This window comes from Pradoshia sp. Z4_20, assembly GCF_058216035.1.
On record NZ_JBZAJD010000008.1, the window covers coordinates 115,344 to 170,617 of the forward strand.

Annotated in this window: 50 protein-coding genes, 11 tRNA genes and 1 pseudogene (1 of these 62 only partly in view); 10 read left to right on the plus strand and 52 right to left on the minus strand. The window is 37.0% G+C overall.

All coding sequences use genetic code 11. The features are described 5' to 3' along the window. On the plus strand, window positions 1–1,186 hold the 3' portion of the coding sequence (locus AC4BHP_RS15880) for a calcium-translocating P-type ATPase, PMCA-type (RefSeq protein WP_490553333.1). 1,427 nt of this gene lie to the left of the window's left edge; the window shows 1,186 of its 2,613 coding nt (coding positions 1,428–2,613); its start codon lies beyond the left edge, outside the window; the stop codon is at window positions 1,184–1,186. A gap of 349 nt (window positions 1,187–1,535) precedes the next feature. On the opposite strand, the gene rsgA is transcribed toward AC4BHP_RS15880, so the two are convergent. From rsgA to AC4BHP_RS15915, 7 genes are all read right to left on the minus strand, one after another. Continuing rightward, window positions 1,536–2,618: a ribosome small subunit-dependent GTPase A gene (gene rsgA, locus AC4BHP_RS15885; RefSeq protein ID WP_490553335.1), complete on the minus strand. Its 1,083-nt coding sequence runs from the start codon at window positions 2,616–2,618 to the stop codon at window positions 1,536–1,538. 272 nt (window positions 2,619–2,890) lie between these two features. After that, window positions 2,891–3,127 (minus strand): DUF3953 domain-containing protein, encoded by a 237-nt coding sequence (locus AC4BHP_RS15890; protein WP_140461420.1) that lies wholly within the window; start codon window positions 3,125–3,127, stop codon window positions 2,891–2,893. 168 nt (window positions 3,128–3,295) lie between these two features. Then, window positions 3,296–3,832, minus strand: a complete 537-nt coding sequence (locus tag AC4BHP_RS15895) for an ATP-binding protein (RefSeq protein ID WP_066103966.1) — start codon at window positions 3,830–3,832, stop codon at window positions 3,296–3,298. 185 nt (window positions 3,833–4,017) lie between these two features. Beyond that, window positions 4,018–4,281 (minus strand): hypothetical protein, encoded by a 264-nt coding sequence (locus AC4BHP_RS15900; protein WP_140461419.1) that lies wholly within the window; start codon window positions 4,279–4,281, stop codon window positions 4,018–4,020. Window positions 4,282–4,822: 541 nt separating this feature from the next. Further along, window positions 4,823–5,320 (minus strand): CcdC family protein, encoded by a 498-nt coding sequence (locus tag AC4BHP_RS15905; protein WP_139891987.1) that lies wholly within the window; start codon window positions 5,318–5,320, stop codon window positions 4,823–4,825. 54 nt (window positions 5,321–5,374) lie between these two features. Then, the gene (locus AC4BHP_RS15910; protein WP_139891988.1) at window positions 5,375–5,734 is read right to left on the minus strand and encodes a response regulator; all 360 of its coding nucleotides are present in this window, start codon (window positions 5,732–5,734) and stop codon (window positions 5,375–5,377) included. 61 nt (window positions 5,735–5,795) lie between these two features. Next, window positions 5,796–6,503, minus strand: coding sequence for a cytochrome c biogenesis CcdA family protein (locus AC4BHP_RS15915; protein ID WP_066103982.1), 708 nt, complete (start codon window positions 6,501–6,503; stop codon window positions 5,796–5,798). A gap of 233 nt (window positions 6,504–6,736) precedes the next feature. Between AC4BHP_RS15915 and AC4BHP_RS15920 the strand changes: the two genes are divergently transcribed. Further along, the gene (locus AC4BHP_RS15920; protein WP_077248028.1) at window positions 6,737–6,913 is read left to right on the plus strand and encodes an aspartyl-phosphate phosphatase Spo0E family protein; all 177 of its coding nucleotides are present in this window, start codon (window positions 6,737–6,739) and stop codon (window positions 6,911–6,913) included. A gap of 175 nt (window positions 6,914–7,088) precedes the next feature. Here the strand turns inward: AC4BHP_RS15920 and AC4BHP_RS15925 are convergent, their stop codons facing one another. Further along, window positions 7,089–8,882, minus strand: a complete 1,794-nt coding sequence (locus AC4BHP_RS15925; RefSeq protein WP_490553340.1) for an ABC transporter ATP-binding protein — start codon at window positions 8,880–8,882, stop codon at window positions 7,089–7,091. A gap of 3 nt (window positions 8,883–8,885) precedes the next feature. Continuing rightward, complete coding sequence (locus AC4BHP_RS15930; protein WP_490553341.1) at window positions 8,886–10,631, minus strand: ABC transporter ATP-binding protein; 1,746 nt, start codon at window positions 10,629–10,631, stop codon at window positions 8,886–8,888. Between the two features lie 222 nt (window positions 10,632–10,853). Between AC4BHP_RS15930 and AC4BHP_RS15935 the strand changes: the two genes are divergently transcribed. The 3 genes from AC4BHP_RS15935 to AC4BHP_RS15945 all read left to right on the plus strand — a co-directional run bounded on the left by AC4BHP_RS15935 (window position 10,854) and on the right by AC4BHP_RS15945 (window position 12,663). Further along, complete coding sequence (locus AC4BHP_RS15935; RefSeq protein ID WP_490553343.1) at window positions 10,854–11,699, plus strand: SPFH domain-containing protein; 846 nt, start codon at window positions 10,854–10,856, stop codon at window positions 11,697–11,699. Window positions 11,700–11,708: 9 nt separating this feature from the next. After that, entirely contained in the window at window positions 11,709–11,879 is a 171-nt protein-coding gene (locus AC4BHP_RS15940) for a type II toxin-antitoxin system antitoxin (RefSeq protein ID WP_139063817.1), read from the plus strand. Window positions 11,880–12,111: 232 nt separating this feature from the next. Next, window positions 12,112–12,663 carry a hypothetical protein gene (locus tag AC4BHP_RS15945; protein ID WP_254654700.1) on the plus strand — a complete coding sequence of 184 codons (552 nt, stop codon included), beginning with the start codon at window positions 12,112–12,114 and terminating at the stop codon, window positions 12,661–12,663. 361 nt (window positions 12,664–13,024) lie between these two features. On the opposite strand, the gene AC4BHP_RS15950 is transcribed toward AC4BHP_RS15945, so the two are convergent. From AC4BHP_RS15950 to yneA, 10 genes are all read right to left on the minus strand, one after another. Continuing rightward, window positions 13,025–13,240 (minus strand): YneF family protein, encoded by a 216-nt coding sequence (locus AC4BHP_RS15950; RefSeq protein WP_066103996.1) that lies wholly within the window; start codon window positions 13,238–13,240, stop codon window positions 13,025–13,027. A gap of 167 nt (window positions 13,241–13,407) precedes the next feature. Beyond that, the gene (gene sirA, locus AC4BHP_RS15955) at window positions 13,408–13,851 is read right to left on the minus strand and encodes a sporulation inhibitor of replication protein SirA (protein WP_066103999.1); all 444 of its coding nucleotides are present in this window, start codon (window positions 13,849–13,851) and stop codon (window positions 13,408–13,410) included. 168 nt (window positions 13,852–14,019) lie between these two features. Continuing rightward, window positions 14,020–14,133 (minus strand): TetR-like C-terminal domain-containing protein, encoded by a 114-nt coding sequence (locus tag AC4BHP_RS15960; RefSeq protein WP_180349939.1) that lies wholly within the window; start codon window positions 14,131–14,133, stop codon window positions 14,020–14,022. A 375-nt stretch (window positions 14,134–14,508) separates the two neighbouring features. Then, window positions 14,509–15,993: a DUF4153 domain-containing protein gene (locus AC4BHP_RS15965; RefSeq protein WP_490553346.1), complete on the minus strand. Its 1,485-nt coding sequence runs from the start codon at window positions 15,991–15,993 to the stop codon at window positions 14,509–14,511. An 81-nt stretch (window positions 15,994–16,074) separates the two neighbouring features. Next, window positions 16,075–16,716: an HAAS signaling domain-containing protein gene (locus tag AC4BHP_RS15970; RefSeq protein ID WP_490553348.1), complete on the minus strand. Its 642-nt coding sequence runs from the start codon at window positions 16,714–16,716 to the stop codon at window positions 16,075–16,077. Then, window positions 16,713–17,045, minus strand: coding sequence for a PadR family transcriptional regulator (locus AC4BHP_RS15975; protein WP_490553350.1), 333 nt, complete (start codon window positions 17,043–17,045; stop codon window positions 16,713–16,715). Before AC4BHP_RS15975 ends, AC4BHP_RS15970 begins: the two co-directional genes overlap by 4 nt. Window positions 17,046–17,165: 120 nt before the next feature. Then, window positions 17,166–19,172, minus strand: coding sequence for a transketolase (gene tkt / locus AC4BHP_RS15980; RefSeq protein ID WP_490553352.1), 2,007 nt, complete (start codon window positions 19,170–19,172; stop codon window positions 17,166–17,168). A gap of 138 nt (window positions 19,173–19,310) precedes the next feature. Beyond that, window positions 19,311–19,541: a DUF896 domain-containing protein gene (locus tag AC4BHP_RS15985; RefSeq protein WP_066104018.1), complete on the minus strand. Its 231-nt coding sequence runs from the start codon at window positions 19,539–19,541 to the stop codon at window positions 19,311–19,313. A 76-nt stretch (window positions 19,542–19,617) separates the two neighbouring features. After that, window positions 19,618–20,268, minus strand: coding sequence for a YneB family resolvase-like protein (locus AC4BHP_RS15990; RefSeq protein ID WP_066104021.1), 651 nt, complete (start codon window positions 20,266–20,268; stop codon window positions 19,618–19,620). Window positions 20,269–20,337: 69 nt separating this feature from the next. Next, complete coding sequence (gene yneA / locus AC4BHP_RS15995) at window positions 20,338–20,661, minus strand: cell division suppressor protein YneA (protein WP_066104023.1); 324 nt, start codon at window positions 20,659–20,661, stop codon at window positions 20,338–20,340. 153 nt (window positions 20,662–20,814) lie between these two features. Between yneA and lexA the strand changes: the two genes are divergently transcribed. Beyond that, window positions 20,815–21,441: a transcriptional repressor LexA gene (gene lexA, locus AC4BHP_RS16000; protein WP_066104026.1), complete on the plus strand. Its 627-nt coding sequence runs from the start codon at window positions 20,815–20,817 to the stop codon at window positions 21,439–21,441. A 195-nt stretch (window positions 21,442–21,636) separates the two neighbouring features. On the opposite strand, the gene AC4BHP_RS16005 is transcribed toward lexA, so the two are convergent. Further along, window positions 21,637–24,108 carry a helicase-related protein gene (locus AC4BHP_RS16005; protein WP_490553355.1) on the minus strand — a complete coding sequence of 824 codons (2,472 nt, stop codon included), beginning with the start codon at window positions 24,106–24,108 and terminating at the stop codon, window positions 21,637–21,639. Window positions 24,109–24,555: 447 nt separating this feature from the next. Next, complete coding sequence (locus tag AC4BHP_RS16010) at window positions 24,556–25,005, minus strand: hypothetical protein (protein WP_066104031.1); 450 nt, start codon at window positions 25,003–25,005, stop codon at window positions 24,556–24,558. A gap of 509 nt (window positions 25,006–25,514) precedes the next feature. Here AC4BHP_RS16010 and AC4BHP_RS16015 point away from each other — a divergent pair. Further along, the gene (locus tag AC4BHP_RS16015; RefSeq protein ID WP_490553357.1) at window positions 25,515–26,165 is read left to right on the plus strand and encodes a 2OG-Fe(II) oxygenase; all 651 of its coding nucleotides are present in this window, start codon (window positions 25,515–25,517) and stop codon (window positions 26,163–26,165) included. A 227-nt stretch (window positions 26,166–26,392) separates the two neighbouring features. Here the strand turns inward: AC4BHP_RS16015 and AC4BHP_RS16020 are convergent, their stop codons facing one another. From AC4BHP_RS16020 to AC4BHP_RS16065, 10 genes are all read right to left on the minus strand, one after another. After that, on the minus strand, window positions 26,393–28,303 hold the full coding sequence (locus AC4BHP_RS16020; RefSeq protein ID WP_490553359.1) for an AMP-binding protein: 1,911 nt from the start codon (window positions 28,301–28,303) through the stop codon (window positions 26,393–26,395). Between the two features lie 19 nt (window positions 28,304–28,322). Beyond that, the gene (locus AC4BHP_RS16025; RefSeq protein ID WP_490553361.1) at window positions 28,323–29,855 is read right to left on the minus strand and encodes an acyl-CoA carboxylase subunit beta; all 1,533 of its coding nucleotides are present in this window, start codon (window positions 29,853–29,855) and stop codon (window positions 28,323–28,325) included. A 25-nt stretch (window positions 29,856–29,880) separates the two neighbouring features. Further along, window positions 29,881–30,654, minus strand: a complete 774-nt coding sequence (locus tag AC4BHP_RS16030) for an enoyl-CoA hydratase (RefSeq protein WP_490553362.1) — start codon at window positions 30,652–30,654, stop codon at window positions 29,881–29,883. Continuing rightward, entirely contained in the window at window positions 30,654–31,571 is a 918-nt protein-coding gene (locus AC4BHP_RS16035; protein ID WP_139891592.1) for a hydroxymethylglutaryl-CoA lyase, read from the minus strand. The genes AC4BHP_RS16030 and AC4BHP_RS16035 overlap by 1 nt, the downstream gene beginning before the upstream one ends. Window positions 31,572–31,587: 16 nt before the next feature. Beyond that, window positions 31,588–31,803: an acetyl-CoA carboxylase biotin carboxyl carrier protein subunit gene (locus AC4BHP_RS16040; RefSeq protein WP_066104050.1), complete on the minus strand. Its 216-nt coding sequence runs from the start codon at window positions 31,801–31,803 to the stop codon at window positions 31,588–31,590. Between the two features lie 11 nt (window positions 31,804–31,814). Further along, window positions 31,815–33,167 (minus strand): acetyl-CoA carboxylase biotin carboxylase subunit, encoded by a 1,353-nt coding sequence (locus AC4BHP_RS16045; RefSeq protein WP_140461405.1) that lies wholly within the window; start codon window positions 33,165–33,167, stop codon window positions 31,815–31,817. Between the two features lie 12 nt (window positions 33,168–33,179). After that, window positions 33,180–34,808 (minus strand): AMP-binding protein, encoded by a 1,629-nt coding sequence (locus AC4BHP_RS16050; RefSeq protein ID WP_140461668.1) that lies wholly within the window; start codon window positions 34,806–34,808, stop codon window positions 33,180–33,182. A gap of 43 nt (window positions 34,809–34,851) precedes the next feature. Continuing rightward, window positions 34,852–35,994 carry an acyl-CoA dehydrogenase family protein gene (locus AC4BHP_RS16055; protein WP_490553365.1) on the minus strand — a complete coding sequence of 381 codons (1,143 nt, stop codon included), beginning with the start codon at window positions 35,992–35,994 and terminating at the stop codon, window positions 34,852–34,854. 67 nt (window positions 35,995–36,061) lie between these two features. After that, window positions 36,062–36,676, minus strand: a complete 615-nt coding sequence (locus AC4BHP_RS16060) for a TetR/AcrR family transcriptional regulator (RefSeq protein WP_066104057.1) — start codon at window positions 36,674–36,676, stop codon at window positions 36,062–36,064. A gap of 302 nt (window positions 36,677–36,978) precedes the next feature. Beyond that, window positions 36,979–38,571 carry a long-chain-fatty-acid--CoA ligase gene (locus AC4BHP_RS16065; protein WP_490553367.1) on the minus strand — a complete coding sequence of 531 codons (1,593 nt, stop codon included), beginning with the start codon at window positions 38,569–38,571 and terminating at the stop codon, window positions 36,979–36,981. A gap of 490 nt (window positions 38,572–39,061) precedes the next feature. Between AC4BHP_RS16065 and AC4BHP_RS16070 the strand changes: the two are divergent. Beyond that, window positions 39,062–39,976, plus strand: a pseudogene (locus tag AC4BHP_RS16070) (tyrosine-type recombinase/integrase). 865 nt (window positions 39,977–40,841) lie between these two features. On the opposite strand, the gene AC4BHP_RS16075 reads toward AC4BHP_RS16070, so the two are convergent. Further along, window positions 40,842–41,600, minus strand: coding sequence for an SDR family NAD(P)-dependent oxidoreductase (locus AC4BHP_RS16075; protein ID WP_140461402.1), 759 nt, complete (start codon window positions 41,598–41,600; stop codon window positions 40,842–40,844). Between the two features lie 164 nt (window positions 41,601–41,764). Here AC4BHP_RS16075 and AC4BHP_RS16080 point away from each other — a divergent pair, with 164 nt between their 5' ends. Next, window positions 41,765–42,676 (plus strand): LysR family transcriptional regulator, encoded by a 912-nt coding sequence (locus AC4BHP_RS16080; RefSeq protein ID WP_066104069.1) that lies wholly within the window; start codon window positions 41,765–41,767, stop codon window positions 42,674–42,676. Between the two features lie 481 nt (window positions 42,677–43,157). On the opposite strand, the gene AC4BHP_RS16085 is transcribed toward AC4BHP_RS16080, so the two are convergent. The 8 genes from AC4BHP_RS16085 to AC4BHP_RS16120 all read right to left on the minus strand — a co-directional run bounded on the left by AC4BHP_RS16085 (window position 43,158) and on the right by AC4BHP_RS16120 (window position 50,489). Further along, window positions 43,158–43,946: a 2-keto-4-pentenoate hydratase gene (locus tag AC4BHP_RS16085; RefSeq protein WP_066104072.1), complete on the minus strand. Its 789-nt coding sequence runs from the start codon at window positions 43,944–43,946 to the stop codon at window positions 43,158–43,160. 19 nt (window positions 43,947–43,965) lie between these two features. After that, on the minus strand, window positions 43,966–44,775 hold the full coding sequence (locus tag AC4BHP_RS16090; protein ID WP_066104075.1) for an FAD synthase: 810 nt from the start codon (window positions 44,773–44,775) through the stop codon (window positions 43,966–43,968). A gap of 45 nt (window positions 44,776–44,820) precedes the next feature. Then, entirely contained in the window at window positions 44,821–45,291 is a 471-nt protein-coding gene (locus tag AC4BHP_RS16095; protein WP_490553371.1) for a flavin reductase family protein, read from the minus strand. Between the two features lie 102 nt (window positions 45,292–45,393). Next, on the minus strand, window positions 45,394–46,407 hold the full coding sequence (gene dmpG, locus AC4BHP_RS16100) for a 4-hydroxy-2-oxovalerate aldolase (protein WP_066104081.1): 1,014 nt from the start codon (window positions 46,405–46,407) through the stop codon (window positions 45,394–45,396). A 12-nt stretch (window positions 46,408–46,419) separates the two neighbouring features. Next, complete coding sequence (locus tag AC4BHP_RS16105; protein WP_148629663.1) at window positions 46,420–47,295, minus strand: acetaldehyde dehydrogenase (acetylating); 876 nt, start codon at window positions 47,293–47,295, stop codon at window positions 46,420–46,422. 72 nt (window positions 47,296–47,367) lie between these two features. Then, complete coding sequence (locus AC4BHP_RS16110) at window positions 47,368–48,558, minus strand: acyl-CoA dehydrogenase family protein (protein ID WP_066104087.1); 1,191 nt, start codon at window positions 48,556–48,558, stop codon at window positions 47,368–47,370. Between the two features lie 147 nt (window positions 48,559–48,705). Beyond that, complete coding sequence (locus tag AC4BHP_RS16115) at window positions 48,706–49,533, minus strand: alpha/beta fold hydrolase (RefSeq protein WP_262365963.1); 828 nt, start codon at window positions 49,531–49,533, stop codon at window positions 48,706–48,708. An 11-nt stretch (window positions 49,534–49,544) separates the two neighbouring features. Beyond that, window positions 49,545–50,489 carry a VOC family protein gene (locus tag AC4BHP_RS16120; RefSeq protein WP_148629661.1) on the minus strand — a complete coding sequence of 315 codons (945 nt, stop codon included), beginning with the start codon at window positions 50,487–50,489 and terminating at the stop codon, window positions 49,545–49,547. Between the two features lie 206 nt (window positions 50,490–50,695). Between AC4BHP_RS16120 and AC4BHP_RS16125 the strand changes: the two genes are divergently transcribed. Further along, window positions 50,696–52,546: a V4R domain-containing protein gene (locus tag AC4BHP_RS16125; RefSeq protein ID WP_148629660.1), complete on the plus strand. Its 1,851-nt coding sequence runs from the start codon at window positions 50,696–50,698 to the stop codon at window positions 52,544–52,546. A 599-nt stretch (window positions 52,547–53,145) separates the two neighbouring features. On the opposite strand, the gene AC4BHP_RS16130 is transcribed toward AC4BHP_RS16125, so the two are convergent. The 12 genes from AC4BHP_RS16130 to AC4BHP_RS16185 all read right to left on the minus strand — a co-directional run bounded on the left by AC4BHP_RS16130 (window position 53,146) and on the right by AC4BHP_RS16185 (window position 55,183). Next, window positions 53,146–53,346 (minus strand): hypothetical protein, encoded by a 201-nt coding sequence (locus tag AC4BHP_RS16130; protein WP_140461395.1) that lies wholly within the window; start codon window positions 53,344–53,346, stop codon window positions 53,146–53,148. 391 nt (window positions 53,347–53,737) lie between these two features. Beyond that, window positions 53,738–53,809, minus strand: a tRNA-Glu gene (locus tag AC4BHP_RS16135). 3 nt (window positions 53,810–53,812) lie between these two features. Then, window positions 53,813–53,887: transfer RNA gene (locus AC4BHP_RS16140), tRNA-Asn, on the minus strand. Between the two features lie 89 nt (window positions 53,888–53,976). Continuing rightward, window positions 53,977–54,050 (minus strand) — tRNA-Gly (locus AC4BHP_RS16145). 90 nt (window positions 54,051–54,140) lie between these two features. After that, a tRNA-Trp gene (locus AC4BHP_RS16150) sits at window positions 54,141–54,214 on the minus strand. Window positions 54,215–54,222: 8 nt separating this feature from the next. After that, a tRNA-Tyr gene (locus AC4BHP_RS16155) sits at window positions 54,223–54,306 on the minus strand. Between the two features lie 11 nt (window positions 54,307–54,317). Then, window positions 54,318–54,390, minus strand: a tRNA-Thr gene (locus AC4BHP_RS16160). Between the two features lie 44 nt (window positions 54,391–54,434). Beyond that, window positions 54,435–54,510: transfer RNA gene (locus AC4BHP_RS16165), tRNA-Phe, on the minus strand. A gap of 16 nt (window positions 54,511–54,526) precedes the next feature. Further along, window positions 54,527–54,603: transfer RNA gene (locus AC4BHP_RS16170), tRNA-Asp, on the minus strand. Between the two features lie 109 nt (window positions 54,604–54,712). Next, window positions 54,713–54,789: transfer RNA gene (locus AC4BHP_RS16175), tRNA-Asp, on the minus strand. 108 nt (window positions 54,790–54,897) lie between these two features. Further along, window positions 54,898–54,990 (minus strand) — tRNA-Ser (locus tag AC4BHP_RS16180). A 117-nt stretch (window positions 54,991–55,107) separates the two neighbouring features. Further along, window positions 55,108–55,183, minus strand: a tRNA-Ala gene (locus AC4BHP_RS16185). Between the last annotated feature and the right edge of the window lie 91 nt (window positions 55,184–55,274).

Sequence of the window (55,274 nt, forward strand, 5' to 3'; positions counted from 1 at the left end):
TATGCGTGTTATCGCTGTTGCTTATAAGGAACTTGACAGTGTTCCTGATCACCCTAATAGCGATGAGATTGAGCATGATTTGCACTTTGTCGGCTTGCTTGGAATGATTGATCCTCCACGTGCAGAAGCTAAGGATGCCGTACAGGTTTGTAAAAGAGCTGGTATACGCCCGGTTATGATCACAGGTGACCATATTGGAACAGCAAATGCCATTGCCAAAGAACTCGGTATATTAAATGCCGGACAAAAGTCTCTTAGTGGTGCAGAACTTGAAAAAATGAGCGATCAAGCATTAAATGACTCAATCGATGAGTACTCTGTTTATGCACGTGTGTCACCGGAAGATAAAATACGGATTGTCCGCGCCTGGCAGCAAAAAGGTGCAATCGTATCAATGACAGGTGACGGGGTTAATGATGCTCCTGCCTTGAAGGCAGCTGATATCGGTTGCGCGATGGGTATAACGGGGACGGATGTCGCGAAAGGAGCATCAGATATGATCTTGACGGATGATAATTTTGCGACAATTGTCGATGCAGTAAAAGAAGGTCGCGGTACCTATGATAATATCCGCAAAGCCATTCAATTCCTGCTTGGCACTAATATGGGTGAGATATTTATTGTTTTCATTGCCATGATTATTTGGCAACAAACACCGCTCCTTGCCATCCATCTTTTGTGGCTGAACTTAGTGACAGACGGACTTCCTGCACTCGCTCTTGGAATGGAACCTGTTGAAGAAGATATTATGAAGAGGAGACCGAAGCCAAAAGCAGAAGGAATTTTTGCAGGTGGGCTCCTTTACCGGATTGTCCTTCAGGGGTTGATGTTTGCTGTACTTTCCTTAATCGGCTTTTATCTGGCAGGAGTCAATCTGAACTCATTAGGCGCTGCCCAAACAATGGCTTTTCTAGTTTTATCACTTTCGCAGCTCTTTCATGTTCTAAATGTAAGAACAACCAAATCTATTTTCCAATCCGATATTCGTGAAAATAAATATATGATTCTTGCCCTGCTTGCTTCACTTTTACTTATAGTTACGATTGTATTTATACCACCGCTTGCTTATATTTTCGAGGTAACTCCTCTTCCTTCTGAATACTATCTGATCGCGCTTGGACTTGGATTTGTTCCAATCATTGTAATTGAGATTGAAAAACTGATCAGAAGAACTAAGACAACCTAATTTCCAGCAGTTAAAAAGCACCCGATTGGGTGCTTTTTATTCGGCTAATCCATTCGGTTTTTCTGATTCTTTTCCCCTTGGTGTTACTAGAATAGCCTCTAGCTATTTTTACTTGGCTGTTTTCGTAAGTATTGTTGCTATTGATTAACGCTTGTTTTTATGAAAATAGCCACCTCCAAAAAGGAAGTGGTTGTACTTGTTATTGGACTAACTCTCCTGTTTGTTTAAGTACATTCCTTCACAAATATTATAAATAAAATCTCATTTAACTATACTATCTACCAAAAAATAAGGTAACAGCTCAACATCGAGCTGTTACCTATTTTTCACTTCAAAGAGCTATAAAACTTCATCTTCTTTTCTTTCTATTTTGTTCTTTAAATTTCTTGAAATTTTTCATGCCGCCTATGCTACTAAACATTTCATTTGCCTTTTCTTTTTCAATCATTTTAGAATTCAAACCTTGATACTTAGTCTCTTTTTTTAGTTTCCAGTAGCTTTCTAGCCTTTCAATTGACAAAAATCCATCTTTCATTGCTTTTTGTACTGCACAGTTTGGCTCATGTTGGTGTGTACAATCATTATATTTACAATCATTAGCAAGGTCTTCAATATCAGAAAAAGACTTGGTTAAATCTGCACTTATAATTCCAAGCTCTCTCATACCAGGAGTGTCTATAACAACACCTAAATTTTGCAACATAATTAATTCACGGCTTGTAGTAGTATGTTTGCCTTTATCATCATTCCTTATTTCATTTGTATCTAATAAGTCTTGGCCGATAAGGCAATTAATTAAGGTTGATTTCCCAACTCCAGATGAACCTATAAACGCTACTGACTTCCCATTTGAAAGATACTTTTTTAAAGATTGGCATCCTTCATCAGAAGTATTTGTTGTAACAATCACATCTATACCAATTGCAATAGAATATATTTCATCAAGTCTTGATGCTATATCATCACATAAATCTGACTTTGTAAGTACAACAACTGGGTTTGCACCACTGTCCCAAGCGATAGAAAGATAACGCTCTAGTCTACGCAGATTATAATCATTGTTCAGTGACATACAAATAAAAACCGTATCAATATTTGTAGCGACAATCTGAATATCTTTTTTGGTTCCTACCATTTTACGTCCAAATACGCTTTTTCGTGAAAGTATATGATGAATAATTCCGTTCCCCTTTGAATTATTTGTTCTGTCGATCATAACAAAATCTCCAACAGCAGGATATTCAGAAATTCCTGTTACATTATAGCGATACTTACCGGATATCTCAGCAACAACCTCACCACTTTCTGTAATCACCTTATATAAATTTTTAGATTGTGATGAAACTCGCCCAATAAAAAGGTCTTTATATATTGTAGACTCCTGTATGAATTCTTCAGTAAGTCCTAAATTTTTCATATCAATATTATTCAATTTCATTTCCTCCTAAAGTTTAGATAATAACTTTTGGGAGGTTTTATGCATTAGTTTATTTTGTGCATACCTCCCTATTTGTTACAATCTCCACATTTCGCTTGCTATACATAAACACAGCAGCTCCTTTCATTACTTATAAGTTTTATATTAGTACAATCCAACTCTAATGTTCAACACAAATTAAACAATGTTCTTTCACTAAACTGACCCGTTAGCAGCAAAAGAAAAGGCCGTCAATTTGACAGCCTTTTCTTTTGCTAATATCCCTGTTAACTCAATAAGAATCCCTGAATTGAAACATAAAAAACAAAACCAGAAACACCAATAGACATATAACCCCAAAATGCTTTTTTATCTTTTTGAAGCTCAATTAGTCCCGTAGTCAATATGAAAAAACTTAGTACCATCATTAAATAAGGCATATACTCAAAGTTCTTAGTTATTAGACCAAAAAACGCTAATGCAAGAACACCTATCGATAAAATAATTCTTAATGTTTTTAGCATATTTCTCTCCCCTTACAACAAGTCATATCCCCAAGTTTTTGTCTAATCATATCACATTTACATTATTATTCTATTCAATTCCTTCTTGAGCTAACCTGCCCCTTTACTTCCATAAGGAGTTCAACAGAAAAGGACATTAATCCTTCTTGGATCAACGCCCCTGTTAGTTCAATTAGTATTTAGATAATCTAAGACAATATCAACTCTTTCATTGACTGAATAATCCCCTTCAATTTTTAATACTGGACAAGATAAGTCTGCCATCCAATGCTCGTGCAATTTTTTACTTCTAACTTTCATTCCCGCACTATCATAAAGAGAAGCCCACTCTAAAAAAGTTTTCGATTGTTCATATTTGCTTCCGCCAGTTAATATTTGACTTCCATAACGCTCATATTCCCTCTGCTTTAACCTTTCAAGCCTTATATCTTGCGGAACCCATAAGAATATAACAAGGTCAAAATAACTTTTAAAGTTATCACCCCAACCACACACTGCACCAGAAAGAATCCAGTTTTCATTAAGTAATAAATCTTTTTCAAGCATTTCTCTTCTTTTAGGTACTTCTCTTTGTTTAGTAAATTTAGTTGTCCAAAAGTAGTCATCAGTATCAAGATGTGTATGAGGTAAGACCTTTGATAATGAAGAACCGAGCGTTGAAGTACCAGAACCAGAGGCTCCCAATATGTGTATTTTTTCTTTCATTTTCCCCATCCTTAATCATAGGCTTCTTCAACTCTTCTGCCCCTTTAGTTCAATAAGCTATAATAGCCAAAAATATTTATCCCTGCTTAAAGACTATGTATTATTTTGACGCTGTTAGCAAAGTGCTAATTGATAAATTTAATTCTTCTTTAAAGTTTTCCTCATATAGTTTCAATGAGGAATAACTAACTGATTGCATCAATATTCCTTTCAACCCAGTCTTCATATATAAATACTACCATTCGGGCTATTTTCAAGTCTGGTGTCTTTTCTTTAAATCCTGGTACTCTATGTGCTGAATACATATTTCGCCAATCCTTCAAACTCTTCCAGTACAAATTATAATCTTTCTCACTTAACTCTATGTTAGACAAAATAATTGGCTTTAAATCACCATCTAATCCAAGCTTCTTCCAGTGTATTTCATTTTCGTCAGTGCCAAAATTCATACACCAGAGATTAATTAACTGAAAGTAATGTGCATCTATTGTATACTTCCAAAATTCCTGAGAACCAAATCTACATAGGTTATCAAATTTCTCATTTAAATATCTAAAACTAGAATAAATGGCATAAAAAGCTTTTTAGTATTTCAAGCTGTTCATCCAAAACCGACTCATTAAAATTCATGTTACTCTCCCTGAAATTTATTTACTGGTTTTATCCCTAATTCGTTGATCGTCTTTTAGTCGTTGGTATGTTCTAATATCAATTATTCGCCATATTTTGTTCAAGTCCTTCTTCCGCTAACCTGCCCCGTTTGTTGAACAAGCCATCTTAATTCAACTGTACCACAAATTGGATATTTATATCCTTTTATTCAAGAGCAACAATCTATGCGAAAACAGCCTTTTATTTTTATGATCTTCCTCAAAAATATCTTCAATTTAAAATACGGTTGTATTTTGTGAAACAAATTCAACACGATTAACATGATTCGGGTTAAAACAGCCAAAATTAAAAAAACGACCAAAGGTCGTTTTTTATCATTTATACGGAAGTAACCGGATTATTACCTGCCTGTGTATCATTTAAGATGTTCTCAAACTTCTTATATTGCATATACATCGCTATTCTCCATGGCACAATCATTGAAAAAGCCAATAGCCAGAACATTCCTCCTGTTTCACCCAAATCAATTGATGAACTTAAAAATACCTTAAGGATGGTTCTGATTAAAATGAGTCCTATAAGGACAATTCCAAAAGCTTTCGACCGTTTCATATATATTTGTTTATCTTTAATTTCAAATTTGGATGTCTTTATTAAAAATATGGAAAAAAACATGCCCAGTATGATTGCCTCGAGTATTTCCATTCCAGTTAACCGAAAATATGGGAATACATACATAAGTGCACCGGTACTCATAAAAAACGGCGGCAATATAATCTTTTTGATAGAAGCCGGTTTTTGAGATGCCTTCATCCTTACTGCAAAAACAAAAAGTCCCATTATCACTGCAAGTATTGTAGATACTGCAAACATCATATATCATCATTCCTTTTAGCATACATTAATTTCAAACGTTTAATACGATTTATGTTAATCCAAGACACGCTTGACCGCATCTATTACCCTTATCTCTTCAAATGGTTTTATAATAAAGTCTTTTGCACCCGCTTCTATAGATTCTCTGACAATCTTTTGCTGACCCATTGCCGAACACATAATAATTTTGGCATCCGGGTATTTACCCTTAATTACTTTGGTCGCCTCTAATCCACTCATTAATGGCATCGTTACATCCATAGTAACCAAATCAGGCTTATACTTTTCATATAGATCAATTGCCTCTATACCTGATTCTGCTTCTCCAACAATGTGATGATTTCCTTTTTTAAGGATAGCTGCCAACGTCAACCGCATAAACTTTGCATCATCCACTATTAGAATATTAGCCATCTTTAGTTCCCCCTGTTACAAAATAAAAGTATAACTCTGTGCTGAATATGATTAAAACTAGTTAAAAACCACTCCATCCTCCGAATAAAGCGATAAAATAGGAGCTTATTTTGGTCATCCAATCAAAAAACAAAACGATTCCCATCAGAATCATTAACATTCCGCCTGCCTTCATAACTTTATCCGAGTTACGTTTGATCCAGCTTAATTTCCCAATAAAAAAAGACATAATAAAAAACGGAATAGCAAATCCTAAAATATAAGCTAACATGTAGAACATACCAGATTCCGGGTTGGTTCCGGTCATCCCAATGACAACCATTAAAATAGGTCCAGTACATGGAGTCCATCCTGCTGCAAAGGCAATTCCTATTAAAATTGATCCGATATAACCACCCGGACGATTTTTAAATTCAAAACGGTGTTCTTTCATAAGAAACTTCGGTTGAAAAAAGCCAATTATAATTAAGCCAAAAAAGACTATAAGAATAGCACCTAATTGCCGAATAATATCCCCATAGTTTTCAAAGAAGGTTCCAATATAAGATGCACTGAATCCCAGTGCTATAAAAATAATGGAAAATCCAATTAAGAAAAAGAAAGTATGTAATAGACTCCTTTTATGCATCATCGCGTTATCATTTTTTAATTCTCCAACCGACATTCCTGTTATATATGAAAGAAAGGCCGGATAAAGCGGAAGACAGCATGGAGATATAAAGCTGAGGAAACCTGCTCCGAATGCCAAAAATATATTAATATCACCCAAATGAAATTACCCCCACTGTTTCTAATTCATTCCATCTTACATTGTACCAAATTACTCCATATAAAGTAACTGTCTGAGCAGATGATAAAGAGTATAGTTTTAATTTTTCAATATATTTTACATTTTTAGTAAAATTTATGTATAATAGTTTTACCGCAATTCTTTTCTGTAAGAATATGTTATAACCTTGTAAATTTAAACATAATCCACTAAACGAGGAAGGATCTGCAACCATGGATAATCAAGAGTTGTTAGATAAAATAGAAATCAAGCGTGCAGAACTAGTTACTGTCGTCTCTCAGAATGGATTATCATCTCAAACAACCATTCAATATAGCCAGGAACTCGATCATCTGTTAAACAACTATCAACCTGAAAAAACATACAATAGATCAAAAATATCATGTTAAGCTAAAGTAAGAAAAACCTAAACACATAAGGATAGAATAGAGTTAGAAGAACTCATTCTTTTTCCATTAAAACACTGTTCAAACAGTTTCAGGAATCACCCAAAAGTATATTTCAGAAAAACAATAAATCGCATCCGATTCATCGGATGCGATTTATTTAGTTAGAGTCTTTATTTCAGCTTACATCTTTGTTGAAACTTGAACGCATACCGTTTTGAAGTAAATACATTTTATAATAAAGCCCTTGCTTAGCCAGCAATTCCTGATGTGTTCCCTGTTCAACAATTTGGCCTTGATGCAAAACAAGTATAAGGTTAGCATCTTGAATTGTGGAAAGACGGTGGGCAATTGCAATTGTCGTTCTGCCCTTTCTCATTTTTGCCAGGCTTTTTTGAATAGCCTCTTCAGTTTCTGTATCAATATTGGCTGTCGCTTCATCAAGAATAAGAATTTTAGGATCTCTCACGATTGTTCGCGCGAAGCCAATCAACTGCCTTTGACCGCTCGAAAATGTTGCTCCCCGCTCCACTACTAAATGATTATATTTATCAGGTAGCTTTTCAATGAAGGATTGTGCCTGAACAAAATTAGCTGCCTCTTCTATTTCATTGTCCGTTATTGTTTGATCATGCAAACTGATATTATCTCTAACAGACCCATAGAATAAGAAAGCATCCTGTAATACAAGCCCCATCTTCCCCCGCAGTTCTTCATTTGAATAACTTTTGATGGATTTCCCATCAATTAATATATCTCCTCTATTAAATTCATAGAAACGCATGATCAAATTTATGATAGAACTTTTTCCACTACCCGTATGTCCAACAAGTGCAACTGTTTCGCCCTCATTGACTTTAAAGGAGATGTTTTTTAGTACATCTCTCTTTCCATCATAAGAAAAACTAACATTTTTAAATTCAACGACACCCCGCTCGATTTTATACGTTTGAATGCTCTCTGCCCCGGGAGCTAACTCTTTTTCATCCAAAACAGCAAATACTCTTGATCCAGCCACAATTGCCTGCTGATATAAGGATAATCTTTGCATCACTTGGTTAACGGGTTCAAAAAACCGATCAATATAATTTACAAACGCATACAAAACACCTATTTCAACTACTGAATTCATCGAGTTGATCCCAAAGTAACTGAGCACAAGAACAATCGCAAATATATATACTAGATCTATCGCTGGCCTTAGCAATAACCCATCTATCTTAATATTCCTCATTCCTGCTTCATAATGTTTTTGATTAATCTCCTCAAACTCATCCTTTAAGCGTTTCTGCTGGCGAAACACCTGAATTATAGACATCCCCTGGAGAGATTCATTTAAATTGGCGTTCAACTGGCTTAGCCTTTCCCTGAGTTCTTGATAAAAAACACTGCTGAATTTACGATAAAATCTCATAAGCAAATATAAAATGGGCAGGATGAATAAACAAAACACAGCAAGCCTAACGTTCAAAATAAACATCGCAATAATCGTCCCTATCACGAAAAATCCACTGGATATAAAAGCTGCAATCACAGTCACAAACATATCCTTAATTGCTTCTGTATCATTAGTAATCCTGGATACAATTGCTCCTGCTGGTGTTTTATCAAAATATCTCAATCCAAGGCTTTGTACTTTACTGAAAACATCAACCCTAAGCTGCTGAATAATTTTTAAAGCGACAAGCTGGAACGAAAACTCTTGAAAATAAGTAATAAACATTTTAGCAAACAGGAGTATCAAATACCCGATTGCCAAAATAGCTATTGGCTTATACTGCATATTCATTGGCGTTAAATAATCATCAATGAATATCTTCACTAAAATAGGTCCTGTGATGTCAGCCACTGTCGCAAGAAATAATAAGAAAAATGCTCCTATTAATCTCTTTTTATATGGTTTCGCATAGGACAAGAGACGGAAGAGAATTGCTCGCTGTTCTTTTCCTGTTAATGATTTAAGTTCATCCATCTCTTATCCCCCCTGCTCCACTAATTCTTCTAATTGTTGCTGTTGGTACATTTCTTTATACCAGCCTTCCAAGTCCATTAACTCCCTATGCGTACCTTTTTGAACGATTTTACCGTCCTTCAGAACAATGATTAGATTGGCATGCTGGATAGCACTTAACCGATGGGATGTGATAATCGTTGTTTTGTGTACTCTGTTTTCCTTTAAATTCTGGAGGATTGTTGCCTCTGTTTTGGCATCGACTGCCGATAGTGAGTCATCCAGAATTAAGATTTCAGGATCAAGCATCAATGCCCTTGCTATACTGATTCTTTGCTTTTGACCACCAGAAAGCGAGACTCCACGTTCACCTACAACCGTATTATATCCTTCCGTAAAGCCTTCAATATCAGAATGAATATATGAAAGAATTGCCGCCTCCTTAATTTCTTCTTGGGTAGCATTCGGTTTAGCAAAGGCGATATTCTCACCAACTGTTGCTGAAAATAAAAAAGGATCCTGTGGTACATACCCAATTGCTTCTCGTAAGGATTTCAACGTATAATTTTGTACTTCGTGTCCTCCAATGCTTATGCACCCTTCTGTTGTCTCAAATTCCCTAATCAGTAATTTTAATAAAGTCGTTTTACCTGCACCAGTTTTCCCAACTATTCCGAGAGTTTCCCCTTTTTTTATCGTAAATGAGAGATCCTCCAGTACAGGTTCCTTTTCATCAGGATAAGTAAAGGATGAAATCTCAAATTCTATATCACCACTGGCTTGTTCGTTAAGAGCGCCAGTTTTATCAAAAATATCGGTTTTTTCAGCTAGGAGTTCAGTAATTCGATCATAAGATGCGTTCCCCCGTTGCACGATATTAAATAAGAATCCAAAAGCGAGCATCGGCCAAATCAATAATCCTAGATAGGTTGAAAAAGATACAAGTTCACCAATCGTCAAACTGCCCTCCATCACATATTTCGCGCCAACAGCGATTGAAATAAAATAAGAAAGTCCCGCCATTACACTGATAGTTGGATCAAACAAGGCATCTATACGCGCCACCGATATGTTTTTATCCACTACATCATTAGAGGAAGACCGAAAGGATTCAATATCCTCTCTTTCCTGGCCAAAGGTCTTGATCACTTTAATCCCATTTATGCTTTCCTGGGTCTTGTCATTCAATTCAGAAAAGGCAGCCTGAGCAGCCCTAAATCTTTTATGTAATAGCTTCCCATAATAGCTTGTTGAGATGGCAATAACGGGCATAGGAAGCAATGCAAACAACGTTAAACGCCAATCAATAAAGGCCATGGCCAGAACAACAAACCCACCGGTCGTTAGCGAATCAACCAAGGATAGGACACCGCTTCCTGCCGTTTGCTGGATTGCATTTAAGTCATTGGTCGCATGTGCCATCAAATCTCCGGTGCGCTTACGCTGGTAAAAGGATGACGGCATATTCGTGAAATGATCAAATAATCGATAACGAAGTTCTCTTGCTAACTTCACGGCTGAACCAAAGATCTTGATTCGCCAAAAATATCTTAATATGTACATACCAACGCCCGAAGCAATTAAAATAACAGTCAATTTCGAAAGACCTGCACCTGTCAGAGAATCATTATTAATCTGATCAACTACAATTCCTATAATTCTAGGTGGAATCAGCTGCAAAATAGCTACGAATAATAACATAATGATGCCAATTATGTATGCTTTTTTTTCTTTCTTAAAAAACCATTTTAGCTTTACAAAGATCTTCACAAATGCCCTCCTTTTCTCTTTTATAAGGCCTCCTTATTTTAGCAAATCAAATAAACCAAAGGAAGATTATTTTAAACTTTCCGAATAATTGTACAGGTGTATTTTAGGATTGCTTTACAAACTTAATTAGAATATTTGGTATATTTTGTTATAAAAAGCTAACTATCTAACTAAATAAGTGATATAATTGTGATATCACTTTGATATATAGGAGGCATTAAGATGGTTGAAAAGAAGGCAGTTAAAATGAATGGTTATTTAGGCGTCCTTGCAGGGTTGGTCATTATCAGCATTAGTGCTTATATGTTGATAAATGGATCAACTGTACTTCCAATCGTATTATTAATAGCTGTTGCCATATTATTGTCTGGCATCACCATTGTCCAACCAAACGAAGCAAAAGTATTAACATTTTTCGGAACATATGTAGGAGTCATACGCGAGCAAGGTCTATGGTTGGCAATACCTTTTACCATCAAATCCAGCGTTTCACTGCGCGTCATCAATTTCAATAGCGATACCCTAAAGGTAAATGATTTAGAAGGTAATCCGATTGAAATAGCTGCCGTGGTGGTATACCGTGTCAATGATAGTGCGAAGGCAACTTTTGATGTGAAGGATTACAAAGAGTTTGTACAAATCCAAAGTGAAACGGGAATTCGTCATATCGCAAGCCAATACGCCTATGATCACTTTGACAAAGAAACCGATCTGTCACTACGGAGAAATAGTGATGAAATTGCTGTTTTTTTAGCAGAGGATTTACAAAAACGTTTAGAGGTAGCTGGTGTGGATGTGCTTGAGGCACGAATCATGCATCTAGCCTATTCTTCTGAGATTGCTTCCGCTATGTTACAAAGACAACAGGCCCAGGCTGTGCTGGCTGCCCGTAAGGTAATTGTTGATGGTGCCATTGGAATGGTGAAAAGTGCGATCGACCAATTGGCGGATGAAGATATTGTTGAACTTGATGAAGACAAGAAAGCACAAATGGTCAACAACTTAATGGTTGCAATTGTTTCAGAAAAGGGAACGCAGCCAATTATTAATACAGGAAGCATTCACTAGGTTTTTAAGATGGCCAAAAGAAAAGCATATCCGCTAAGAATTGATCCTAAACTTTATGACGCACTTGAAAAATGGGCAGATGATGAACTTCGCAGTGTAAATGCTCAAATAGAAATCCTCTTAAAAGAAGCCGTAAAAAAAGCAGGCCGATTGAAGGATGATCAAGAACAACAAGAATAAATTCGAGACTATTAGATAGCCAGAAGCATAGTTAGAACGTTTGTTTAAAATAATACAAACGTTCTATTTTTATTGTGGTGATTTAATAAACACTCTTATACCATTCCTATTGACGCTTTTTGAGCACACATAAAAACCACCAGTCTATGTTTGCTCAATGTCAAAATCCTCGTTTCTACTTTTAATTATTTTTAGAATTGTATTATAATTTAGATATAAGATTCATAAGGAGATGATTAACTTGAAAAAGTTCTTTAAGATTGGATGCTTAGGAATCATAGTTATTGCTGTATTACTTATTATTGTTGCTATTGTAGGTGGCGGAGAAGAAGAAAGTGTATCAACTGGTAATACTTCAGACACTAAAACAACTGAAACACAAAAAACAGATGATGGAACTAAAACCATTGATGCTTCTTCTCAACAAGTAACAGCACAAGGACTAAAAGTTGGACTAGGCGACATTAAAATTGAAGAAAATGAAATCCAAGTAGGTATCAATGTTCAAAATACAACAGATGGAGTTCTACAATTTTATCCCGACCAAGGATCAGCTGTAATTGGCGATATGCAATTGGATGCCAACATGTTCTTAACTGATGGTGATGTTAGTGGTGAGATCCAAGGTGGGGTTAAAAAAGAAGGAGTACTTGAATTTTTAGCACCTGATGGTAAAACCATTGATGTTAATTCCGTTAAAGAGATAAAGTTAATACTGGGTGACGTAACCACTGAGGATTTCATGAACAGTGAAGATGTTTCGTTTACTATTCCAGTGAAATAATATAAAAACCCCTTCTCGCAAAGAGGGGGTTTTCGTGTTTATAGACTAACATAAAAAGCTAATTTTATCTCTTAATGAACCATTTGATTGCCCTAAAGATTATAAAATAGGGAAGTAGCCATATAATCAATAAGCTTTTAACGCTATAGTCTGAAAACTCAGCACCAACAATAGAAAAAACCACTCCTCCGTATTTAATGGTTTAACATTCTCTACAGAAAAGTGGTTTTAAACTAAGCCAAGAAAACTTCACCAATATACTAAAAAATATCGATGAAGGTTACATCTTTTTATGTAAAAAAGACAGTAAACTTTAACCATGTATAATCAGATGACCTTAGAATCCCAGATGTAACAAGGCTTATTTCCCTTGTTGCTTGTTCATCGCATTCATCATTTGATTTACTTTCTTTTGGGATGGCTTCATACCCATTTGTGTCATCATCATTTTAATCATTTGTTCATTGATTGGTGGGTTTTTCTTTAAATAGTCCATCATGTATTTACGAGCGATAAAGAATCCTAAAGCCACACCAGCAATCAAAGCAATCACTGCCGTAAGAATATAATATCCCATAACCTAAACTACCTCCTCCGTGCTGTCACAAAGACATTGTACTAAACCAAAGTAATAATACCATAACTATTGTGATATTTCTATCAGATTTTGATACAAACAGACATAATAGAATAAATTCCACGGTATTTATAACAATCTCATAGTGAAATCTGTCTTATTCTACTTCATACATATAACCTCTGTTTAATAGGTCTGAGCCAAGCGCACCGTTCCTTAGTTATATCCAACGCTAAAAAATATGGATTCCACTGCCTGAGCCATTCAAAAAATATGGTCTCACATTCATACGTTCCAGTAGCATGCAGAATCAATGAATGATTGCGATATCCTAAGCTTGCTTCGCTTTGGCCGACATTTCGCTTTCTGATATAATATACCCCATTTTCCATATAACAATCTTTATTTTCCATTAGTTGATTTTCCATAAAAGAGGTAAAAAGCTGTGCATGAATCTTTTTAGTAACAAAGTTAATTTGCCTGCGGAGTATTTTTTTCTTATCCCCTTCAGATTGTTCATAATCCTGGAATAAGTTAAAAAACATATATTCTCGTCCATAATAATGACGTGCAAATTCATTCTCTATTAAATAAATAATATAAGTGCGCATACTCTTACCTCCAATTCTCTTTACATATAGTATAAAAAACTATTGTTGCATATTATGTAAAATGAACGTGCAGAGTTGTTCTAATTTTGTCGAGTAAATATTTTTTTTGATTTTTCAAATTAATCTCTTATACCCATTATACATATGATTTACTCTTATCACCATTGATCATCTGTATAATTCTGTAATTTGACTGGCTACATATTCAGAACTGAAATGAAGTCCGTCTTTTATCCACCATATGATAATTCCCAATACTGATGAGCTAATATATCCGGTGATAGACTTTTTCTAATTTAGGGGCAAGTGATGCTTATTATTTCATGACATTATTGAGTGTCATCGCATTAATGATTACATTTTTTGTACCTTCTAAAAATTATATCCATTCCCCACTCGCTAGGATCAAGGGCAGCTGAGGAAAATAAAATTGATATATTTCATATTTTTAAATGGATTAGCCTACAGACATAAACACTTTAAATAAGCTTGTTTACAAAAAGCCTGGACCCATAAGTCCAGGCTTTTTACTTATTTATCCTTCAAAAATCAAATTAGCCAGTACTCCGTTTTCTGCTGGAATCCTCCAAAAACCGGTTGCCGTTATCTGATATCTACTTTATAGCAAGAATATGACCAGTACTGGATTAGCTGTTGTTAATCTCCATTTTCATGCTTAGTGAGGTTAAGACTTTCTAACCTATCATAAACTTCAACTCTGGAAAGATTATAGGACTGCCAAGTATAGTCAGTGTTCCTCATTTGCTCATATTGGACTGATAATAGATGTTTCAATTCACCAGAATTGGGGTCTGATTCATATAAGTCAATCAGTCCAGATAATCCTGTATAGGATAATTCGTTTAAATAATATAGATCAATTTTACCCGTTTCTTTATATCTACTTATATTTTTATCTACGATTAGTTGATCCAGTTGAACGATGTGCAATCCAGTGTAAAACAATAATCCGGTTAAAAAATAAAAATGTCTTAATGCAATTCGTTCAATCCAGATTTTTACTAATGTATAGGTAAAAATGACAACCAGATAAAGCATAATCGTATGTGCGAGTATTCTGAGAATCGTATATCCATAGGCCTCTTCATACATATAGAGGCGCATAAAAGCCGATGTTAGCATAACTCCGCTAAATACGATTAAAAGACTGAGAAGGACCTGTATAAGCCTTTTAGCAGCGTTCATTTGAACAGATACATACTTTAGGGTTCCAAGCAGTATGGACCAATTTATGAGGGTAACCAACAATAACTGGGCAAATCCTGTTCGCGCGCTTGAAGCATAGGTCATATCATTGAGAAGCGGGCTGCCAAAGAAATATTTAAACTGGACAATTGTAAATAATAAATAGACTCCATTAATCAGGACCAGAATCGTTGTCACAATGGTTGAATCGAACTGGACACTTCCTGCCTCTTTCATGTTAGAGGACAGTGTTTGCGGCTGTTTTAAATGTAATACATTTAGAAAACCATAAAACAAAAGAGCAAATAGGATAATAACTATCAATCTTCCAAAGAATTCACCTATTTGTACGGAAAATAACCAGTCAGGGATGTGCATAAATATCGCTTGAAAATGACTGTCTGCCGATACAAGCAATAGAATGATGATGATGAGTATCGGGAATGCAATAACAATTCCCAAACCGATGCTTTTAGCCATCCCCCCAGTTTCCCCTGCTCCCTCTTTTCTGAATTTTTTTAGGATGTAGGAGATGAATTGCTGATTGTATTTAATACTGTTTACCAGTTTTGTTTTCAATTGTTTAATAAAGTTGACTCTGCTCCAATCAATTTTTTGTTGATTTGTAATAAGTGTTAGCTGAGCTGCTACAAGAATTGGTATAACCAACCCATTCGTTAGATAAAAAAGGACATTAGATTGATAGAAATAAGATAAACCAAGAATCCAAATACAAACCATCAGAAGGCTTCCAATTCGCATATGAGTAAATTTCGTTTTCCGAAACCTCCAAAAAAACAGACCATAAAAAGCAAATAAGAACAACGGATAGGAAATCCCTACTTCTCCATGTAAAAAAGATAACTCAGCAAAACAGGCTAGCGCTATACATAACAGTGAAAATACTTTATCTTCTTTTTTAAACTGAATATCCATTTTAAGGATCCCCCTCTACCTAGTTATTCTAGGTATATAGTGATAAATATACATAGTTATTCTATGTATATAGGCAAATAGTCAAAGCGAGGCTTTCTTCCCCCATAGATACCCAGCAAAACTGACTGGATATAAGATAAACGTACAAAATACACATGCAATAATAAATGGTTTATCCAGTAAGGGGTCAAACCATTGATCCGGTACGAGGTTAAAGATAACCAAATACATTAAGATAATGTTAGGGATCACCGTAATCAAAAACGTTTTCTTAATAAGCTTTTTGCCCTGATGTCCAAATTCCTTGCCAATTTCATAACCAAGCAAGACCCAAAAACCAATATAGATGGCCATTAAAAGTACAGGAATCGATGTTAGCAAAGACCATATTTCCTTGGCCCAATTCCAATCATATGTATGGTTGATAAATGTTAACAAAATTCCGCTTATAAAGAGGGACAAGTTAATTCCTGCAAATATCCACCTTGTTTTTCTTGGTGTAAGGGTTAGTTCCTGTTTCCAGGATACAGCAACTTCTTCCGGTGTACCCAGCCGCATCGATAGCTCTTTATAGATTAAGTCGGGTGACTCATCCTCATAAATGATGTCGCAAGCCATTTCGGAAATATGTAACTTATATTCTTCCATAATAGCCGCTTTATCAGGATGGGCACCCAGCAATCGATCAAGCTGACTTAAATAATCTTCTTCAGCCCGTCTCATGTTTCTGTTCTCCCCATTACCTTGTTCATGACCTGGACATATCGATTCCATTCGTTTGTTTTAATCTCTAGCATCTCTTTGCCAGCCATGGTAATACGGTAGTACTTACGAGCGGGTCCCTTCTCTTGTTCAACCCAGTAGCACTCTATATATTCCTGTTTTTCAAGCTTATGCAAAGCAGGATACAGCGTACCTTCCTTCATCTGAAATCCATGGTCACTGCGGTGATCCATTTCTTTCACCAATTCATACCCATACATATCTCTTTCTTGCAAAAGCTGCAGAACAAGAAGTGATGTACTTCCTTTTACAAGTTCACGATTAAACATTTCTTCACCTACCTAGAATTATTAGGTACATATCAAACATACATCATTTGGAATTGTTTGTAAATATATTCATAAAAAAATCACCAGAGAAAGACCCTGGCGATTTTTTAAAAATATATTTTATTTTTGTAGCATTTCTTTTACTAAAGAAACCACATTAGATGGAGTGAATCCGAATTTTTCCATTAACAATTCACCAGGGCCGGAAGCACCAAAGCGGTCAATTGCCAATATTTCACCTTCATCACCTGTATAACGGTCCCATCCGAAAGATGTACCTAATTCAATTGCAAGGCGTTTCTTAACAGATGAAGGAATAACAGATTCTTTATATTCAGCAGATTGAGCTTCAAAACGATCAAATGATGGCATGCTGACAACTGATACATCAATGCCTTCATTCGCTAAAATAGCCTGTGCTTGAACAGCCAATCCTACTTCAGATCCAGATGCCAACAATATAGCATCGGCAGCATCCTTATTGGAAGGTGAAACCACATATCCACCCTTAGCAACGCCCTCTTCAGCTAATTCAGCTGATAACGGTAACGTAGTTAAGTTTTGGCGGGATAATACTAACGCAGTTGGTGCAGACTTGCTTGTTAATGCCGCTTTCCATGCAGCTGCCACTTCATTGCTGTCAGCCGGACGGATAAGTGATACATTAGGCATTGCGCGCAATGCAGCCAAGTGCTCAATTGGTTCATGAGTTGGACCGTCTTCTCCAACAGCAATACTGTCATGTGTAAATACATATGTGACAGGAAGATTCATTAACGCTGCTAAACGAATAGCTGGACGCAGGTAATCAGAGAATACAAAGAATGTTCCTCCATACACATGCACACCACCGTGAAGTGCCATACCGTTTAATGCAGCACCCATACCAAATTCACGTACTCCAAACCAAATGTTTCGGCCATCATAGGAGCCTGGCAAGAAATCTTTTTCGCCTTTCAGCATCGTTTTGTTTGATCCAGCTAAGTCAGCGGATCCACCAAATAAAGATGGAAGATTTTTAGCGATTGCATTTAATACTTCTCCGCCTGAATTACGTGTAGCAACGGCTTTTCCTGCTTCATAAACAGGAATATCCTTATCCCAGCCTTCAGGTAATTCGCCTTTGATTGCTGTTTCTAGTTGAGCAGCAAGTTCAGGGTATTCATTTTTATAGCTTTCAAATAATTGGTTCCATTCTTCTTCTTTTTTAGCACCAGCTTTTACAACAGTTTCTTCGAATGTGTCATAAACTTCCTGTGGTACATAAAAATCTTCTTCGAATGTCCATTTGTAATATTCTTTAGTCAATTTCATTTCGTCTTCGCCAAGCGGAGCACCATGAACAGCAGATTTACCGGATTTATTTGGAGCACCGTATCCGATAACTGTTTTTACTTCAATCATAGTTGGACGGTCAAGATCTGTTTTTGCCTCTTCAAGCGCTTTAGCAATTTCATTCAGATCATTACCGTCTTCTACGCGAATGTATTGCCATCCGTAAGCTTTAAAACGCTCAGCAACACTTTCAGAGAAGCTCATATTTAATTCGCCGTCAAGAGAGATATCATTGGAATCATAAAGGACTACTAAACGTCCCAATTTTAAATGGGCAGCAAGAGAAGCAGCTTCAGCTGATACCCCTTCCATTAAATCTCCATCTCCGCAAATGCTGTATGTAAAATGATCTACAACATCAAAGTTATCTTTATTGTAGACTGCCGCCAAATGACGTTCCGCCATTGCCATACCGACTGCCATCGCAATACCTTGGCCAAGTGGTCCGGTTGTAGCTTCTACGCCTTTTGTATGTCCATATTCAGGATGTCCAGGTGTTTTACTGCCCCATTGTCTGAAATTCTTAATTTCTTCCATATCAAGGCCATAACCTGATAAGTGCAATAAGCTGTATAAAAGCATGGAACCATGTCCTGCTGATAATACAAAACGATCACGGTTAAACCAATCCGGATTTTTTGGATTATGGTTCATGAATTTGGTCCAAAGAGTATAAGCCATAGGAGCAGCTCCCATTGGCATACCAGGATGACCTGAATTAGCTTTTTCAATTGCATCGATTGAAAGAGTACGAATAGCTGTGATAGATAAATTATCTTTTTCTGTGAACATTGCCTACATCCTTTCAGATTAACCTTCTAATTTATATTAATGAAGTATAAACAGGTTGACAAGACTTTGTTGGTAAATGCTACAAAATCGTCACTCCTTAAGATATTTTTTTGGAGTCTAACCTATTATGCTATACCCTTAATGTAATTTATTATTACGTAATTTTTTTATTTTTTCAGGTGTGACATCCTTACCTTCTGGATCGATAATTGTCAAACCTTCAACCGTATTTCTCATTGAGGTACGAAAGGTTTCCAAATACTCTTTCCTCAGAAGAGATTGTTCAGTGGCTTCTTCTTTTGTAAGGCCAACTGTTTTTGATTTCTTAGATAATTCATTAATTCTTTTAATTTTATGCATTGGCAGCATGGTATTGCTCCTTCTATATAAAATATAAGTAGATATTGTCATCGTATAGAAAAACTGCGTAATTTTCAAGAATGAACTATTGATTAGTATTCTTTTTCATATATTCTGAATATCTTCGATGAATGGTGGCTTTTGAGAGATCATAGCCTTTTCTGTTTAAATTCTCCGTAATTTCAGCAAATGTTAATCCTTTAATACGCAGCTCAATAACCTCCTGTAAAGGTACCTCTGACCTTTCTCTTCCGCCTCCAAGATGTTGATTTGCTAAATTTCTTTGTGGTTTATATCCATTTTCAATTGCTCGTTTCATCCCTCTTCTGATTTTACTGTTTTGTAATTTTCGCTGATATTCCTCTACTATACTGATGATTTGCAAAAGCATGGCATCTGTTTCAGAAACCTCAAGCTCACCATTATGAGTAACCGTATATAATTTAACCCCTTCTTTATAGATGCAATGTAATAGAGCAATCTTGGCATTTCCTCTGCCCAGTCTTGTTTCATCCTGAATCAAGAGACCCTCGATTTCTCTATTTTTCATTTTTTCCAGCAAGATTAGAATGCCTTCTCGTTCTAAATCATATCCACTGGCTTGTTCTTTCTCGATTATTACCACCTCGAACCCCTTTATGGCAGCCAGTCTTGTTAACTCCTGCTCCTGCCTTTCCAGTGATGTTTCCTGTGAACTTTTATCTGTGCTGACTCTGCAATAAATTCCAACCTTCATTTTCTCTCACCATTCTTCTTTACATATAGATAAGGCCGGGAAACATTCCCGACCTTACTGATTATATAGTTATTTATCAGAATCTGCTAAGTGTAGCATTTCTGTATTTTCGTTCATTTTCTTTACAGGAATCACAATCGTTTGCCCTTCCTTTAAATGATTAATGTGCAAGTCATTATGTTCCTGAACCCAAGAGACAAATTCAGTCTGTGTCATTTCGCTGCCGTCAAAACGTTCAGCCATATCCCAAACTGTATCTCCTTTTTTAACCGTGATTTGTTGATAATCGTCTTTTGGTGCTTCAATATTTGTTACTATCATTGTAGTTATTAATAAGAAAAGACCTATAAAAAACAAGATTGAATAATTATAAGAAGTCCATAATTTTTTCATAAATAAACCCCCATCGAATGTATGTTCGTTTAATATAAATCAAGTATAAACCGAACAAACGTTTTGTGTCAATACAAAAAACGAACTTATGTTTGTACTGTTAAACAGGAAATGATATACTAAAAACAAGAAAAGCTAAAAGAGGTGCGGGAGATGACTACTAAATTATCCAAACGGCAACAGGATATTTTGCTATATATTAAAGAAGAAGTAAAAACGAAGGGCTATCCGCCTTCCGTTCGAGAAATTGGCGAAGCAGTCGGACTGGCTTCAAGTTCCACGGTTCATGGTCACTTAGCGCGATTGGAAAGCAAAGGACTCATCAGACGAGATCCTACCAAACCACGTGCTATTGAAATCCTGGATATGGATCCACATGACCATATTCCAAAAACAAATTCAGTTAATGTACCATTAATCGGGAAAGTAACTGCAGGGCAGCCTATTACAGCTATCGAAAATATAGAAGAATACTTCCCTCTGCCTGAGCATATGGCTCCTGCCGATGAAAATGTGTTTATGCTAGAAATTATGGGCGACAGTATGATTGAAGCTGGAATACTTAACGGTGACTATGTAATTGTTCGCCAGCAGCATACAGCAAACAACGGTGAAATTGTCGTAGCCATGACTGAAGATGATGAAGCTACCGTTAAACGTTTCTTTAAAGAAGATACTCATTTCCGTCTGCAGCCTGAAAATTCTATGCTCGAGCCTATCATTCTACAAAATGTCAGCATCCTTGGCAAAGTGATCGGGTTATACAGAAATATTCAATAAGAACGTTGGGACCGGCTTTCAGCCGGTTCTACTTTTGTGTTTAAAATCTATTATCTCTATTAAACTTATGCATTTAAGAATTGGCGTATTCCATTTTATAAATAGATTAATACTTTTATTTATCTCGTTGTTTACATAATATTATTATGTGATACAAAAAAGCTTGCAACCATTTTGATTGCAAGCTTGAAGGTCCTATATATCCCATCCTTTGTAATAGTATCTTGATCGTTTACTCTCTTCATAACACGACTGGCAAATAGCAAATGGATAATTCCAACTTAACGGCTTATTGCATGACCGACACTTTGTTTGATATTTTTTAACCCCTTTTCTTAACTGATTATGTGCATCTGAACTGATTTCTTCTCTTACTCGCTCCCAATAGACCGTTTCACTTCTTCGATCTAATTTATACAAAAACAATAAATGCAATCCTACTGATTTATAAGATAATTCAAGTTCATCCAAGGAATCTTTCTTTATTAAAGGCTCTCTCAATTCTCTTCTATCCACAATGGCTTTCATATTATAGAGCCATTGATTAACGAGGCTCTCCTCATTCGCTGAAAAAGGTAAATGCAGAAAACCGTATAAATCAGTTATCGACATTCGTCCTTCTATTTGTTCATGGCGAATTAAATGATATAAAGCTTTTTCCTGAGTAAGCGGTGCTTTTGTTGTGCCGGAAGGATTTTTAAATTCATCCCATAATTCAAAGAATTGATCAAAACTCGAGTGATAACGTTTAAAACGTTCAAATACACCCTGTGTAGGTGCTATTGTAAATGTACTGATCGGCCGGTCTTCACCATTTAACAACCGTTTCATTAAACCAATTTGATCAGTAAATGCCACTCTTCCTTCATTATATATACCTTTACGGCCGGCACGGCCCGCTAACTGCTTTACTTCCTGGGAGGTTAATAAACGCCTTCTCGTGCCATCAAATTTATCATTTTCCAGAAAAACGACCCGCCTAATCGGTAGATTGAGCCCCATCCCGATAGCATCTGTAGATACAATCACTCGCGTCTCCCTGTTAATGAACCTCTGAATTTGTTTAGCTCTTGTCTCAGGAGGCATACTTCCATAGATTATACTTACTTTATGGCCGTTTCTCTCCAGCTTTGAAGCGGTTTGAAGCACTTTATTTCGAGAAAATACAATCAATGCATCTCCTGCCTTGGTATGTTCGATCTTAAAAGGTTTTTTCTCTACAATCAGCGGTATATCACGTTTGTATTCATGAATTTCAATATCATTTCCCTGAAGCAGATTTAGAATCATCCTTTTCGAATTGTGACTGCCTATGATGTGAACTTCCCGAGCACGCGCTTTATTAATAGCTCTAAACCAAGAAAACCCACGATCTTTATCTGCGATCATTTGCGCTTCGTCTATAACCATGACGTCGAATTCATCTTTCTCGGTAAACATTTCAATTGTGCAGGAATAATGCGTGGCATTTGCAATATCCTTTTCTTCTTCACCTGTCTTTAATGCACAGGCAATTCCGTTGTTTTTAAGCGTTTCATATACTTCAAGTGCCAATAGCCTTAAAGGTGCCAGGTATATACCAGATGCAGCTTCCCTTAATCTATTTAACGCCTGATAGGTTTTTCCGGTATTTGTTTCTCCTATATGCAGAATATATTTAGTGTTACTATAAACGGTTGTTTTGTATTCAACTCCAAAAATATCATCCAGTTTCTTTTGTTTTATTTCTTCCTGTTTCCTCAGCTCTTCTAATTTCTGTTCTCTTTTTTCAATTCTCTCTTTGTGCTGAGTATGGTATAACGGCATTTGTATATCAAATTCGTCCGGGTGGTTTCGAACATCTATAAGGTCCTCAATCAATTCCTGCTCTATTTCACTTTCATATTCCCATTGAAATTCACTAATATTAGCCCCAATCAATTGCCTGATCAACTTATGATTAATCGACCCTTTAAACAAATTCTCATATTGGTTTATGATCTGATTCGGCAATTCTGATAGTATAAATGGGTATATGGTTTCGTAAACAAAGGTATCGATTAGATTTTGATAAATATATTCGTCAAAAACAGAATCATCCTGGTATACATCATATCCCCAATATAAGAGGTCGTTGAGCGTTTCAAATTGGGCTTGATTGAACCCCTTCACATTTGATATATCCTTTTGTAATTGATTTGCCACTTTATATCTGAGCTTTAAATAAAAATAAAGCTTGTTACTGCTCAAAATACTTAAGGCCTCATCTTTTATAACGGTAATCTCATAATTTGCTTTCAATTTTTTTAACTTTACTGATTCAAATAATTCATTCCATCGTTCATCTGTTTCTCCAAAGTAATCTTGGATCCAACTTTTCATATCAAAAGATTTTAGTCCACTCAGTTCTTGTTCAACCATTTTATTAATTGCTTTCTTGGAGGCTCCTTCTGTTTCTATACCACGAAGCCCCAAAAATTTAATTTTTTCAGTTCTATTCATCCGCTGAAGCGTTCGACTCTTCCATGCTAAATTCCAAATCTGATTCAAATAACGTTCTCTGCTTTCCAAATAATCATTAACAGCAGGCTTTGTTTCACTTTCTTCCATATATAAGGAAATATCATTCAGAATGTCATTTTTTGCTTTTTCAACTGCTTCTTTATACCCTTTATTCAATATGTCCATTATTCCGTTCTCCTTCAACTGCCATAAAAATTCTCTTATAAGGCTAATATATACGATTAACCGCATATCTATAAATTTAATAATCTTGTTTACATAATATTATTATGTTCTATAAGTATTTTTTCTTAATTTTGATATTAGACCCATTTGATTCATTACTTTATTTAAATCATACATATAATATCACCGGATCAATCATAATTGTTCCATTTTATTTGCTTTGATGGCGCATTTTCTTTATATACAGCAAAATTAAAGTATTAAACAAAATAAACTCCCCATTCATTGAGGAGTTTTGATTTATTCTTTTATAGTAAAGTTCTTGAACTAAAATTTTGGTTTCTTTCCTTCAAATGCCACGTTTACAAAACTAAAGCCTTTTTCATTTCTTTCCTTATGTATAATCAAGAGAGCCCATCAGAGGAAACTCCTAAAAGTAGAGAGTTATCAATATTTCACAATTGTTGTTACACCACGTTCAGTTAATAATGTTCGATGGCTAAGCTCTTCTACCCATTTTTTAGGGTTAAGCCTAAACAATCCATATTGATTTTGGTAGGTGTAACTACCAACGTTGATCATAATTGGCTCTGGAACTTCAAGGACACGCTGTATATATTCTTCATACCACTGTTGAACAGGTATTTCATAAAGCTCGATAACATCACCAATATCCATATATTTCTCCAAATAAACGAAAAAATGATTACCAAGAACTCCGACTTCATATATGTATGGCATTGATAAAACAGGTTTAACAATATCACACCACCATTTATCTGCTTCATACACTGAGAAACACATGTCTAATTCATCTATTCCATTATTATGGTAATTCTCTATTTCTTCAGGCATTATAAATGGCTTAGACGATGCTAAAAATTGAATACGCGACATATACAAGCCCTCCGTTCACTTCCATAAATTTATTTCTTAATTTTAATCAATAAATTTATTTTGAAATGATTTGAATTCCACTCTATAACTTTTTCTACTAAACTGCGAATCATTTCAAAATATATATTACCATAAATTTCAAGAATTCATTTTTTAGTTCAATAATTAAATTCTATGAAAATCAACCTTGATTATAAATTGTAGTTCCAGAATGATTCCTGTCTGAAACTGATAAAGCCAGATATAACAATGATCCCCCACCCATAATTTGCTAATAACGACTTAAAAACCTGTACTACAACCAGCAACGTTATATATCCATTGAGCTCTCTTGTCTCAAGATATGTTTGAGAATATATTCTTTTTAATATTTGCTCCCATTCAAACTCATATATTATTATTTTGAAATCTTCTCTTCCATAAATAATTATGAGAATTCTAATCGGATTTATTAAATACATGATAAAATAGCGATTAGAACAGATAAAAGATGGGAGAGGAAGCAATATATGACAACGACCATTCATCCACAAAAAGAAACGCCTATTTTCCCCCACACAGGTCATTTCATTGAGACAGAGAACAGACGAATTCCTATCTTAGCTCGTCACGGTGAACCACTTGTTGTGGTATTGGGAAACGTGTTAAGCGACGAAGAATGCGATACATTGATAGAGTTGGCGAAGCAGGATATGAAACGATCAACCGTTGGAGCAACCCGTGAAGTAAACGGTATGCGTACGAGTACAGGTGCTTTCATTGAAGATGCCCAAAATGAAACCGTTTTACGCATTGAAAAACGACTAGCTGAAATCACTGACATTCCGTCTGAACATAGTGAAAATCTACATATCCTTCGCTATACTCCTGGCCAGGAATACAAAGAACACTTTGATTATTTTGCTTCAACAAGTCAAGCAGCTCAAAATAACCGAATCAGTACAATTGTCTTATACCTAAACGATGTGGAAGAAGGCGGAGAAACGTATTTTCCTCACCTAGACTTATCAATCGCTCCACAAAAAGGAATGGCGGTATACTTTGAATATTTCTACCAAGATGAATCTCTGAACGAAAAGACCTTACATGGCGGTGCCCCGGTTACCAAGGGTGAAAAATGGATTGCTACTCAATGGATTCGGAAACAACGTATTCGTTAACAGGACAGTAAAGCGAGGCAATGATGTATGCCTTGCTTTTTCATTTGTTCCGATACATTCTATTAAATTATCTTAATCAAGTTAAGTTTTTCAAGAATACAACAATCCAATTATATTAACTATAAAACTAATTAAAAAAGCATGGAGATAATCCATGCCAACGCTTAACTATTAGATAGCTGTTTAGCAGCAAGTGATTCGCACACTTGCTTCCAACTAACTGGTTATCATTTTATTTTTATCTGATTAATTTCATGTACGATCTCCGGATTGACTAAGGAGGATAAATCACCTGCATCTTGATTAAGGAAGGTAGATTTGATGACTCGGCGCATAATTTTTTGGTTTCTCGTTTTTGGCAGGTCGCTAACAAAGTAAATAGCTGAAGGCTTGAGTGCTTTTCCAAGCTGATTGCCCAAAAGTTTCATGAGCTCCCCTTCGAGCTCTGCATTCCCCTTTACATTCGATTGTAAAACGGCAAAGCATACACAGGATTCCCCTTTAAGCTCATCCGGAATACCGATAGCAGCCGCTTCAATCACGTCTTCATGCTTAATAAGAATGGATTCATATTCAGTCGGACCTACTCTTTTTCCCGCTATATTCAATGTATCATCAGACCGCCCTTTAATCTCCCAAAAAACGCCGTTTGTACTCACCCAATCCCCATGAACCCACGTATTCTTATAGGTGCTCCAGTATGTATCTAAGTATCTTTCCTTCTCATTCCAGAAGCCTTTTGTCATGCCTACCCATGGAGCACGAATACAGAGCTCACCCACTTCGTTCGTAACAGATTCTCCGGATGAATTTAAAACCGTAATATCCATGCCTGGCATCGGTGAATTAAATGTAACAGGAGCAATAGGCTTCAATAAAACATTTCCTAAAATGCCGCCGGATATTTCGGTGCCTCCTGAATAATTTATAATCGGGATTTTCTTTTTCCCAACCCTTTCAAACAACCAATTCCACGGATCCGGATTCCAAGGCTCACCCGTTGATCCAAACACTTTAAGAGATGAAAGATCATGAGAACCAATCGAGTCATCAGCCCTTGCCATTAGAGAACGAATTAATGTAGGTGAAATTCCTAATTGCGTAACTTTCCACTTTTCAACTAACTTCCATATCTGATTAGCCGTTGGGTAGTCAGGAACCCCATCGTAAAGCATAATCGTAGCTCCGTTCATTAAACTGGCAAACAACTGAAATGGTCCCATCATCCAGCCCATATCGGTTATCCAGAGAAGCTTATCACCCTTGACCACGTCCATTGAGATTCTTGCATCAATCGCTGACTTTATCGGGAAACCGGTATGAGTGTGGACTGTTCCTTTTGGTTTGCCTGTTGTCCCTGAGGTGTAAATGAGCATGAATGAATCATCACTCTTCATTTCAGCAGAGGTGTCTACCGGTTCTGTTGCTTCAATATGACTCCAGGATACAAATGGAGCATGTGTCACACTCTCTCCCACTACAACTACCTTCTCCAAAGTATCCATTTCATTTAAAACATTTGTAACTGTCTTTAACATATCGACCTTTTTACCTCGGCGAGTATAGGAATCTGCCGTTATAATCATTTTGGAACCTGCTGCGTTTACCCGTGTCTTTAGGGCATCCTCTGCAAAACCGGAGAATACAGGCGAGACAACCGCACCAATTTTTGCAGCAGCCAGAATGGCTACAATGGTTTCCGGAATCATTGGCATATAGATGGTTATTCTATCTCCACGTACAATCCCCTGTTCCAATAACCCTCCTGCCACTCGGCTCACCCACTCATATAATTGCGGAAAGGAGATTTTCTTTGTTTGTCCTAATTCATTTTCATATTCGATTGCATGATGATCAGAATATATCCATTTCTCTATACAAGAATCCACAATATTACAGGTTCCACCGACATACCAATCCGGGAATTCAATCCCATTTGATAGGTCCATTACTTTTTTATAAGGTGACTTCCAACTGAACCCTAATTCTTTTTCGACCTCTCCCCAATACCATTCGGGCTCTTCAATCGATTTAGCATAAAATTGGTCATAGTCTTTAAGGCTCAGTTCTTTTATCCATTTATGTAGACGCAGGTTAGAAATCGTACGATGATCGGGTATCCAGGCTACTTGGCTCATGATAGAACCCTCCGTTTCCTCAAACCGGGTAAACCGGATGTTTTCGGCATGAAAAGACCTGATATTTACTTTCATATAAGCTAAATCTAGTGATTAATTGACTTCTTAAATCATTCGGTTCAACAATATCATCTATTATCATTTCTGAGGCAAGGCGATAAATATTAATATCTTCCTTGTACTCTTCTCTTTTTTCCATAATGAAGCCTTGGCGTTCTTCTTCCGGCAGCGCGGCAATTTTATTGGCATACACAGCATTCACTGCCGCTTCTGGTCCCATAACTGCAATTGAGGCAGTCGGCAAGGCAATACAGCAATCTGGTTCAAAGGCTGGACCAGCCATCGCATAAAGGCCAGCTCCATACGCTTTCCGAACAATTACAGAGATTTTTGGAACGGTTGCTTCACTCATGGCAGCAATCATTTTTGCACCATGCCTGATAATTCCTGCCTGCTCTACTTTAGTGCCAATCATAAAGCCTGGTATATCGGCTAAAAAGAGCAAGGGAATATTGAAGGCATCACATAGATTAATGAATTTAGCTGCTTTATCAGCAGAATCATGAAAAAGGACTCCACCCTTTACACGCGGCTGATTAGCAATAATACCGACCGGTTTACCACCCATTCGGGCAAGACCAGTAATTAATTCAGGTGCAAACATTTTCTTGATTTCACAAAAGGAATCCTCGTCTATTAATTGATTAATGAGATCATACATATTAAAAGGTGCATTTTGATTCTGAGGGATAAGATCTGCGATTGTTTTGTCTGATACTTGAGGTAGTTTTTCTTCGGTGCTTTTTGTTTTTTCGGCAAAATTGGCCGGGAAGTAGGACAGATATTTCCGGGCATATTCGATTGCCTCTTGTTCACTGCTTACAAGGACATCTCCGCATCCCGATACGGAACAATGCATTTTCGCTCCGCCCATTTGTTCCAATGTGACCTTCTCGCCAATCACCATCTCTGCCATTCTAGGAGAACCAAGATACATGGAAGCATTCCCTTCCACCATCACAACGATATCGCAAAATGCTGGAATATAGGCACCGCCTGCTGCAGATGGGCCAAATAATAAACAGATTTGCGGGATTTTCCCGGACAGTTTTACCTGATTATAAAAAATTCTGCCAGCCCCTCGGCGTCCAGGGAACATCTCTACCTGATCCGTTATTCTCGCACCGGCTGAGTCCACTAAATACAGCATAGGGATTTGCAGCTTATCAGCAGTTTCCTGAATACGAATGATTTTTTCAACCGTCCGTGCACCCCATGATCCTGCTTTAATGGTTGAATCATTGGCCATAACAGCAACCGTTTGACCATTTATTTTCCCTAATCCAGTTACCACCCCGTCAGCCGGTAAACCTTCCGCAGAATGATTCGCAAACAATCCATCCTCAGCTAAAACGCCTTCATCAAACAATAGCTCTAAACGCTCACGGGCGAACAATTTGCCTGTTTCTTTATTTTTTTGATGATACTTCTCTTCTCCGCCTCCTTTAATTTTTTCTATTCGTTCTATAAGGTCGTTTTGAATTGTGTTCATCGTCATCTACCTTTCTATTGAGAATTTATTCACCGGTATATACAGGCTTACGTTTTTCCTTGAATGCCATGAGTCCCTCCATACGATCCTTCGTTGGAATCGTAACCTGATAGCTCATTTCTTCAATTTGCAAACCATGTACTAAATCTGTTTCCATACCTCTTTCTATCGCTTTTTTAGCTTCCTTCACTGCGATAGGTGCATTGGCTGCGATTTTCCTTGCGATTGACAGACTCATAGTCTCCAGTTCATCCGGCTTGGCGATTTGATTAACCAGGCCAATTTGCAGTGCCTCAATGGCATCTATCCTGCGAGCGGTGAAAATAAGCTCCTTTGCTTTGCTGATTCCAATTAATCTCGGCAGTCTCTGTGTTCCGCCTGCGCCTGGAATAATTCCCAGAGAGGTTTCTGTGAGCCCCATCCTGGCATGATGGCTGGCCACTCTTATATCACAAGCCAATGCAAGCTCAAGCCCTCCGCCAAATGCTGCCCCATTAATGGAAGCAATGGTCGGCTGCGGCATTTGGTCAATCATGGAAATGGTTTCCTTGATTAATCTGACCGCTTCTCCTACCTGTGCTGGAGTCATATTTAACCGTTCTTTTAGATCAGCACCAGCACAAAAGGCTTTGTCACCACTGCCAGTAATGATTATGCAATGAATAGATGAATTTTCTTTATATAGACGCAGTGTTTGTTGCAATTCTTTTAACAACTCAATAGATAAAGCGTTGGATTTATGAGGATGATCTAATACAATCACCGCTATCCCGTCTTCTCGTATGGATCGGTTGATCATCAGTTGACCCTTCTCCCTTCCTTTTTCTCCTGGATAGCCATTTGTTTGCTCGACAAAGGGATACCCATCTGTTTTTGAATATAATCTGCAGCTTCAGCTAACATTCTTCCATCAATACCCGTACGAATCCCCATCCTCTCAAGCATATAAACTAAGTCATCAGTGGCTACATTTCCTGAGGCTCCGGTTGCATATGGACAGCCGCCTAAACCGCCTAGTGAGGAATCAAAAATTGTATATCCTTTCTTTAAAGCTACTAATATATTTGCCAGCGCCATGCCGCGTGTGTCGTGAAAGTGTAACGCAATACGATCCTTATTAAACCGTTTTGTTACTTCATCCAGTAAAAAATCAACCTGTTTTGGATGGGCAATACCAATTGTATCGCCAAGAGAGATTTCATCTACCCCCATCGCGAACAGCTTATCGCATATATGTAAGACAGCATCAATCTGAACTTCGCCCTCGTACGGACAGCCAAACACTGTCGATACATAAGCTCGTGTTGTTTTTCCTTCCTTTGATGCATCCTCTGCAACCTCCTGAAGAATTGGAAAGGTGTCTGCAATGGATTTATTTATATTTTTTTGATTATGTGCTTCACTCGCTGACATGAAAATAGAGACTTCATCGATATTTGCTAACAGCGCATTTTCCAATCCCTTTCGATTTGGCACTAGAGCCGCATAAGTGACCGTATCCTTGCGCTTGATTTTCCTTGATACCTCCAGCGCATCAGCTAGCTGCGGAATCCATTTAGGAGCAACAAAAGATGTAATTTCAATATAAGAAAGACCCGTTTCGCTCAACAGGTCAATCCATTCTATTTTTTGTTCAGTCGGAGCTATATTCATCTCGTTCTGCAAACCGTCCCGGGGGCCAACTTCTTTTATTTGTACAAATTCAGGTATCTCCAAAAAAGTTCTCTCCCTTCTAGTCAATACGGATTAAAACATCGCCCTCATTTACAAAATCCCCTTCGTTTACGACAACCTCTGTGACGAGTCCGTCTCCTTCAGCGGCTATAGGAATTTCCATTTTCATAGATTCCAAAATGACCATGTCCTGACCGTTTTCAACGGTATCTCCCTCTTTTACTTGTATTTTCCATACATTTCCTGCCATACTTGCTTTGATTTCTTCAGCCATTATTACCTCTCCTATCTGTTTTTCATTTTTTTAAGATTTGCTTCAATAAACCCAGTTGTTGTGTCTCCCGCCTTAAATGCTTCATGCTGGATGACCGTTAAAAGCATGGGTAGATTTGTTTTAATTCCCTGAATTTCATAGCTTTGAAGTGCCTTTGTCATACAGCTTATAGCTTCTTCCCTGCTTGATGCCGACACAATTAGTTTTGCAATCATCGGATCATAAAATGGTGTTACCTTAGAGTTACCACTGATAGCAACCTCATTTCGTACACCTGGACCATTCGGTAATTTCAGATAGGTTATTTGCCCGGGTGATGGTAAGAACGTAACGGGATCCTCCGCATAGACTCTCACTTCAATAGCATGACCCTCTAACCGAATATCATCTTGGGTAAAACGTAAATTCTCCCCATAGGCAATCCTAATTTGCTCCTCAACCATATCAATTCCCGTAATCTCCTCTGTTACCGGATGTTCAACCTGCAGGCGCGTGTTCATTTCAAGGAAATAGAAATTCTTTTGTTCATCCATTAAAAATTCAAAGGTACCTGCATTATAGTAGCCTAAATCGCGTACGGCCTTTAATGCTGTTTCGCCCATTCTTTTCCGTAAACTCTCATCAACAAATGGAGATGGTGCTTCTTCTACCACTTTTTGATTACGGCGCTGAATGGAACATTCACGTTCCCAAAGGTATACAGCATTGCCTTGCTTGTCAGCCAGCACTTGAATTTCAATATGTCTCGGGTTCACAATGACTTTCTCAAGGAACATATCCCCATTGCCAAAAAAACTTTGGGCTCGGTTTTGATTGCCTTCATATGCTTTTATGAGCTCGATTTCATTTGAGACTGACTGCATGCCAATCCCGCCTCCGCCAGCAGAGGCTTTCAGCATTACAGGATATCCGAGTTTCTTAGCTACCCTGACTGCCTCCTCCGCATCAGCAAGCGGGTATGATATTCCAGGCACAACCGGTACACCTGACTTCTCCATGGCCTCCCTTGCCTTTGTCTTTTGTCCCATTAGTTCAATGACATCCGGAGAGGGACCAATGAAAACAATATTTTCTCTTATGCATTCCCTCGCAAACTCACTGTTTTCACTTAAAAATCCGTAACCCGGATGGATAGCTTCCACATCATGCTCTTTCGCAATCTCTAATATTTTCGCGGTATTAACATAGCTTTCATTTACTCTTGAACCACCCAAAAGAAAAGCAAAATCTGCTTCCTTAACAAATGGTGCCTCTTGATCTGCCTCAGAATAAACCGCAACCGTTTCGATATTAAGGCGTTTACAGGTACGGATTATTCTTGAAGCGATTTCCCCTCGATTGGCAATTAATATTTTCTTAAACAATGCTGCTCCTCCTCACGTTCCCAAAATCTGCATGGATTGTTCCCGAAGCTTATATTTTTGAATTTTTCCGGAAGCTGTCATCGGATATTCGTCTATAAATTCGATATAGCGCGGAATTTTATGCCTTGAAATCTTCCCGTGGCAGTAAGTACGGATATCCTCGGCTGTTATGGATGTGCCTTCTTTAGGAATGATCCATGCCATTACTTCTTCACCATATTTGGCATCTGGTACACCAATGACCTGGACATCAAGTACAGAAGGATGCTGGTACAAAAACTCTTCTATTTCTCTTGGATAAATATTTTCGCCACCACGGATAATCATGTCCTTAAGCCTGCCAGTAATAGCGCAATACCCATTTTCATCCATGACAGCCAAATCACCGGTATGAAGCCAGCCATCTTTGGAAATCGCAGCTGCAGTTGCTTCTGGATTTTTGTAATAACCCTCCATGACATGGTAACCGCGTGTGATTAACTCGCCATGCTGCCCCCGAGGCACTTCATTCTCAGTGCCAGGCTCGACGATTTTCACCTCAATATTAGGCATCGATCTGCCAATGGAGCTGACTCGCAATTCAAGCGGATCGTCCGTCCTCGTTTGAGTGATACCAGGTGAAGATTCGGTCTGTCCAAATACAATCGTTATTTCATTGGCCCCCATCTTTTCCACTACACCCTTCATGACTTCAATAGGGCAGGTGGAACCAGCCATTATACCTGTACGCAGAGTGGATAAATCGTATTCTTCAAAGTCCTCCAGATTCATTTCAGCAATGAACATCGTCGGAACACCGTGAAGAGCGGTACATTTTTCTTCTTCAACAACCTGTAAAACACTGCGCGGATTAAACTCCTGCAATGGAATCATGGCTGCACCAACAGAAACGGCTGTTAATGTTCCTAATACACACCCAAAACAATGGAAAAAAGGAACTGGAATACACATACGATCTTCATTTGTCAGCTTCATTCCCTCAGAAATATTGATCGCGTTATTGACGATATTGCGGTGAGTCAGCATGACTCCCTTTGGAAAACCAGTTGTCCCAGACGTATACTGCATATTGATGACATCGCTGTCGTGTAAGGAATCCAGCCTTTCAGCCAATTCCTGCTCTGATGTGTGGGAGGCCATTTTTATCACATCATCCCAGCTGTACGTACCAGGATATCGATTCTCACCGAGCACGATAACATTTTTTAAATAAGGCAGCTTCTCTGATACCAGCTCTCCAGGAGGTGCATCTCTTAATTCCGGTATGACTTCATAAAGTGTTTCAATATAGGAATGATCCTTCACATTTTCCAGTAAAATAAGTGTTTTTGAATCAGACTGCTGCAAAAGGTATTCTAGCTCTTTGGCTCTGTAACTCGTATTTACCGTAACGAGCACCGCCCCCATCTTCCCTGTCGCATATTGGGTAATCAGCCATTCAGGAGTATTAGTCGCCCATATGGCAAGATGATCTCCCTTTTCCATTCCAAGCGACATAAACGCTCGGGCTGCCTCCTTGCAAACTTCATTAAACTGTTTATACGTATACCGAAGACCTCGATCTGCATAAACAACTGCTTCTCGCTCCGCATTCTCTTGAGCTATTTCATCCAAAAGAGCACCCACTGTTTTCTGAACCAAATCCGCCATCTCGTTCCTCCTTATCACTAAAAAAAATATAAGGCTAGCAACCTAGTTGGCGGGATATTACAAGTCGCTGAATTTCTGATGTACCCTCGCCAATCTCCAATAACTTCATATCACGTAAGTAACGCTCCACTTCGTATTCACGCATATATCCATATCCACCATGAATTTGAATCGCCTGATTGCATGTACGGAATCCCATTTCAGAAGCAAATAGCTTGGCATAGGCAGATTCTTTTGTGAAATTCTTTTTTTGATCTTTAAGCCAGGCAGCCTTTAATACCATATTTCTCGCCAGCTCAATTTCCATTGCCATGTCTGCCAGCTTAAATTGAATAGCCTGAAACTTAGAAATGGACTGTCCAAACTGGATTCGTTCCTTACTGTAGGCAAGCGCTTTATCAAATGCTGCCTGAGCAATCCCGACCGCCAAAGCCGCGATTGAAATCCGGCCGCCGTCCAGTGTATATAAAAATTGTTTAAATCCTCCCTCGAGATCTCCAAGGACATTCTCCTTAGGTACCCGAACATGGTCGAGGATTATTTCTGATGTATTCGAAGCTCGAACACCCATTTTGTCGTAATTGCTAGTAATCTTTAGCCCTGGCGTATTAGTTGGTACAAGAAAGGCGGAAATAATATTTTTTCCGGCATTGGTCTTACCAGATACCGCAGTGACCGTAATCGTTTCTGCAAATCCGGCATTTGTAATCCAGCATTTTTCTCCTGTAATTACGTACTCATTTCCTTCTAGCACGGCCTTTGTTCTCGTCCCTCCGGCATCTGATCCGGCATTAGGCTCTGTTAATCCAAATGATGCTAAGGCCTTACCACTTGCTAATGGAGTTAAGTACTGTTGCTTTTGCTCCTCGGTTCCAAAATAATAAATCGGACTCGATCCAAGTGATACAGCAGCTGCATAGCTCAAGCCCGTACCTCCGCAGGCTCTTCCAATTTCCTCTACTGCAAGCGCATAAGAGATCGTATCTCCACCGGAGCCTCCGTATTCTTCCGGAAAGGGAATTCCGAGCAGACCTAATTCACCCATTTTCTTAAATACTTCTTCAGGGAATCTTGACTCCCGGTCTAATTCAATCGCAATTGGCTTAATTTCCTTTTCCGCAAATTCTCTTGCCATATTGCGGACCATCTTTTGCTCCGTGCTCAATTCAAAGTTCATTTTCATCCTCCTACTCTTTTGTGAAAGACCGACTGGTTGGTCTGTTATAGATATGTAAGCGCTTTAATTATGTGGTAAAAAAATGTCCGTATTTCCTTTTTGCCTCTTCGGTTAATAGAGCATGCATAATAAAGTCAGTAAAATACACAGAAATCTGATCCATCGGCATTGGCCCGTTTCGTTGATACCATTTTGAGGTCCAGTTCACAATTCCCAATATGGCAAGACCACTGATTTCAAAAGGAATCTCTTTTCGAAAATCTCCGGAATCCTGACCTTCTTTAATGACTTCGTATATTAATAGCCTGAACTCATCCCGCTTCAGTTTAATAGTTGAATCCAGTTCCGGTTTTAAATATTTACTTTCCTGATAAAAGACTGATATGTGAGATTGGTAGAGATCAAATACTTTCGTAAACGAGTAAATAATCTGCTGAAGTTTCTCTGGTGGAGTTTGATAATGGTGGATAGCCTCTTTGGCTTTACGTAAGACATAGGAGATAAATGTGTCGTGTATAGAGAAAAGCAATTCATCCTTTGATTGAAAATGGTGATAAAAACCACCCTTTGAAGTATCACTGGCCTGAACAATATCATTTACTGAAACACCATGAAAGCCGTGCTTTTCAAACAGCTTAACAGATGTATCCAGAATGCGATCCTTTAATTCCGTTTTCTTCACCCCTCTCCATGTTCATTTATTATGATTTAGATTCTAACTTAAACTTCTTGAAATTGTCAAATTATTTTATTTATTCAAATATTTAGGTTTTGATTGGATAGTTAAAAATGAATGTGAAATCTACTTTGAGTGTAGTTCTTAAATTAATTAATTAACTCGAAATATGTAGCACCATTAAATAGATTCTAAGAAAGTTAAAACTCGCTACTCAGATAGCGAGTCTTTTTTATATTGATTATACTTATTTTTCCTAATCTAATCCTACTAGTTACCTATCATAATAATCTTCAGTTGATATTTTATTAATTGACGAATTTCCCGCCTTTTCCGGCTGCCTCCCAGTAATCATTACGAAGGACTACCTTTTGTATTTTCCCAGAAGCTGTCTTTGGTAGTTCGCTTACAAAGGTTGCTCCTGTTATTGCTTTAAAATGGGCTAACCTCTCTCTTGTAAATGCAATTAATTCCTCTTCAGAAACGTTTCTTCCCTCTCTTTGAACAATAAAAGCATGCGGAGTTTCTCCCCACTTTTCATGAGGAACAGCGATTACCGCTGCTTCTAATACATCGGGGTGGTCATATAACACGCCCTCAACCTCGATGGAAGAGATATTTTCTCCTCCGCTTATGATAACATCTTTCTTCCTATCGACAATATCAATATGTCCATATTCATCTACAGTAGCCATATCTCCCGTATGAAGCCATCCGTTTTTAATCGCCTCCATCGTTGCCTCTTCATTCTTCCAGTATCCTAACATGACTCCATTACTTCTTGTGATGACTTCCCCAATCTCTTTACCGTTATGCTCGACTTCTTCGCCATGCTCAGTCACAACTTTAACTTCACAGCCAACCATCGATATCCCCGCCTTCGATTTAATTCGGTATTGTTCCTCAGTAGATAATTCCTTTAATTCTGAGCGAACAACTGAAATCAAGCTTAAAGGAGAAGATTCAGTCATTCCATATACTTGTATGAAATCCCAGCCCAGCTCTTTTTCCACTCGTCTAACAAAGGCTGGCGGTGGTGCCGAACCGGCAATGACAACTCGAACTGCTTGTTCAATATTTGAGCTATTCTGGTCGTAATATTGCAGGAGTGAATTTAACACGGTTGGAGCCATATGCATAACGTTTACTTTATGTTTTTCGAGGGCAGAAAAAATCATCTCAGGCGTCGTTTTTCGAGAGCAGACCTGAGTAGCACCGTTAGCCGTATAATAAAACGGAGAACCCCAACCATTTACATGAAACATCGGTAAGACATGAAGTAACACATCTTCATCCGTTATGCGAAGATGATGCATAGTACTTAACGCATGAATATAGTTATTCCGATGAGTCAGCATGACTCCCTTTGGATTCCCGGTTGTTCCACTTGTATAAAGAAGGCTGGATACATCATCTTCTTCTAAAGGAAATCTCTCAAATGCCTGGTCACTTTGCTCTTCCAACCAAACATCATATCCTACCTCTTCTGTCTCTGAATCTTTATAATGAACAATAATTTTTTCAATCGTCTTTAGCTTATCTTTAATTGGCAAAATCAAATGGTAAAGGTCTTGATCAACGAATAAGATTTTCGATTCACTATGGTTTAAAATAAATTGATAATCATCTGGCTTTAATCGACTATTTAGTGGTACCATCACACCACCTAATTGGAAAATTCCATAAAAGCCCTCATACATTTCAACAGAGTTTGGCGCTAAGTAGGCAATGCGATCCCCTTTTTGAACCCCAAAATTCTTTAAACCGTGAGATAACCGATTAACTCTTTCATTTAGTTCATGATATGTAAACACCCTGTCTTCACATATGATAGCCTGCTTGTCCCCATACAAGCTTACGGCCCTGTCTAAGAATTGCGTAAGTATTAATGGTACATTCATTACTGTATCCCCCTTTACTAAAATCAAAATATTCCGAATTAATCAAGCGTAAATATTCTTTCCAAGTGATGGGAGAATCAATTTTAATTCTGATATTCATACGGAACATCAATTTCTTAAAATCTCTTCCCGCTAAAATATTCAACTCTCTCCCAAATAATTAATTCGACAAGCAAGAACTATATTTCCTGCAATAATAATCAAAAAGAAATATAAAAAAAGCAATCCGAAGAATGCTTGAATGAAATAAACCCTTATTGCTTGCGGTCCATATGGAAAAATAAATCAGTCTTACTTTGATGAAATTAAGAAATTTAGACTAGTAAATTGACAGGGTGGGGGTCGCTGGTTCGAACCCAGTCGGGATCACACTTATAGTCGTAGCAAGGTTTGAATCAACTTTCTCATAACCTAAAATGTTATGGTCGTAGCAAAACCTGTTACGATACTCAACGACCACTTCACAAAATCATGTGAGGTGGTATTTTCTATGTTACTAAAGTTTGTTATCCAAGATTTTTATGAAGACAGAGAGTTTAAAAATGTAACTCCACAGACTATGGAAACTTACAAGTTAATCCTCAACGAAATGTTACGCTTTTTCAACGAGAATGAAGTTCTTATTGTTGAAGATGTCTCCCCTTCTCATGTTAAACAATACATAATTCACTGTAAGGACAAGGGTAATAAGCCTACTACCACAAACACTAAGTTACATCGTACAAGAGCCTTCTTTAATAATATGGTTGAATGTGAAGTAATTAAAAAGAGCCCTGCCACCAAAGTACCCAAAGCCAAAGAAGATATCCGAATAGATGTATTTACGGATTATCACATTAAACAACTGCTCCATTACTATAGAAGGATTAATAGAAAAAAGCCCTTTGTTGCCTATCGAGATCATACAAACATTATTGTTTTAATTGGTACAGGCATCAGATTATCTGAACTTACTACACTAAAATGGACTGATTTAGACATAGGTAATCAAACCCTTTCTTTATTCGGTAAAAACCGTAAGCGCGAATCTATTCCTGTGACAGAGAAGATTATTCACGAATTGTCTTCCTACCACCTATACTGTGAACAAGTATTTGGCCGTGAGTATTTAAGTGATTATATCTTTACTAATCGTTACAACTAAGAATTCACACCCGATGCCTTAAAAAATGTATTTAAACGGTTAGCACGAATTATGAATTTTAAAGATGTCAGATTATCAGCCCATACTTTCCGACACACCTTCTGTCAACGATGCATCCATTCTGGAATGAGTACATTTGCTATCCAAAAACTAATGAGACATTCCTCAATAGCCGTAACCGAAAAATACGCTGCCATGTGGGGAAATGATTTAAAAGAACAAAACGACAAGTATAATCCATTAAATACATTGGAGGTATAATCAACACTCTTTAGATAGACTTTATGGTCTATCTTTTTTATGGTATACAAATAGAAAATTGCTGTATCCCTTGATATGAATGACTTTTCGGTTAAGGCTGGGAATTTTCTATTATAGGTAAAGATACATCTAATCATTTAGAAAAGGCAATTCTGTATAATTAGAAACCACTCATATCAAGCGTTACAACAACGTTAGTTAAATAAGATGGGAATTTTGTATTACAAGAAGATATATGCTCAATCAACCTACTACTTTAGTAAAATAGATTCAAAACTAGCTCTCCTTTCACTTTGTTTGTGAATATTCTAACATAAGTGAATCTTAAATATTATTAGATTATTCTTCCGCATCAAGGCCGATATGCTATAGTTTTTACACTACAGGATAGTATTCATTTCCAATTTAATTCTTAGATAATTTTATAAAAGTTCATTTTTTTGATTTTTGGGTAGTCTATTTTTGGTAGTGAGTAGTGATTTTTAGCTTATTGTAGGAATGTTAATTGACTTTTGTAGTTTTTAAGGATCTTTTAATATTTAGGAGGGAAAAATGCTAGCAACGTTAATAATTTTTCTATCAATAATTTTTGTATGTTATTTGTCTATAGCTTGATAACTTATAATTTCAGTTCTTATGTATTTCTATTATTAAATTTTATAATACTATTAATAGGACTACTAAAAAAGAGCAGAAAAATTCCGGAAGATATATAAGGATTATTTTTTCGTTGGTTGTTTCTATTCTGATTATACGTAAATAAAAATTTTATTAAATTTCTAATAAAAAAGAAGCTATTAATTGAACAAAATAGCTTCTATTCACAAAATTTGTATAACCTTTAAATAGCATTTATTGATGGTGATTAAATTATTGTAGCTCCACCATCAATCACTAATTCAGTACCTGTTAAATAACTTGCTTCATCTGATGCAAGGAATAATACTCCCTGTGCCACTTCAATTGGTTCAGATGGACGGCCTAATGGAATAATGGATGTAATATGTTCAGAAGCTTTTTCATCTTCTAATGTACCTTTCATCATTGGTGTATTAATAAAGCCGGGATGAACCGAATTCACTCGAATATTAAATTTACCATAACTTGCAGCAACATTTTTTGTCATCGAACGGATTGCACCTTTTGTTGCAGTATAAGCAGTTGGACCTGCTGTACCAATCATTGCAGCTATAGATGATATGTTAACAATGGAACCGCTCCCAACTTTTTTCATAATAGGTAGGACGTACTTCATACCTAAAAAAGTACTTTTAAGATTGATATTTATTACCATGTCCCATTCATCCAATTCAGTTGTTTCTGGTGTACCAAATTGATTTTTACCACCGATCCCTGCATTGTTTATTAAAATATCTACCTTACCATAAGTAGCTACTGCTTGTTCAACAACAAATTCCCATTCTTCAGAAGAAGCTACATTATGCTTTATTGCATAGGCGTCTCCGCCATTACGAATAATTTCATTTACAACCTCTTCTAATTTTTCATATTGTACGTCAGTTGCAACTACTTTTGCTCCTTCTTTAGCAAATAGTTTTGCCTCTTCTGCACCCATTCCGCTTGCAGCTCCAGTAATAATAGCTACTTTATTTTGTAATCTCATTTCAAATCCTCCTTTATGACAAAAGAATATAATGTCAATGTCATAATAATTTAATTTGTGAAAATTTTAGTACATTTCTATTATAAATGAATTGTTATTTTAAATATATTTAATTATATTTAAGTTAACTTAGTTATTTTTTAAGTATATAAGGGGTGAATATATTGAACTTAGAACAACTAGCAAACATTGTAGAAATATCTAAAACAAAGTCTTTAACATTAGCGGCAAATAATCGAAATATCACTTTACCAACATTAAGCCAATCTTTATCACAATTTGAGAAGGAAATTAATATCAAATTATTTAAAAGGTCTCGATCTGGTACAATTCCTACTAAAGAGGGACAATTAATAATTAATAAAGCTAGGGAAATAATTTTAAAAATTGAGATTCTAAATGAAACCATCCAAATAATCAAGAATGAACTTAATGGAACCATAAGATTCGGTTCATTACCCGGTTTTATGCCCTTAATAATTGACTCCTTCTCAGATTTTAAAAAAACTTATCCTCTAATAAAATCCAACCTATTCGAAGGAAGTACAACACAAATATATGAGAAACTGTTAAATCAAGATATCGACATTGCTCTTTTAGCATTTGATGATAAAGATCAATTAGAAAAAAAGGAATATTACTTTGAAAAAGTAACTTCTTGTAAAACTGTGATTGCAGTAAATAATACATCTCCACTTGCCAAAAAGATATCAGTCACACTTTCAGATATTAGTGACTATCCAATAGCAATTCATGATGATTATAAAATAATGGATATTTTATCTAGTGATAATAATTTTGATAAGATAGATATTGCTTTAAGAACAAATAATTTAGATTCAATCCGTAAAAGTCTTTCAAATAATACTGCTATTACCATAGGCTTAAATTATAGTTTCATAACTGATCCTTATTTTATTCAACAAGAGGATATTGTTCTCATTGATTTAATAGTACCTTTTCCACAAAACCAATTTATTGGTTTTGTGAGGTTAAATAATACTAACTATTCAGAAATAACACGTGTTATGGTGGAATTTGCAAAAAAACAATTTAATAAATATATTGACATTTAAATTAGCAAACTTAAAAAATCATACTTATGACTTTTTTTAAAATATTGGAATGAAAAATAACCCAGTAATCATGTTTAGAACTGCCAATTCCCCTACATTTATAATGGTAGCTTTAATGCAAGAGCCTTTCATTTACCTAAAGGAAGAAAGTTATTAATGACATACATCAAAAACGAAGAGTTAAACAATTAGAAGTAGCTAAGATTAAGACGGGGCATAATGGGACAAAATTGGACATAACCGCCACTAAGTTCTGAAGCCTCTCTTAAGGATGCTGGTATTTAAAAAATCTGAAATAGAAAAAGAAGTGCAATAAAACAATATTGTAAATTATAGAAAATCCGCTTTCTAAAGGAAAACGGATTTTTTCTAACCTTATGAAAGGTTGCACTTCATGGAAGTAGCTGCCAATAGGTTTTATTTGCTAATTCAATGCTCTTAGTTTGATAGTTATTTTATCAAAGTCATATTGGGTCTAAATTTATTCCACAAAGTGAACATTTACTTCACCAATTTGTGTAAACTTGGCTGTAAACTGATCTCCTTTTTCTACTACTACCGCTGCGGATAAGGCACCTGATAAAATAACCTCCCCGGCTTTAAGTGTGACACCATATTCCGATAATTTATTCGCTAACCAAGCAACACATAGAGCCGGATCTCCTAAAACATCCATCCCTTTTCCTTCATTAATCACTTGGTTATTTTTTAAAAGTTGCATATGAATGCTAATTAAATTTACGTCACTTATGTGAACTTTATTTGATCCAAGAACATAAAGTCCACAAGAGGCATTGTCGGCAACCGTATCTTCAAGTTTTATTTTCCAATCTTTAATACGGCTATCAACAACTTCAAGGGCAGGTACAACATAATCTGTTGCCCGTAGAACATCATCTACAGTAACATTTGGGCCAACTAAATCTTCCTTAAGTACAAATGCAATTTCGCCTTCAATTTTTGGTTGAAATAATTGACTTAGGGAAATTTCTGCCCCCTCTTCTACATACATCGACTCTAAAAGATGTCCATAGTCCGGTTGATCTACACCTAAGAGATTTTGCATTGCAAATGATGTTAAACCAATTTTTTTGCCTGTGATACGATCACCTAGCATTGTTGCAATTTTAATTCGTTTGACTTGAATGGCATAGGCATCATCAATAGTCATTGTCGGCTCTTGTATTGTAAGTGGTATAATTGATTGATGTTTTTCATGTGCTTTATCAAGCAGTTGAATTACATTAGATATTAATTGCTCTGTTACCATAACTCCCCTCCTCTAAAGATTAAATTCTAGTTAAACTTCTTGATTGGCTAGGCTGCAGCCAGTGAATTTTTACATTTCCCTTTGTTACCTTATTGAACGAATCCATAATTCGTATATTACCATGTTCGTTGACAGAAACAATTGACTTGATTTTATACTGACCGTACTCCAACACAACCTCATAAATCCCCTCATTAGGAAGCATCTTCGGCTCCATAGGTTTGAATTGATTTCCATCCCAAAGCATTTTAACGGTATAGTGCTTTCCAAGAAAATGAGGAATCTCATGCACATCGGTCGATAGTAATCGTTGTCGAATTGCTGTTGAACTAATTTTTTCACCTAAATAGTCTACACGTTGTACCTCGGTTACAGTAATTTGATATTTTGAATCATTGGGAATATGTTTAAGTTTTCCTGCACCTTTAGATCCATAAGAGAAATCAAAACCTGCAATCACATGTGTTACACCAAGATTTAGTAAATAGGCATCAACAAATTGTTTGGGTGACAGTGCTGCAAAATCAAGTGTAAAATCGACAAGATAAAATATGTCCACACCTAAACGATTGAGCATCATTTCTTTTTCAGAAAGTGTCGTTAAATGAGAAATACATCGCTTCCCGCCAGACAAGATATTGATAGGATGTGGTCTAAAACTCATTAGTGCTAATGGAAATCCACGATTATTTGCTTCTTTACGGGCAATTTGTATGACACGCTGGTGTCCCAGATGGACACCATCAAAATAGCCAAGTGCCATAACACAAGGAGTTACCTTAGTATAAATTCCCTGTAAATTTAGAGCATTAATTAAAATCGTTTTCATTAGCATAACTCCTTCTATCATCCTTGTTAGAGATTCCTATTTCCCTTATACTTCAACTAATTCCTCGAGGCTGCGATATTTTCCATTGAAAAATAATAATGGATCACCATCTTCAACCGTAATGTTAGTTACTTTACCAATGAATAATGTGTGGTCACCTTCAACATGTTCAGCAGAAACTTCACAAGCAACTTGCACAATAGCCCCAGGAATAACAGGTACATCTGTTAAACGATTAAATGTTACCTCCTGATCTTTAATTTGACCTGCAAATAATTTGGAAATTTCTTCCTGATTAGAACTTAAAATATTGACTGAAAACTTTTTGGCTTGTTGGATTTTAGGAAGCATACGTGCGTTTTCTTTAATCGAAATCACTACTAATTTTGGATTAAGTGAAACGGACATAAAAGCATTCGCTGTCATTCCATGTGTTACATCCTCTAGGTCTGTTAAAATGACTGTCACACCAGTTGCAAATTTACCCATTGCACTTCTAAATAAACGATCATCCATTTTTAAACCTCCCCTAATGATTTAACTTTTATAGATTTACTGGATAGCCTATTTTTCGTATTTAAACATAAAGGATCTTCAAAACTTGCTTAAAAATAATTTTCAAGCCTTTACTGTTCCACTTTTCAACTCCGCAGCAACCTCTAAAATCATATCCTCTTGACCACCAACTGCTTTACGTTTACCGATCTCTATGAGAATATCACGTGCATCTACACCAAATCTTTCTGCAGCTCTTTGCGCATGTAATAAGAAGCTTGAATAAATACCCGCATACCCCAATACTAAGCTACCGCGTGTAATCTCTTGAGGTGTTGGCAGAATTGGCGCTACAATTTCTTCAGCTACATCCATTATTTTATATAAATCAATTCCTGTAACAATATTCATTTTATCCAATATGCTTACTAGGACTTCGGTTTGTGTATTACCAGCACCAGCTCCTAAACAACGGATACTGCCATCTATACGATCAGCTCCATGTTCAATAGCAGTTAATGAATTTGCCACAGCCAGTGACAAATTATTATGTGCATGAAAACCTAGAGGAACGTTTATTTCTTGTTTCAATGCTTTTATTCGATCCGCTACCTGAATTGGAAGTAGAGCACCTGCAGAATCTACAATATAAATGACATCTGCTCCACCATTTTCCATAATTTTTGCTTGCTCTACAATTTTACTTGGTTCAGCCATATGAGACATCATTAGAAAACCAACTGTTTCTAGACCCAGCTCCTTCGCTAAGTTTAGATGCTGTAATGAAACGTCTGCCTCCGTGACATGTGTAGCGACGCGAACCATAGAAACACCTAAATCTCCTGCAAGTCTAATATCAGGCTTCGTTGCAATTCCTGGTAAGGAAAGTACAGCAATTTTTGAATTTCCGGCAGTTTCTACAGCAGCCTCGATGAGCTTAAACTCATTCGTATGTGAATGGCCGTACTGAACCGTCGATCCCCCAAGACCATCTCCATGAGCAACCTCGATATATGGTACGTTTGCTGAATCTAAGCCAGCAACAACTTTCCTAACCTGTTCAACTGTAAATTGATGACGGACCGCATGACTGCCATCTCGTAAAGCTACTTCTGTTATGATAATATCGCGTTTCATCGTATTCCTCCTTTACACAGTTGTCTTTGCCTTTGCCCATTCCTCAGCAATTTTAATAGCTGCAGCTGTTATAATATCCAAATTACCAGCGTAAGCAGGTAAATAATCAGCAGCACCGGCAACCTCCAGGAATACAGTGATACGATTTCCCTCAATGTATGGACGTGTTTTTAAGCGATACCCTGGAACATATTGCTGAACTGCTTTTTCCATTTTTTTAAGTGCATCAATCAATGCTTCCTCATCTGTTACCGGATGATCTACTAACAGATGAATCGTGTCATTCATCATAATTGGTGGTTCAGCAGGGTTTAAAATTAAAACTGTTTTTCCTTTTTTTGCTTTGCCGACAACCTCAATGGCACGTGAAGTAGTTGCGATAAATTCATCAATGTTCGCACGTGTTGCTGGGCCAGCACTTTTACTTGCAATTGTGGCAACAATTTCCGCATATTCTACCTCATAAAGCTGAGATACTGCATAAATAATTGGAATTGTTGCTTGTCCACCACATGTCACCATATTTACGTTATCTACTTGTTGATGTTCGTAAAGGTTCACTGTTGGTACTGTAAGTGGTCCAATTGCTGCTGGGGTTAAGTCAATTACTCTCTTACCGTGAGTTTTTAGTAGCTTTGCATGCTTCACATGTGCATAAGCACTAGTTGCGTCAAACACAACATCTGCAAGTCCTGGAGTTTGAAGAAAGCCTTCAATTCCCGTATCGATAGCTTGAAAACCTGCTTCACGTGCTTTTCGTAAGCCCTCGGAGTTGGGATCGATCCCTATAACAGCCGTTAACTCTAGAAAAGAGGACCGCTGAATTTTTTTCATCAAATCGTTACCAATGTTGCCTGACCCTAAAATGGCTACCTTTAATTTTGCCATGTCTAAATCCCCCTTGTTTACTCATATTTCAATTGAATAAACATTCATTTTTTGACTCGTTATTAAGGTGAATTAGCCCATACCAATTCCTTGATAGCCATATAAATTACGACCATATGTGTATAGTGCATCTTCATATAGAGACGTTATATGTGTGGCTACGGCAATGATGTCTCGTACAAACACTTCAATTGTGTCATTTTTTGTTAGAGATGCCCCACCGAGTGAGACCATTACTGTCGTAGCGATTTCTTGACAAATTTTAATAATTTCTGCACGTAGTGAAGAAAACTCCCCTTTTTCGTATGGACCTTCTGTTTCATAAGTTGCTAATAGATCGTAATATTGTTCCATTAAACCATTCGCTTTTTTATATTCCAACATAAGTTTAGCTAGAATTCGCTGACTACGAGGAGAATCTTTTTCATTTTCTCCATGTAGACGAACACGTGCTTCTGTTCTCTTTTTATATTCATCCAGCAAACGCCTAGCTCCACCTAATGCCATATTTGGAAACCCAAGATAGAATGCAGAGAAGTATGGTACATGGTAATAAGGATAATCGGGATCATAATTAGAACCCTCCGGTGGACGGCGTGTATCATTCGCTAATTCAAGTCTTAAAACGCGTCTTCTTGGAATAAATACTTCCGTTGCAATCACTTGGTTACTACCTGAACCACGTAAACCAAATGTATCCCAATTTTCATTTACTTTCACTTCATCTTTACGCATGAAACACATAATTAATTCTGGTTGATTTGATTCAGGTAATTGAGCAATTGCCCCTAAACCAATCCATTCTGCAAAGTTAACACCGCTTGTATAGTTATAAGTACCTGTTAAGCGAACACCGCCATCAACCACGGTTACTTGTCCAACTGGTGCGAAAACATCCACGATCAAACCGTTTGAATTTATAATTTCGTCTCTACCTTCTTGTGGAAGGTGTGCTGTTAAGGAGTTGTGTAAAGGGAAGAAATAACCTAACCATGCAGCTGAGATATTATGGTACGCGATAGTACGTACAATTTCTCCAAGGCCACGTAACGAAATTTGTGGACCACCATATTCTTTCGGTAGATTTGCACGAGTAATTCCTGATTCAATTAACTTATTAACATAGTTTCGAGAAACAGAGGCATTTATTTCGGAAGTTGCTACTTCTGATTCTGCTAGTAGGCCTGCTTCACGTGCTTTTTCAATAAGCTCTAGTTCAACATCTGTAAATCCTTTGGATTTTTGCTTTGTATCAACTGACATTTATAACCCTCCTATTATACGTTTTCAAGTTTATAACAAATCTTAGTTAGCGAAGATATTATATTCGGAGTTTTAAATACTGGTGAGGCCACTAAAAAACATTAAAATCTCTTCTTTAGTGACCTCACGTTATTGTATTCTAGTTAACTAGAAGAACTCTTTAGCTGCTCTAATGAAATCTTCTCGCTTTTCTACCTGCAGCCAATGTCCGCACTGTGTAAATAAACGAAGCTCTGCATTAGGTAAATGTTCCATCAAATTAATACTGCTCTCTTTTGGAACAAATCGGTCATTAAAACCATGCAGTAGTAAGAATGTTTGTTTCATTTGACGTAATGCATTGGGAGGAATATGACCTTCCCCAGGCATAGGGAACATATTTTGCAAATAGGAATTGCGAATCTCTTCACGTTGAATAGTTTCATATCGAATTTCTAAAATATCTTCTAATGAATCTTGAATCGTTGCAGGATCATAAACAAACCAACTTGTTAAGTTTCGTAGGTTTTCATACGTTGGGTTTTTATAAAAACCAACCATTCGTATTATTTCCGGAGTAGGCGGTGTTTCTCCACCAGCACTGCCCATAAGTAAAACTTTTTTCACTCGTTCAGGTGCATACATAACAACATTTAACGACACATAACCACCCATTGAATTACCTACGAGACTGAATTTCTCTATGTTTTTCTTATCAAGTAGTTCAAGCAGTTGCTCAACACGTAGCTGAGTCCATTCCCAAAATGATTTTGGGTGTACTTCGGGGTGTTTTGTATTTCCAAATCCATACATATCAGGAGCAATCACATGATAGTTCTTTGCAAGCTCTGGTAAAATATGTTGCCAATTACTTACTGAATTCGCTCCGGGACCTGAACCGTGTAGGAATACGATTACTTCTTCATTTTCTTGTCCTGCTTCACAATAGAACGTTTGAAACCGACCTGTATCTAAAGTTTCTGTTGAATAGCTCATTATAGTCCCTCCTATGCTTCTGTTGAATCAGCATCCATTCCCTGAAGATCTTGTCCCCAATAAGTTAAACCAACTTTTAAATCTTCAGGAGTCCACTTAATAGCCTCCCAATCAGGTTCAAAAATCAAATAACTTCCTGAAAATAGTTCCACACGATGACCACTACCTGGGTCTTTTACATATAAGTAAATTGCCTGTGAAATACCATGTTTACCTGGCCCAATAAGCTCAATTCCATTTTCACTTAAAATGTCAGCTGCACGTAATATATCTTGGGCATTATCAAACCAATAAGCTAGGTGGTGTAAACGGTTAGGTGTTTTAGCTTCCGGTTCAGCCATAACAGCTATGTCATGAACCAATGGAGTTACACTTAACCAACCAGCTTGAATAACTCCATTTCCTAAATCTACATATTCACGCATTTTAAATCCCAAATTATCAATTAACCATTTATGAATTACTGATGGATCGTGTGAAGTCGCTAGATTCACGTGGTCAATACGACGAGGTGAAGCACCTTTTCTCCAAGATTTATAAGTTTGGTTCTTTAGCACGGATTTGCGGTCTTGATCTGGATGCGTTTTTTCCATCTCATAATAAATTTCAAATGGATGCTCACTGGGTAACTCAAAGCGAATTGCTCTTCCTTGACCTGCTTCTTCACCCGATTCAACCCACTTCACTTCTGCTCCAGCCTCAGTTAGTAATTCAGCAAATTTCTCTACATCTTCAGGACGTTTTGTACGCCAACCAATGTGATCTACTTTTGATTTTTCCCCTTGTTTTAGCGATAGTGTATGGTGTTCAAAATCTCCCCATGCACGTAAATAATGTGTACCATTCACTACTTCTGTTTCTTCTAAACCTAAGACTTCAGAGAAGAACCATAGTGATTTTTTTAAATCCGGTGTGATTAAAGCAATATGACCTAGTTTAGCAATCTCTGGTAACATTTTCTTTTCCCCTTTTTTGTTTGTTTTTTATCATTTACACATTCAATATATTAGATATAAAATATTCTGAAAACAGACTAATTGTATTAATTTGAAAGCGTTTTCAGTATATTTCGTTTGGTTTTTTCTTTTTTATGGTATTTTAGTATTAAGAGAGAAATAACAATATTTTTTGAGGCACTTCTTACAATTAAGGGGGGAATAGGTTGGAACAACGTGTTATTTCTTTAAAAAGGACTACTTTTCATCTTGAAAATAGGGAGAAAGATATCGACAATATTGCAATCGTTAAGGCTTTAAGTTTTCTAAAAGCAGATATCATTGAAATAAATGGGATAGAGAAAGCAACAGAATTAATGTTTAATTATGGGTATCAATTAGGGGTTTCAGAAGCTCACCGAATGAGAGAAAAATATTTCGATATACAAGATCTACTTAAACAAGGGCCTACTCTTCATTGTGAAAAAGGACATATAAACGGTTCGATTTTCGAAGGGTATATGGAATTTTATGGTGATAAATCAGTTAAGGCTGTTTATGGTATAGGAACGTGGTTACAGTCTTACGAGGCAAAAGTTCATCTAGATTATTTTGGTCAAAGTGATGTACCAGTTTGTCATACACTTATGGGATTTGCTACTGGCTATATGAGCACCATTTTTCAGTTTGAAGTAAAGGTAGTTGAGAAAACCTGTGTAGCAAGAGGTGACGAAAATTGTACATGGGAGTTTTATACTGTTAACCCTTTACCTGATGAATCAAATGAAAACTCTGAAAATCAAGTATCGTTTGATCTGATTGAACTTGGCAATATTCAAAGTGAAATGATTCAAGCGATTATTGATGGAGCAACAGTAGAGGATATATTTAAAGAAGCTGAAAAAATTTTTGGCAGAACCTTTTTAATAGAAGATATATTTTATAACTTTGTACATTCTACTAATTTATCAGAGATCGATAGACAATTAATTGAGCAGGATATGCAGATATATGACCAAAATGAGAGAAATCAATTAGGTACTTATTTTTTTGAAAAGCGTCAGCAACTTCCTTTCACAAAAAAGGTTGTTCAATTAGATAATCATGTTCGTTTAACAAACACGATTGTCATTAAAAATAAAGTCGTTGCATATTTGTCAGTTATATCGATGCATCCAACAACATTTTCCTCATATGACTATTTAATACTATCTAAATTGACAAATGTAATTTCTGTTCTACTTATGATGAATTCTATTATAGAAAAATCAAAAGCAGAGAGTGAATCCAAGTTTACTAATGATATTTTGCATCAACGTTTAACAGATATAAATCAGATTCTTTCTAGGTCTCGCTACTTTAATATTGATATTAACCAACTATACACCGTTGCTATTGTGAGAAGGAATAATAATATGTATAGGATTCAAAAAGAGTTTGAAAACTTTGTTCGGGAACACTTAAAAAAACAGCGTATACTTATTTCTTTTAAGGAGATGGAACTAGTTATTTTGTTATTTCATCCTCTAAAAGATCATTCTATGGTTCAGAAGGTTTTTAGTAATTTAAGAGAAGCTTTAATGGAACAATTCCCTAATTATCCTGTTCAAATTGGTTACAGCGAGATAGGACATAGCATTTTGGAGGCAAACTCTCACTATAATGAGGCTGCAATTGCTCTCATCTCCAACCCCAACGCATCCATTACTGCATTTAAAGATATTAGTGTTTTATCAATATTTATTAATGATTTAAATATAGAACATATTAAGCAACTTGCGAATAATCGATTTGCAGGAATCTTTTCATTAAAGGAACAAAAACGGATTGAGCTCTTAGAAACTTTATATATATATCTAAATAATAATTTAAAAATTGAATCCACGATACGCTTATTAAAGATTTCAAAGAGTGGACTTCTCTATCGACTAGAAAACTTGAAAGAGTATTTGAAGACAGATTTTAAGGATCCTAATGAGAATTTCCAAATCCTTCTTTTATTGAAAGCGATGGAAATATATTTTAAGACTAACAATACTCAAGACAGTAATTTTATTGTGGATTTTACAAATAGTTAATCCAATGGCGGCTAAAAGTTGATATAGAGGAATATCATACTAATAATCCAGATTAAACAAACGCACAGATCCTTGCTTCTGGTCTAAATTTTTTCTAAGAATTCAAATTGATACTATGGGTTTCTATAAACAACGGAATTAAGAGATTCAGTTTGTATAAATAATCAATGGCACCCTGAATTAGTGGACTGTTTGGACTCTATTTATGCATATATTGTATATAAGATTCAGAATAGTAAATTGACAGGGTGGGGTCCATACTTCAGGCTTAACCCCAAGTGTATCAAGGTGTTGAGCCTTTTTCTATTTTCAGTAAAAACCCATTACTCCTGTATTTTTATACATTGGACAAATACTGCACAGAAGCTGCACACGATACTGCACAAGCCTAGTGTTTCCATTGGATTCAGCTGTCTCCATTATTTCTATTAAATCCAAAATGTTCACCGAACCGATTCGAGTCCTCATCGAGCCTGACTTCTACGTGTGAATCTCCTTCTGTAATCACCTTTGAATCTGGGATTGTCGGGGAATGTTTCTCGTTATCATACGAGTAGGTAATCCACTCCCTTATGGATTCATCGGGATCGGGAGGTGTGCTATCGGCATCGCCTACGGTTTTTCCTGTGTATTTTTAGGATAGCATCCTCCTCTTCTCCCTCCCCCATTACATACACGTCTTCCCCGTATTCCTCAAGGGATGACTTGGACCAAGTTTTCTCATACTCTTTATAATCACGGATAACCTTAAAACGCAGGTTATTCACGGTTAATAAATATTCAAACAACTGCTTTGTCACTCAATCAAAAGCACCTCTTTAATATTTCATATAGTAAATATATCACAATGTAATAAGACAGGAATAAATGTAAAATATAGCGGGATAAGTTAGCTTATTAATTGAATTGAGGGAATAATAAAAACAGTGCACATTGAATGAAGGTGTGCACTGCTATTTTCATACTATATTTTATGCGTGTTTCTAGATTTTTATCTATTTTTTATTTTGATACATATAAGGCCTTTCGAAACCTATTACGTTTTACTCAAAAGGAATTTTCTCTCAACTTTTACCATTAGAATCTGATAAGCATCCGTAGGTCACACTAAAGATAAAAGATTGCAGGTCAACAGCTATCAGAACTTTGGTGGCAAATAAAAAAACCATGTACATCTTGTACATGGTTTTATGACCCCTACGGGATTCGAACCCGTGTTACCGCCGTGAAAGGGCGGTGTCTTAACCGCTTGACCAAGGGGCCAAATGGCTCCGCAGGTAGGATTCGAACCTACGACCGCTCGGTTAACAGCCGAGTGCTCTACCACTGAGCTACTGCGGAATAATAGTATGGGCGACTCAAACTATCGACCTGACACTTATCAGGCGTGTGCTCTAACCAGCTTAGCTATAGGCCCATTATAATATTTTTGGAGCGGGTGAAGGGAATCGAACCCTCATCATCAGCTTGGAAGGCTGAGGTTTTACCACTAAACTACACCCGCAACAATGGGAGGGCTGATGAAAAACGAACCCAAGAATGGCGGAACCACAATCCGATGCGTTAACCATTTCTCTCTAATCGCCATATTTATTGGCAGGGGCAGTAGGAATTGAACCCACACTGGAGGTTTTGGAGACCTCTGTTCTACCTTTAAACTATGCCCCTATTATAAATGGTGGAGGGGGGCAGATTCGAACTGCCGAACCCGAAGGAGCGGATTTACAGTCCGCCGCGTTTAGCCACTTCGCTACCCCTCCGATATTAAGAGTGCCGGCAAGAGGACTTGAACCCCCAACCTACTGATTACAAGTCAGTTGCTCTACCAATTGAGCTACACCGGCATAATACTTAGGTAAGATTAAACATATTAAAACTTATTTTATAATGGTGGCTCAGGACGGAATCGAACCGCCGACACAAGGATTTTCAGTCCTTTGCTCTACCGACTGAGCTACTGAGCCAACTTCATTATGTAAATGGCGGTCCGGACGGGACTCGAACCCGCGACCTCCTGCGTGACAGGCAGGCATTCTAACCAACTGAACTACCGGACCATTTTATTGTGGGAATAATATTTGAAGCTGCGACCTTCGCGTTATGAACCCTTCAAGTTACCAGACTTCTTCACCCCGCAACGCTATAAATATTGCTTTAGATAATATATGGCGGTCCGGACGGGACTCGAACCCGCGACCTCCTGCGTGACAGGCAGGCATTCTAACCAACTGAACTACCGGACCATTTATTGTGGGAATAGTATTTGAAGCTGCGACCTTCTGGTTATGAACCTTACAAGTTACCAGACTGCTCCATCCCGCAACGCTATAACTATTGCTTTAGATAATATATGGCGGAGGAAGAGGGATTCGAACCCCCGCGCGGTTTAACCCGCCTCCCGGTTTTCAAGACCGGTCCCTTCAGCCAGACTTGGGTATTCCTCCATATATATAATAAACCTTGTAGGACTCGAATCTATGACAGAACGATTATAATCCGTATGCTCTAAACAACTGAGCTACACCGCCAAAACCAAAATCCTATTGGGTTTAAATTAGTCATGGTGGAGCCTAGCGGGATCGAACCGCTGACCTCCTGCGTGCAAAGCAGGCGCTCTCCCAGCTGAGCTAAGGCCCCATTTTGTTATGAAAATGGTCGGGAAGACAGGATTCGAACCTGCGACCCCTTGGTCCCAAACCAAGTGCTCTACCAAGCTGAGCTACTTCCC

Coding starts and splice junctions, on each gene's coding strand:
- AC4BHP_RS15890 (WP_140461420.1), bottom strand. CDS start 3,127: ATGCTAAAAACATTAAGAATTATTTTATCGATAGGTGTTCTTGCATTA.
- AC4BHP_RS15895 (WP_066103966.1), bottom strand. CDS start 3,832: ATGAAAGAAAAAATACACATATTGGGAGCCTCTGGTTCTGGTACTTCA.
- AC4BHP_RS15900 (WP_140461419.1), bottom strand. CDS start 4,281: ATGAATTTTGGCACTGACGAAAATGAAATACACTGGAAGAAGCTTGGA.
- AC4BHP_RS15905 (WP_139891987.1), bottom strand. CDS start 5,320: ATGATGTTTGCAGTATCTACAATACTTGCAGTGATAATGGGACTTTTT.
- AC4BHP_RS15910 (WP_139891988.1), bottom strand. CDS start 5,734: ATGGCTAATATTCTAATAGTGGATGATGCAAAGTTTATGCGGTTGACG.
- AC4BHP_RS15920 (WP_077248028.1), top strand. CDS start 6,737: ATGGATAATCAAGAGTTGTTAGATAAAATAGAAATCAAGCGTGCAGAA.
- AC4BHP_RS15925 (WP_490553340.1), bottom strand. CDS start 8,882: ATGGATGAACTTAAATCATTAACAGGAAAAGAACAGCGAGCAATTCTC.
- AC4BHP_RS15935 (WP_490553343.1), top strand. CDS start 10,854: ATGGTTGAAAAGAAGGCAGTTAAAATGAATGGTTATTTAGGCGTCCTT.
- AC4BHP_RS15940 (WP_139063817.1), top strand. CDS start 11,709: ATGGCCAAAAGAAAAGCATATCCGCTAAGAATTGATCCTAAACTTTAT.
- AC4BHP_RS15945 (WP_254654700.1), top strand. CDS start 12,112: ATGATTAACTTGAAAAAGTTCTTTAAGATTGGATGCTTAGGAATCATA.
- AC4BHP_RS15950 (WP_066103996.1), bottom strand. CDS start 13,240: ATGGGATATTATATTCTTACGGCAGTGATTGCTTTGATTGCTGGTGTG.
- sirA (WP_066103999.1), bottom strand. CDS start 13,851: ATGCGCACTTATATTATTTATTTAATAGAGAATGAATTTGCACGTCAT.
- AC4BHP_RS15965 (WP_490553346.1), bottom strand. CDS start 15,993: ATGGATATTCAGTTTAAAAAAGAAGATAAAGTATTTTCACTGTTATGT.
- AC4BHP_RS15970 (WP_490553348.1), bottom strand. CDS start 16,716: ATGAGACGGGCTGAAGAAGATTATTTAAGTCAGCTTGATCGATTGCTG.
- AC4BHP_RS15975 (WP_490553350.1), bottom strand. CDS start 17,045: ATGTTTAATCGTGAACTTGTAAAAGGAAGTACATCACTTCTTGTTCTG.
- tkt (WP_490553352.1), bottom strand. CDS start 19,172: ATGTTCACAGAAAAAGATAATTTATCTATCACAGCTATTCGTACTCTT.
- AC4BHP_RS15985 (WP_066104018.1), bottom strand. CDS start 19,541: ATGCTGCCAATGCATAAAATTAAAAGAATTAATGAATTATCTAAGAAA.
- AC4BHP_RS15990 (WP_066104021.1), bottom strand. CDS start 20,268: ATGAAGGTTGGAATTTATTGCAGAGTCAGCACAGATAAAAGTTCACAG.
- yneA (WP_066104023.1), bottom strand. CDS start 20,661: ATGAAAAAATTATGGACTTCTTATAATTATTCAATCTTGTTTTTTATA.
- lexA (WP_066104026.1), top strand. CDS start 20,815: ATGACTACTAAATTATCCAAACGGCAACAGGATATTTTGCTATATATT.
- AC4BHP_RS16005 (WP_490553355.1), bottom strand. CDS start 24,108: ATGGACATATTGAATAAAGGGTATAAAGAAGCAGTTGAAAAAGCAAAA.
- AC4BHP_RS16010 (WP_066104031.1), bottom strand. CDS start 25,005: ATGTCGCGTATTCAATTTTTAGCATCGTCTAAGCCATTTATAATGCCT.
- AC4BHP_RS16015 (WP_490553357.1), top strand. CDS start 25,515: ATGACAACGACCATTCATCCACAAAAAGAAACGCCTATTTTCCCCCAC.
- AC4BHP_RS16020 (WP_490553359.1), bottom strand. CDS start 28,303: ATGAGCCAAGTAGCCTGGATACCCGATCATCGTACGATTTCTAACCTG.
- AC4BHP_RS16025 (WP_490553361.1), bottom strand. CDS start 29,855: ATGAACACAATTCAAAACGACCTTATAGAACGAATAGAAAAAATTAAA.
- AC4BHP_RS16030 (WP_490553362.1), bottom strand. CDS start 30,654: ATGATCAACCGATCCATACGAGAAGACGGGATAGCGGTGATTGTATTA.
- AC4BHP_RS16040 (WP_066104050.1), bottom strand. CDS start 31,803: ATGGCTGAAGAAATCAAAGCAAGTATGGCAGGAAATGTATGGAAAATA.
- AC4BHP_RS16055 (WP_490553365.1), bottom strand. CDS start 35,994: ATGAACTTTGAATTGAGCACGGAGCAAAAGATGGTCCGCAATATGGCA.
- AC4BHP_RS16065 (WP_490553367.1), bottom strand. CDS start 38,571: ATGAATGTACCATTAATACTTACGCAATTCTTAGACAGGGCCGTAAGC.
- AC4BHP_RS16075 (WP_140461402.1), bottom strand. CDS start 41,600: ATGAGATTACAAAATAAAGTAGCTATTATTACTGGAGCTGCAAGCGGA.
- AC4BHP_RS16085 (WP_066104072.1), bottom strand. CDS start 43,946: ATGGTAACAGAGCAATTAATATCTAATGTAATTCAACTGCTTGATAAA.
- AC4BHP_RS16090 (WP_066104075.1), bottom strand. CDS start 44,775: ATGAAAACGATTTTAATTAATGCTCTAAATTTACAGGGAATTTATACT.
- AC4BHP_RS16095 (WP_490553371.1), bottom strand. CDS start 45,291: ATGGATGATCGTTTATTTAGAAGTGCAATGGGTAAATTTGCAACTGGT.
- dmpG (WP_066104081.1), bottom strand. CDS start 46,407: ATGAAACGCGATATTATCATAACAGAAGTAGCTTTACGAGATGGCAGT.
- AC4BHP_RS16105 (WP_148629663.1), bottom strand. CDS start 47,295: ATGGCAAAATTAAAGGTAGCCATTTTAGGGTCAGGCAACATTGGTAAC.
- AC4BHP_RS16110 (WP_066104087.1), bottom strand. CDS start 48,558: ATGTCAGTTGATACAAAGCAAAAATCCAAAGGATTTACAGATGTTGAA.
- AC4BHP_RS16115 (WP_262365963.1), bottom strand. CDS start 49,533: ATGAGCTATTCAACAGAAACTTTAGATACAGGTCGGTTTCAAACGTTC.
- AC4BHP_RS16120 (WP_148629661.1), bottom strand. CDS start 50,489: ATGTTACCAGAGATTGCTAAACTAGGTCATATTGCTTTAATCACACCG.